The organism is Arthrobacter sp. K4-10C (assembly GCF_059090085.1).
The window spans coordinates 1-56519 of sequence record NZ_JBNHFI010000011.1 but is presented as its reverse complement, the minus strand read 5'-3'; the positions used below and the strand labels follow the sequence as shown (position 1 = coordinate 56519).

Sequence of the window (56519 nt, the reverse complement as noted above, 5' to 3'; positions counted from 1 at the left end):
CCATTGCCGTGATGTTCCTGGCCATCGTTGCTGAAGCCCGCGGTGACGCCGACGTCAAGGTGTACGGCAGGACCATCCCGCAGGGCACCATGCGGGTTGCCATCTCCGTGATTGTTGCAGGAGCCACCCTGGTATCGGTGTCCGCGTTCCTGCTGCTCCACATCAGCGGGGAATCGCTGGACCGCGTACTGTTCGAAACCATCTCCGCGTTCGCTACAGTCGGCCTGAGCACGAACCTCAGCGCGGAAGTGCCACCCGAAGGCGTCTACGTCCTGACCGCCCTGATGTTCGCCGGCCGCGTGGGCACCGTGACCCTTGCCGCCGCCCTGGCCCTGCGCCAGCGCAGCCAGTTGTACCACTACCCCGAAGAGAGGCCGATCATTGGCTAGTTCCCCAGACACCCCACGGCGACCAGCCCACAACGCTCCCGTGCTGGTGATCGGGCTGGGACGGTTCGGTTCATCCACCGCTGAGCAGCTGGTCAAACAGGGCCGCGAAGTGCTCGCGATCGAACGGGACCGGACCCTGGTTCAGAAGTGGGCTCCCCTGCTCACCCACGTGGTGGAAGCCGACGCCACGAACATCGACGCCCTCCGCCAGCTCGGCGCACAGGAGTTCAGCTCCGCCGTGGTGGGCGTGGGCACGTCCATCGAATCCTCAGTTCTGATCACCGTGAACCTCGTGGACCTGGGCATCGAGCACCTGTGGGTTAAGGCCATCACGCCGTCGCACGGGAAGATCCTCACCCGCATCGGCGCAAACCACGTGATTTATCCCGAGGCCGATGCCGGCGTCCGTGCCGCGCACCTGGTCTCCGGGCGCATGCTGGACTTCATCGAGTTCGACGACGACTTCGCCATCGTGAAGATGTACCCGCCGCGCGAGACCGTGGGCTTCACCCTGGATGAGTCGAAGGTGCGCTCCAAGTACGGCGTGACGATCGTCGGGGTCAAGTCCCCGGGCGAGGACTTCACGTACGCCCGCCCCGAAACGAAGGTGTCTTCCCGGGACATGCTCATCGTGTCCGGGCACGTGGACCTGCTGGAACGGTTCGCCGCCCGGCCGTAAGCCCTGCCCGGCCGGAACTAGCCGAGCTGCCGGGTGATTTCCGCTGCCCGGTCCGCAGCGGCCCGGGCACCGGCGGCGATGATGGACGGAATGCCCCGCTCGTCAAAGGTGGCGATTGCCCGTTCCGTGGTGCCGTTGGGGCTCGTGACCGCTTTCCGCAGGGCGGACGGGTCGGCGCCGGGTTCGGCGAGCATAAGGCCGGCACCGGCAACTGTTTCGCGCGCCAGGAGCAGGGACAGTTCGCGGTCCAGGCCCAGCTCCTCGCCCGCTGCAGCCATTGCCTCGGCGAGGTAGAAGGCGTACGCGGGCCCTGACCCGCTGATGGCCGAGAGCGCGTCCACCTGGTCCTCGGGCACTTCGACGACGGTTCCGGCACCCTGCAGGATGCGCTTGACCTTCTGCAGCTGCTCGGCAGTGCAGTTTGTGCCTGGTGACACGGACACCACGCCGCGGCCCAGCTTGGCCGGCGTGTTCGGCATGGTGCGGATGACCGGCTGGCCTGCCGGAAGCGCGGCTTCCAGCTGGGCGATGGACACCGCCGCGGCCACACTCACCACCACCGTGTCCGGCGCCAGGGCGCCGCTGATTTCCCGGGCGAGATCCGTAATGCCTACCGGCTTGACCCCAAGGATGACGACGCCGGACCCCTTGGTGGCCTGCTTGTTGTTGTCCGGTTCCTCTTCACCGGCGATCGCGGTGACCCCGTGGTACCGCTCGGCCAGTTCCGCCGCCCGCTCCGCACGCCGGACGGTAGCCACGATGTCTGCCGGATCCGTCCCCGCTTCCAGCAGGCCACCGAGGATGGCTTCGTTCATGGACCCACAGCCAAGGAAGGCGATTCGGTTGCTCATGGCTCCATCATTGCAGTTACGTACGCCGCCTGCCGACTCCTTACGCAGATAAGGAGTCGGCATTCACAGCTGGCTCCCATGTTCAGCGCAGGTTGCTCACAAGTAGCGCCCCTACTGTAGTTAGTACCTCATTGAGGGTGCGAGTGATGCGGCAGGCATGGGGATGCCTGCCAGGGCACCGGCGGTCGGCAACAGGTTTTCCCCCCATTTTCCTGTTGCCGGCCCCGGTGCTTCCGCTTTTAAGCCGGTACTTCGCTGTCGGCCAGAACTGTCCTGGTGAGGGCAGGCCTCAGACGGCGGCCTGGGCCACCTGCGGCGGGGCGATGTGCGGCGCGGGCTCGAGCGGCCCGTCAAACACCAGCTGGTCGAGGCGCCGGAGGATGAGGCCTTCGCGCAGCGCCCAGGGACAGATGCGGAGCTTCTTGAACTTGAAAAGCTCCAGGGCGGCCTCGGCAACCAGCGCGCCGGCCAGGAGCTGGTGCGCCCGTGCTTCCGAGACCCCTGGCAGGTGCAGCCGGTCCTCGGCTTTCATGGCGGAAATGCGCTGGGCCCAGACGCCCAGGTCCGTGGCATTGAGCTCGCGTTTGATATAGGGACCGGCATCGCTGGGGGCGGCACCGGCAATCCGTGCAAGGGACCGGAAGGTCTTGGAGGTTCCTGCAACCACGTTCGCCCTGCCCAGGCCGTCGAATTCGCGGACCGCGGGCTTCAGGGTTGCCCGGATGTAGCGCCGCAGTTCCTTGACGCTCTTGGCGGTGGGCGGATCTTCCGCGAGCCAGTCCCGGGTGAGCCTGCTGGCGCCGAGGGGAACCGAGGTGGCCACCTCGGGCAGCTCGTCCTGGCCAAAGGCCATTTCGAAGGAGCCACCGCCGATGTCCAGGTTCAGGATGGGTCCTGCGCCCCAGCCGTGCCAGCGCCGGACGGCGAAGAATGTCATGGAAGCCTCTTCGCTGCCGGTGAGTTCCTGCAGGGTCACCGTGGTTTCGTGCTTGACCCGGGCCAGCACCTCACTGCCGTTGGTGGCTTCACGGATGGCAGAAGTACAGAACGCGAGAAGGTCTTCGGCCTTGTGCCGGGCGGCGAACTCCCAGGCTTCCAGGACGAATTCGGTGAGCTCGTGCTGCCCGGCGTCGCTGATACTGCCGTCGGGTTCCAGGTACTGGACCAAAGACAGGGGGCGCTTGTGCGAGGCGAATGGAACCGGCCGCGCGCCAGGGTGGGCATCCACCAGGAGTAGGTGGACAGTATTGGACCCGATATCAAGGACGCCTAGCCGCATGGTCACATTATTCACCGGCGCGGCAGCCGTATTCCAACTGGGAGCCAACGCGCAGCCCGGGACAGGTTCAGCCCGCGGCAGGGTTTTCCTGGCCGCCGTCTGGAAGTTCGTCCGCGCGCTTGAAATCGCGCTTGATGTTGGCCACGCCTTCCGGGTTGATCTCGAAGCCGTAGGCGGCGCCGGGGTTGATCACCATGCCCAGCTCCTCGCCGATGTTGGCGATGATCGCTGCCCCCTGGGTGCCCAGCACATTCGGTGCGGCGTCCAGGTACTGCCGGTCCACCCGGCTGGGGTGCGAGAAGACGGCAAGGACGGGGTCGCCCTCGGCGTTGGCCAGGACCAGCGGCTCCACCTGCGAGTCCAGGCCCTCAACGGTGTCCGAACTGATGATGTAGACCTCGCTGTTGAGGAACGACAGGATGACGTCCACAGGGCTTGCGTCGGGCTGTCCGCCTTTAGCGAGCTTCTCCTCGAGGTCGTTCAGCGGAGTGGGGTCGGCAATTCCAGGCTGTTCAGTCATCCCCCTACCCGATCATGTTCGGGTGCCCCGCGCAATTCCCGGCTGGTGGTTGAGCCCCAGCTCAACCACCAGCGTGGCTACTTCTTGGCCGTTGCCTTCTTCTTGGCCGGCGCCTTGCGGCTGGCGGTGCGCTTGACCGGCCCCTTGGCACGCTTCTCCGCGAGGAGCTCCACGGCCTGTTCGCGGGTCAGTTCCTCCAGCGAAGTGGCACGCGGCACAGTGATGTTGGTGATCCCGTCGGTGATGTACGGGCCGAACCGGCCTTCCTTCACCACGATGTTCTTCTCCGACACCGGGTCCGGGCCGAATTCGGCGAGCGGCGGCACCGCGGCGCGGGCACCCCGCTGCTTCGGCTGCGAGTAGATCTCCAGGGCCTGCTCCAGCGTGATGGTGAAGATTTCCTCTTCCGAGCCGATGGACCGGGAGTCCGTCCCCTTCTTCAGGTAGGGACCGAACCGGCCGTTCTGCACGGTGATCGGATTGCCCTCGGCGTCCGCGCCGAGCACGCGTGGCAGGCTCATGAGCTGCAGCGCCTCATCCAGGGTCACCGACTCAACGGTCATGGACTTGAAGAGCGAACCGGTGCGCGGCTTGGCCTTGACCGGCTTCTTGGGCGGCTTGGGCTTGCCGTTCTTGTAGTACTCGACGGGCTGCGCGGCGATCTGTTCCTCGGTCATCTCGGGAATGATCTCGGTGACATACGCGCCGTAGCGGCCGTTCTTGGCAACGATAGTGTGCCCGGTGTGCGGATCTGTTCCCAGCACACGCTCTTCGGGGGCAGCAGTCTCCATCAGTTCGATGGCCTTGGCAGCGGTCAGTTCATCCGGAGCCAGGTCCTCCGGCACATTGGCGCGCGCCGACTCGACGATCTCCCCCGTTTTCGGATCGACGGTGGCGGCGGAGCTCTCCAGATAGGGTCCGAACTTGCCCACACGCAGGGTGATCCCATCGGTGATGGGAATGGAGTTGATCTCCCGCGCGTCGATCTCGCCCAGGTTGTTGACGATGCTCAGCAGGCCGGGGTCGGAATCCTCGCCAAAGTAGAAGTGGCGAAGCCAGGAGGCACCGGCGGCCTGGCCGTTGGCGATCTTGTCCAGGTCGCCTTCCATGTCAGCGGTGAATTCGTAGTCCACATAGTCGCTGAAGTGCTGCTCCAGCAGGCGGATCACCGAGAAGGCGATCCAGCTGGGGACCAGGGCCGAGCCCTGTTTCCGGACGTAGCCGCGGTCCTGGATGGTGGAAATGGTGGACGCGTAGGTGGACGGACGCCCGATGCCCTTCTTTTCCAGTTCAGCGGTCAGGGACGCTTCGGTGTAGCGCGGTGGCGGCGAGGTCTCGTGGCCCACGGCCACGATCTCGGAGGCGTTGAGCGAGTCGCCCTTGGCCACGTTGGGCAGGCGGCGCGCTTCGTCGGAGTCGTCGTCGCCGCGGGTCTCGTCCTTGCCCTCCTCGTAGGCGGCCAGGAAGCCGGGGAAAGTGATGACGGTACCGGAGGCGGAGAATTCGGCGTCGCGGCCTTCGCCCGCAGCACCTGCAGCCACCGCGCCCAGGCGGATGGTGGCGGTGGAGCCCTTGGCGTCGGCCATCTGCGAGGCGACGGTGCGCTTCCAGATCAGCTCGTACAAGCGGAACTCGTCGCCGGAGAGCTGGGAGGCAACCTGTGCGGGGGTGCGGAACGAGTCACCGGCGGGACGGATGGCCTCGTGTGCTTCCTGGGCGTTCGCTGCCTTGTTGGAGTAGACCCGGGGCGAACCTGGAATGTATTCGGGACCGTACAGCTCCGACGCCTGCCGGCGTGCGGCCGTGATGGCCTCGTCGCTCAGCGCGGACGAGTCCGTACGCATATAGGTGATGTAGCCGTTTTCATACAGGCGCTGTGCGATCTGCATGGTGCTCTTGGAGGAGAACCGCAGCTTGCGGCCAGCTTCCTGCTGCAGGGTGGACGTGGTGAACGGCGCAGCCGGGCGGCGGGTGTACGGCTTAGTGTCCACCGACCGGACGCGGAACTCCGAGTCCTGGAGCCCGGCGGCCAGGGACACCGCCAGCTCCTCGTTCAGGTGGACGACGTTCTTGGAAACGAGGACGCCGTCGTCATTAAAGTCACGGCCGGTGGCCACCTTCGCGCCGTCCACGGCGGCGAGCTTGGCTTTGAAGGATCCGGCGTCGGCCCCGAACTGGCCTGTGAGGTCCCAGTACGAGGCGGCCTTGAAGGCCATGCGTTCGCGTTCGCGGTCCACCACCATGCGGGTGACCACTGACTGCACACGGCCGGCGGAGAGTCCGCGGGCCACCTTGCGCCACAGGACGGGCGAGATCTCGTAGCCGTAGAGGCGGTCCAGGATACGGCGGGTCTCCTGCGCGTCCACCAGCGCGGAATCGACGTCGCGCAGGTTGCCCATGGCGCGCTGGATGGCTTCCTTGGTGATTTCGCCAAACGTCATCCGGTACACCGGGACCTTGGGCTTGAGCACTTCCAGCAGGTGCCACGCGATGGCTTCGCCTTCGCGGTCCCCATCGGTTGCGAGGTAAAGTTCGTCGGCGTCTTTGAGTGCCGCCTTGAGTTCAGTGACCTTTTTCTTCTTGTCCGCGGACACCACGTAGTAGGGCTTGAAGTCGTGCTCAATGTCGACGGCGAACTTGCCCACCGAGGTTTTCTTCAGCTCTGCGGGGAGCTCCGACGGCTGCGGAAGGTCGCGGATATGACCGATGGAGGCCTCAACGATGAAGCCTTCGCCCAGGTACTTGGCGATGGTCTTGCTCTTGGCCGGAGACTCCACAATCACGAGTTTCTTGCCGGTTTTGGCCTTGCTTGGCACGGTGCTCCTACAGAAAAAGGTTGCTGGGGCAGATGAGCCCATATTGGCCTAGTTCACCATATTTTGGACAATTGTGTGCATTCGGTGTGGAAAAGCCGGTGCCGCGGAACGACACCGGGGGCTCAGCCGGCGGCCGGAACCAGGAAGCCGTCACGGACCAGGTTTTCCACGTCGGCAAGCAGCGACGCGCGGAAGCTACCGGCATCAAATCCCGGGTCTCCGCCATCCCCGCCGCCGTCCATGCCGCCGCCCAGGAGTGCCTCCAGGGCGCCCGCGATCTGGCTGGCAGTGAGGTCGCCGTCGCAGGCTGACACAAACCCGGCCAGTTCGGTGCTGAGCAGGTTGGTGCGCCGCAGCCCGGAGCCCTGGCGCAGCAGGATCACTCCGGGGTGCTCCGCGCCGGGCCGCTGGTGCCGTTCCTCGGTGACGTCGTCCGCGACGAGCAGGTGGGCGTCCTCAAGTGTGTTGGCTGCGAGCCAGTCGCAGCGTTCGACCGCGGCACGCAGGTGGGGGCCGATGGGCTGCTCGATGGGATAGGTGATTTCCTCGAAACGGCTCACGGTGGCCTGCGCGCCGGAAACGGGACGGCGCAACCAGACCATGCCGAAGCCGATCCCCTCCACGTTCCGGGACCCGAAATCCGCGAGGTAGGCGCCATAGGCGTCCTGGTAGTGCCGCCGGTCCCGGCTTTCGGACGCATCCTGCAGCCAGGTCTCCGCGTACTGCTCCGGGCTGACCTGCTCCCGCTGGATGAACCACGCGTCCACACCGGGCCGGACCCAGCTTCTCGGCCGCACATGCCACTCTGCTCCGGCCGTCACCTCCCAGTTGCCGAGCATCTGGGCGGTGCCGCCGGGCGCCAGTACTCCGGGCAGCTCCGTCACCAGGGAAGAGACAATCCCATCGCCGGGCAGCCCGCCGTCGCGGTACGTAAACTGCCCGGACGTGCTTTCTCCGGGGCGCCGCGGGGTGATGACGAACGGCGGGTTGGACACCACCAGGTCAAACTCCTCGCCGGCCACCGGTTCCAGGAGCGACCCCTGGCGGAGGCTCACGCGCTCCGCCAGCCGTGCCGGGTCAACGGAGAGGGCCTCGGCATTGAGCAGGATGTTGAAGCGGGTGAAGGCGAGCGCGCGTTCTGAAATGTCCGTGGCCGTCACGTGACCGCAGTGGTGCAGCAGGTGGAACGTCTGGATGCCGCAGCCGGTGCCAAGGTCCAGCGCGCGAGTGCTGTGGCGGCGGATGGTTGTCTGCACCAGCGTGGTGGAGGCCTGCCCGATGCCCAGCACATGGTCGCGCCGGAGCACTCCCCCCTGCTGGTGTGCCGCGAGGTCGCTCGCCACCCACAGTTCGGCGCCGCCGCTGCCGGCTGTCTTGTCACCTTCGGTGCCTTCCCAGCCGTAGGGCCGCAGGTCCGCCTTCGCCGCCACCAGCGAAGTGCCGGGCACGGTCTGGGCCAGCCCCAGCTCCAGCAAGCCTTCGCTGCGGACGGCGGGCAGGGCGGCGTCGAGCATGTCCCGTTCCTGCGGTTCGGCCAGGAGCCAGAGGCGGACGACGGCGGCGAGCGGCTTCGCGTTCTCGTCCCGGCGGGCAGCGCGCTCGGTAGCGAGGAGGGCCGGGATGATCTGGTCCCGGTTGAGCGCGGCCGAAGCGGCGGGCCCAAGAAGCTTTGCGACGCCGTCAAGCGTGTAGCCGCTCCGGCGCAGGTCCGCTGCAAGTGCTGCGAGCAGCCCGGGAAGGTCGCTGCGCGGGGCGTCGGGGGTGTTGCCGGCGGTGAACTCGTATGGGGATCTAGGCACCGGCCAAGTTTAGTCCGGCGCCCGTTTTGGTCTGGCAGCCGATGGGCGTGCATCCTCACGTCCTTCCATCAGTCCCCGTGTGCAAAGCTGTCCTGTCCGCGGGGTAGCGTTGAAGCATGCCTGCCCCGCTGCCCCTCCTTCCGCGCGCCCGCCGTCGAGCTGCCGTCCGCCGTTACCCGCTGAAGTCCGGCGGGCTGGTGCTGGCTGCCGTCGCGCCCGCCGCTGCCCTCGGCCTGGCGGCCTGTTCCCCAGCTGTGTCCATTGAGAGTGCGGACGTACCGAAGTGGCAGGCCACGGCGCTGCCCGCCCCAGCGGGGACCGTGCTGGAGGATGCCGGCAAGATCCTCAACCGGGACCGCATCGTCCAGGAGGCGGCCAACGTTCCGGCGGGACGCTACACCTTGACAGCCACGTGCGAAGGCGGCGGGAAAGCATTCTTCGCGGTGTCCCTTAACGGCAGCCAGGTGGTGGACGCCGGGGCGGCCTGCAACGGCAGCCGGGAAATCACCAGGATCACCCTGCCGGAGCCCGGCAGGGTTGATATCAGTACTTCCAGCGTGGACGCGCCGCTGATCTACGCCTACCACCTGGCACCCGCGAAATAGCGGGCCCTCCGCTATGGTCCGCGGGCCCCGTCGGGCTTAAAGTCGGACTATGCCCAGCGTGCGGAGACTCTCCGCGCCCCTTTCCGGAGGGACAGCACGGGCGCCGCTGGCGCGGAAGCCGGCGGCCGCCGTCGTCCTTGGCCTTGTGCTGGCAGCCGGGATGGCGATGTGCGGCTGTGAATACACCTACGACGACGGTCGGGACTGGTCCGGCACCATCGAGGAACCCACGGCAGCCCCCGCTCCGGTGTTCACCCGCGACGCGATGCGGCGCGACCCCGTCGCCGAAGCGGAACTGGATGACTGGGTGGAGCGCACCCTGCCCGACACCCCGCAGCCGGTGGTCCATGCAGGAGCCGGGCTCCTTGCCGCCACGGAGGTGCACACCGAAACCACGCCGGTCCTGGAAACCGGCACCTATGCGCTGGCTTTGGCCTGCCGGAGCCAGCGGAGGGTGACATTCGTTGTCCGCAGCGATGCGCTGACCCTGGTGGACCTGGGCCTGAGGTGCGGCGTCAACCGCGAGAACGTTATTTACCTCTCGGGGGAGACGGCCCTGAACCTAACGGTGGAGGCCCGGACCGGCGCCAACTTCGCCTACCGGCTGCGGCGGCTGTGACGGGTGTTGCTGTTGCTGGCGCGTGTCCGGCAATTTTCAGTCCGCGTTCGGCGGTCTTCAGGCCGCGCAGCCCTCGGGGCAGCGGAGGGTTTCGGGGCTGGAGGCGCATTCGGCGCAGTACAGCGTAAGGGTGCGGCAGCTGGGGTTGGAACAGTTTTCGAACTTGCTGGTGGGCGCAGAGCAGCGCGCGCATTCACCGATGGTTTTGGCGTCCTCGCTGAATTCAAGGTGCATGCGCTTGTCGAAAACGTAGAGGGAGCCTTCCCAGAGGCCCTGGTCCTTGAAGGCTTCACCGTAGCGGACAATTCCGCCGTCCAGCTGGTAGACCTCTTTGAAGCCACGGTTCACCATCAGGCTGGAGAGCACCTCGCAGCGGATGCCGCCGGTGCAGTAGGTCACCACGGGCTTGTCCTTGAGGGCGTCGTACTTGCCCGAGTCCAGTTCCTTGATGAAGTCATGGGTGGTGGCGACGTCAGGAACCACAGCGTCCTTGAAGCGGCCGATCTGGGCTTCAAAGGTGTTCCGGCCGTCAAAGAAGACCACTTCTTCGCCGTCCTGTTTCTTGGCGTCCAGCAGCTCGTGCAGCTCGTCCGGCTTGAGGTGTTTGCCGCCGCCCACCACACCGTTCGCGTCTACCTTGAGCTCACCGGGCGCGCCGAAGGAGACGATTTCGTCACGGACCTTGACGCTGAGCTTCGGGAAGTCGTCCGCGCCGCCGTCGGACCATTTGACGTCGATGTCGTGGAAGCCCTTGTACTCGCGGGTGGTCTTGACGTACTGCTTGACCGCACCGATCCCGCCGCCCACGGTGGCATTGATGCCGTCTTTGGAGATGATGATGCGCCCGGTCAGGCCCAGCTTCTCGCAGAGGGCACGCTGCCAGAGACGCACCGCGTCCGGATCAGCGATGGGGGTAAAGCCGTAGAAGAGCACAATTCGGTTCAAAGCCACGTATTTAAGGGTACCGGCTTGGGTTCGGGGACCAGCCATGGGGCCATTCCCCGTGGGGCCCTGTCGGGGCGGAAGACCTCTCTAGCCCCTCCTGCATCACAATTGCATAAGTACCCTGTTGCTGGCGATCGGGCTGGAATAGTGTTCATGCCATGAGCCCCGAAACCATGATTGAAGACATCACTGGCCTTCTTGAGGTGTGGGTGGCGGGCTGGGCCGGCTGCCGCGGGTACCAGACATCCAAAGAGGGACGGTTCCCCGCTGCCCTCCGGGAAGACACAAGCGGTGAGTGGGAATACTTCGCGTCCGACCCCACCGACGATGAATTCGCCGCCCTGGCCGCCAGGACGGCCGAGGTTCCGCCCCGCGTCCTGACAATCCTCACGAACGACATCCCCCGGTACGCAGCGATGGCCCGGAAACATGGGCTGAACGTCACCTCCGATTCGCAGACCATGATGATCGTGGACATGGAGACCCAGGACGCCGAGGATCCCTGGCTGTCGGACGACGACCTGGCATTCTCCGCGTCAGAGCACAACGGCGTCCACTACGCGGAGGTGCGCTCCGGTGATGCCTTGGCTGCAAGCGGCCGGGTGTTTGTGGTGGGTGACACCGCCGTGTTCGACAAGATCATCACGGAACCTGGGTTCCAGCGCCGCGGGCTGGGCAGTTTCATCATGCGGGCCCTCGCCGCGCAGGCCTTCGAGCACGATGTCACTACCGGGCTGCTGCTGGCATCCGTCGACGGCCAAAAGCTCTATTCCCATCTGGGCTGGAGCACTGTCTCCCGCGTGCTTATGCTGTCCGCATCCCACGACGGATCCGACCTTTCCCTGAGCTGACCCTGCTTTTTGTTCTGCCCGGTTCCCCCTTGGGCGAACCGGGCCTGCCGGTTGCCCGGCGGGTGAAACAATGTTGGGGTGAACCCCCATGACTCCCTGATTCCCATGCTGGGCCGCGGCCCGGATCCGGAACAGCTCCGTCATGTCCGCACCCTCCCGGCGCGCGCGGCGGTGCATGGGCCATGGCCAGACTGGGTCCACCCGGACCTGGTGGCCGCGTACGGGTCGCTGGGTATCGGGGAACCCTACCTGCACCAGGTGGAAGCCGCCGAAATCGCCCACGGCGGCGGGCACGTGGTGGTGGCCACCGGCACGGCGTCCGGAAAGTCGCTGGCGTACCAGCTGCCCGCGCTGGACGCCATCCACAGGTCTGAACTCCGCGTCCTGGCCGACCCGGGGAAAATCCACGACGACGGCGCCGTCACCCTGTACCTCTCCCCCACCAAGGCGCTGGCTGCCGACCAGCTGAACGCCATCCGCGCCCTGAAGCTGCCCACGGTCAGGGCCGAGACGTACGACGGAGACACCGATCCCGCCTCCCGGCGCTGGATCCGCGACCACGCCAACTTCATCCTGGCGAACCCGGACATGCTCCACTTCGGCATCCTTCCCAACCATGCTTGGTGGGCCGGGTTCTTCCGCCGGCTGCGCTACGTGATCGTGGACGAAGCCCACAGCTACCGCGGCGTGTTCGGTTCCCATGTGGCCAACCTGATGCGGCGGCTGCGGCGGATCTGTGCCTACTACGGAGCGGGATCCGCTTTTCCGGAGCCCGTGTTCATCGCCGCCTCGGCAACGGCGTCGGACCCTGATGCCTCCTTTTCCCGCTTGATCGGCGCCCCTGTCCGGGCCGTCTCCCGCGACTGCTCACCGCACGGTGCCACCACGGTGGCCTTCTGGGAACCTGCCCTCACCGAGGTCCGGGGCGAGAACGGCGCCAAGGAGCGGCGTACCGCCGTCGCGGAAACAGCCGACCTGCTGGCAAACCTGGTGTCCGCGCAAGTCCGCACCATTGCCTTCATCAAATCGCGCCGCGGAGCTGAGACCATCTCCTCCATCACCAAACGCCTCCTGGACGAGGTGGACCCGAGCCTTCCGCAGCGGGTGGCTGCCTACCGTTCCGGGTATCTTCCCGAGGAGCGCCGCGCCGTGGAAAGAGCCCTGCGGTCCGGCCAGCTCCTGGGTGTCTCCAGCACCTCTGCCCTGGAGCTGGGCATTGACATCTCCGGCCTGGACGCCGTCCTGGTGGCAGGCTGGCCGGGAACCCGGGCTTCCCTTTTCCAGCAGATCGGGCGGGCCGGCAGGGCCGGCCAGGAAGCCATCGCCGCGTTCGTCGCCAGCGACGACCCCTTGGACACGTTCCTCGTGAACCACCCCGAGGCGATTTTCGACGTCTCCGTGGAGGCGACGGTCTTCGATCCCTCCAACCCCTACGTGCTCGGCCCGCACCTGTGCGCGGCCGCGGCGGAACTTCCGCTGGGCCCGGGCGAGCTGGACTTGTTCGGTAAAACGGCGGAGGCCCTTCTGGACAGGCTGGTAGCGCAGGGCTACCTCCGTCGAAGGCCGGCGGGCTGGTTCTGGACGCACGCCCAGAGCGCCGCAGCCATGGTCAACCTGCGGGCCGACGGCGGCGGACCGGTGAGCATCGTGGATGGGGACACGGGTTCCCTTCTCGGGACCATGGACTCGCCGCAGACCCACTACCAGGCGCACAACGGGGCGGTGTACATCCACCAGGGGGACAGCTATGTGGTGGAGGACCTCAACGAAGAGGACCACTGTGTGGTGGTGCGCCGCGCCAACCCGGACTACTACACCACCGCGCGCGACGTCACCCAGATCGAGGTCCTGGGGACGCAGCGGACCATGGAATGGGGTGGCATCACCGTCCACTTCGGCGACGTCAAGGTCACCACGCAAGTGGTCTCCTTCCAGCGCAAGGCCCTGATTTCCAATGAGATCCTCGGCGAGGAACCATTGGACCTCGGGGCCCGGGACCTGTTCACCAAAGCCGTGTGGTTCGTGGTGGACAACAGGTCGCTCACGGCCGCCGGCCTGGTCGAAGCCCAGTTTCCCGGTGCCCTGCACGCCGCCGAACATGCTGCGATCGGGCTCCTGCCCTTGGTGGCGTCAAGCGACCGGTGGGACATTGGCGGGGTCTCCACCGCCCTGCACGCCGACACCGGGGTGCCCACCATATTTGTGTATGACGGGCACCCCGGCGGCGCGGGCTTTGCCGAACGGGGCTTTGACAAGGCGAAGGTGTGGCTGGCCGCCACCCGGGACGCGATCAAGGCCTGTGAGTGCGACTCGGGCTGTCCATCCTGCGTGCAGTCCCCCAAGTGCGGCAACAAGAACAATCCGCTGGACAAGGACGCCGCCGTAACCCTCTTGGATGTCCTGTTGAAAGATGCCACGGAGCAGCCGTCCTTCAGCGAACCAAGCGCCGGCGCGCGACGCGCCTAAGGCGGAGGTCCGGCTCGGGCATGGCCGGCTGCGGGCCCCAGCAAGGATGCACCCAGCTCTGTCCGGACCTCAAGTGTCTGCCCCGTACCCTCCACGCAGCTTTGGACGCGGGCCGCGTGGCGGGCTGCGACGGCAGCAGCCACCGTACAGGGTTCGCCCTCGGTGATGCCGCGAAGCGCGTCGGCGCCGGCAAGAGCGGCGAGGTCGGCTGCGGAAGCCGCCCTGCTGGCCAGCACCGCTGATTGGGCAAGCAGCAGCACCAAGGCCGTGGCCAACAGGACCACCAGAGCCAGGCCAGCGGCCAACACCGTCCCGGAACCTCGCTCGCCGTGGTCTTCACCAACGTCTTCACCGTGCAGCGCCATGTTTCTGCCGCCCCGGTTGGAAGTCTCCCGCCGGTTTACCGCCGTTCCGCTCCCCGCGTCCGCTCCCGTCATCGGTTCCCCCTTCCGTCAGTCAGCCCGCTGGCTGCGCTTGCTGCAGGCGACTCGCTACGGGTGGAAGCGCGCGCGGTGAGCGTCCACGGAATAGCGGGGCCAAGGGAACCGCCCACGCGGTCCGTGACGTTGATGCTGAACCAGCCGCCCTCCGCGGCCACCGAGGCCGAAGCGGTTCCGCCCGCAAGTGTCTTCACTGCTTTTTCGACGGTGGCAGGATCCTCACCCCTCGCCAGTGCCCGTGCACCGGCCCGCGCCCCCTCCTCAATCCGAAGCTGGGTGACCCCGGCAGCGGCCCCGGCGAGGAGCATGGCCAACAAAGCCAGCACTGCGGGCAGGGCAACGGCGAACTCCGCGGTGACCGACCCGCGTGCGGGAGCCGACGCGCGGCGTCTGCGGCCGCCCTTGGCTTGCCGGCCTCCCGGGGAGGATACTGCCCGGCTTATCGGATCACACAGCGCAGCCGGCGCCTCGGTCACGGCAGTGCCAGTGCCGTACGGATCAGGGTCAGCAGGAACCCGCGCACCTCGTCACTCCGGAGGATGAAGACAAGCAACCCCGCCAGCCCCACTGCCGCGAGGGTGGCGATTGCGTATTCCGCGGTGGCCATGCCGGCTTCCGAGCCCATTAGCCGGATGGTGCGGCGGCGATTCGGGGGCAGGCTTGCTCCGGGGTAGAGTTCCACAACGTTGGCCGGCAGGGTACCGCCGATGTTTGCCCCTGCATTGCGGTTCGTGTTGTTGCTCCGGCCGGGAACGGTAGGACGCGAAGCCGCGGGCACAGCAGATCCGGCAAAGTAGCGGCGGTGGTGGTTCATGGACATGTGGTGTTTCCTTTCCTGGGGCCGGTGATGCTGCCGGCTGGTCTTGACTCTTCCCGGCCCGGGGCGGGACCGGTAAGGCGTTGGATCGGCTAAGTGGAAAAGCGCGGGTGCTTGGCTGGTGTGGAGGAAAAGACAGGGTTGCGGCGAAAATCCACCGCGGCGAGCTAGCTTCCGGAAGGCACCAGGGCCAACAGCACGGGAACCACACCCAGGCAGATGAAGGCCGGAAGCGAGCACAATCCCAGCGGAACCACGAGCTTTACGCCCAGGGAGGCCGCGCGTTTTTCTGCCGCCCGGAACCTCTCGCGGCGGAGCCTTGCCGCCTGGGCGTACAGGATGGCCGACGACGGCGCACCCGTCAGGGCCGCGAACCCGAGGGCGTCGCGCAGTTCCAGGATTTCGGGGAGCCGGACGGCCGAACTGCGCCAAGCGGTTTTCCAGTCCGCACCGATGGCCAAGGCCGACACAACCGGCCGGAGCGCATCGCTGTACCGGGGAGAGGCAGAGGCCGCCACCAGCTCCAGCGACCGCCCGATGCTGGAACCTGTATCCAGCATCGCCGCCACCAGTTCGAGCATCATGGCGGTATCGCGCAGACCGGGTCCTTCCCGGGTCCGTATGGTCCCTGGTCCGCCCACCGGAGGGACACCCGCGTCCTCCGCGGCGATGCGCAGGGCGCGGAGACGTTTCCTCGCCGTCCAACGCCCGGAGCAGGCGAGGCAGGCGGCAGCGGCGAGCGCCAGGAAGACGGCCACGGCAAGGGCGGACTCGCCAGTCATGGCACCCCAGCACCGGCCGCAGCCGCCACCAGACGGGCCGACCACACCCTGCCGGCGACCGTAAGGGCGATTCCGGCCGCCAGCGCTGCCAGCCCCAGTGGCGTTCCGAGCAGCACGGCAACCGGGTCCACTCCCAGTGCGGCTCCCAGCCCCAGCCCCATAAGAGGCAGCCAGGTCAGCAGGGTCACTGTTGCTTTGGGGCCCGCCAGGGCGGTTTGGCGGGCCGCGTCGGCGTCGGCCTCCACTTCGAGCTGGGCGGCAAACCGGGTGAGGACATCGGCCAAGTGACATCCGCTTGCCTCCGCTATATCGAGGCAGGCTGCCAGCTCGCACCAGATCCGTGCCTCGCGGTTCCGGCCCGGGTTTCCCACGGGCAGCGCCCTCCGGATTGCTTCAGACACTGGAGTGCCGCCCGCTGCCGCAGCCCTGGCAGAGGCAAGCACGGCGAGAGAAGGTGCCGACAGCCCGGCTCCGGGTTGCCCGGCTGGCTGCCCGGCGGAAGGGGGCTGATGTGGGGATGGGAAGGGGTGCCATGCCAGCGAACCGGCCGGAGGATGCGCCGGACTGAAGGCCGCTGATTCCACCCCGTACAGCACCCACAGTTCGTCCCACAGCCGGCCGGGCGTCCGGCCTCCCTTGAGCAGTGCTGCGAGCTGCTGGACCACCAGGGTCAGGGCCGGCGCCCCTGAGATGCCGCCTTTCCCCGCCGAACGCCTGGCCCGCCAACCCGGCGCCCCGGGCAGTACCGGCTTTCCGGCAGTAAAGGACACGGCCTGGCTCTGCCCTGCTGCCCGGCCCTGCCCTGCTGCACCGCCCTGCCCTGCTGCCCGGCGCAGCCTTGCAGGGGCCCCGTGTGGCGGCTTCAGCAGCAGGACAACCGCGAGAACGAGGACGGCGGCCAGGACGAGGATCACGGAAGATCCCCTGCCTGCATCCCTAACCGTGCAGCGAGCACCGGCCAGGCAGGACCGGGGACACCGGCGGCAGCTTCCAGTGCAGGAACGACGGCCAACCCGCCCGGGCCGTCGCCGACCACGCCGATGCAGGACACCTCGCGTCCCCGGGAAGTCCGTTCAACGTGGATGATGACGTCGAGCGCGCTGGAAGCCTGGAGCCTCACGGCGTCGGTGCCCAGTCCGGCCAGTGCGCCGAGCGCCGTCAACCGGGCAGGGACAGCGGCGGCAGTGTTCGCGTGGATGGTGCCGCCCCCGCCACTATGGCCGGTGTTCATCGCCGTGAGCAGCTCGCGTACTTCGGCGCCGCGGCATTCGCCCACCACCAGCCGGTCCGGCCGCATGCGCAGTGCCTGCCGGACCAGTTCGCCAAGGTCCACCTCGCCGCCGCCTTCCAGGTTCCCGTGCCGGGACTCGAGCGATACCACGTGCGGGTGGAGGGGGTTGAGTTCTGCTGCGTCCTCGATCAGGACCAGCCGTTCCTCCGGGCAGCACAGCCCCAGCAAGGTGGACAGCAAGGTGGTCTTTCCGGAGCCGGTGGCACCGCTGATAAGGAAGCTCAGCCGCTGCTCCACCACCTTTGCAAGGACAGCCTGCAGCCATGGACTGAACATCCCGGCGGCACTGAGTTCGGCCATGGTGAACACCCGCTCCCGACGGATCCGGATGCTCAACAGGGTCCCGGCCGTGGAGACCGGCGGGAGCACGGCGTGGACGCGGTAGCCCCCGGCCAGGCGCACGTCGACGCAGGGAGAGCCGTCATCCAGCCGCCGCCCTCCCGCTGAGACCAGCCTGCACGCCAGGGCCCGCAACTGGGATTCGTTGTCGAAAAAAATGGGTGCCCGCTCGATGCCCCCGCCACGGTCCACCCACACTGAATCCGGTGCGTTCACGAAAATGTCCGTGGTGGCCGGGTCGCGGGTGAGTTCCTGCAGCGGCCCCAGCCCGTTCAGCTCGGCGCTGATCCGTTCGGCCGCGGCGAGGGAACCTGCGGTCCCGAGCAGTTTGCCTGTCGCCTGCACGGCGGCAGCCACCCGCGACGGTGTCACCGCGCCGGCCTCGGCCATCATCGACTCCCGGACCGATTCCAGCAGCCCCGCGTCCACGCGGCGGCCCCGGCCGTCCTGCAGACGGCTGTCCCGCCGTCGTCCCGATCCCGCCACTGGCAGCGCCGTTCCCGGTCCGGCAAGGCCGGCAGCCGCCGGTTCCAGGCCGGGTTTTTGCCTCATGCGGAATCCCCAACGAGCGTGTCCCCACCCAGGGCATCGAAGACGGACGCGGCAAAATGGCGGATGCTCCGCCGCTTGCCCAGGTCAAGGAGCCGGCCGGACTCCGTGGCAGCTGCCACTCCGCGCAATTCCGGCACCCGGCCCTGGACGGGAAGCCCGATGGCTTCGGAGAGCAACGACCCGTCCAGCGCAGCGCCAGGCTTTCCGCGGACCAGGAGGCCAGCCTCAACCGGAGGGAACTCCTGCAGCAGCCGCACCGCGGCCACGGCCGCCTTCAGCTGCGCTGGAACCACCACCAGGATCCGGTCGCAGTCCCAGGTGAAGGCCTGCAGCGGTTCCGTCCTCCGGCCGATATCCACTACTACCAGTTCGTAGCCCCGGCGGGCGGCATCAAGGACACCCACCGTGGTGGCAACGGCCACCGGAATCGATTGTTCCCTGCTGGCAGGCCAGGACAGGAAGGAGAACCCGCCGGCCACGGGCAGGGAATCCGAGAGCTGGACGGGATCGATGCTGCCCCGGGCCTCGGACAGGTCCGGCCAGCGCAGGCCCGGGGCTTCCTCGGCAGCGATGGCAAGCTCCACCCCGCCGCCCCAGGGGTCGCCGTCAACCAGCAGCACACGGACTCCGAGGCCCGCGGCAGCCTGGGCTATCCAAACGGCAGCTGTGGTGGCCCCGGCCCCGCCGCACCCGCCGGTCACGCCCAGGACAAGCCCACCAGGAGCCGGTGCACGCGAACGGCTGAGGTGGTCGGCCAGCCACGCGGCGGCGTCGGGGAGGACTGCCACCCGTTCTGCCCCCAACGCTGCAGCGAGGTGCCACAGGCTGTCTCCTTCGCCGTCGAGCCCAACCAGCACTGCGGGGGCACGCCGCCGGGGCGGAAGTTCGCGGAGGTCGCTTCCCACCAGCACAGCGCCCGCCCCGTCCCAGTACCGGCCGCTTTCGGCAGCGTCGCCCACAACACGCAAATGTGCACCGGCCGCAGCCACAATCCGCTCCACCTCGGCCCGAAGGACCGCCGATGACGTCACCAGCAACACCTCGTCGGATCCAGCCGGCAGCCACACGTCCGTACCCTGTTCGCCCGGGCTGTTTCCGGGATGGATTGGGCCGGACCGCGGTGAGCCCCCGGCGCTGCCCGACTCGGTAGGGATAGGGGTCAACTGGTGCCTGCTCATGGAGCTACTCTCCACGTCCCGATGGAGGCAGGTAAGGCACAGCGGCGGCTATGTGGAAAAGCCGGGCAGGCGGCCGCGCGAAGCAGCCCAGAAAGAAGCCACAAGAAGGAAGCCACGGGCAAGAAGCAGCCCCAGGAAAAGGGCACAATTGGACCATGTACCTGCTGCTCGCCGCCCACTCCCACGGCGCGGCGCTTCAGGAACTGACGCAGGCGGGCCAGCCCCAGCCGGCCAACTCCCAGCCCCGCCTCATCGCGCGGGAGGACCTTGCCGCCGTCGTCCGTGGACTCGAAAGCAAACGCAAGGCCGGGCAAGCGCCCCGCTGGATCTGGCACCGCACCCAGGACTGGTATCCGGACCTGCTGGCTGCCGGCGTCGAGCTCGAGCGGTGCTACGACATCACCCTCTGCGGAAACGTCCTCGCCTTTTCGCAGTTCACGGCCCACACGGAGTACGCCCGCACCGCGGACAGGACCCCGGCGGACGACCCGCTCCTGCCGCCCAAATTCCTCCTGCCGCCCCGCCGGCCGGCGGACCAGGGTGCCCTTTTCGATGAGCCGGACGCAGCGCCCGCGCATCGCCGGACACTGGACGAACTCCGCACCGAATACTCTGCCCAGCAGGCCGCCCTCGCCGCAGTAGGCGCGGACGGGAACCGGCGGAACCGGCTGCAGCTGCTGCTCGCTGCAGAGTCCGCCGGCGCCATGATCGCCGCCGAAATGCAGCACGCCGGCGTTCCCTGGCGGGAAGACCTGCATGAAAAAATCCTTGCCGAGCAGCTTGGGCCGCGCCCGCCCTTGGGCCACCGCCCCGCCAGGCTGGAGGCGCTGGCCACGAAGCTGAGGAAGCTGCTGAACGCACCCGCATTGAACCCGGACTCCCCGCAGGAACTGATACGCGCCCTGCACCGCAACGGCATCGAGGTGAAAAGCACCCGGAAATGGGAGCTGCGGGAGTCCAGCCATCCGGTCATAGGGCCCTTGCTGGAGTACAAGAAACTGTCGCGGCTGCACACAGCCAACGGCTGGTCCTGGCTGGATGCCTGGGTGGCAGGGGGCAGGTTCCGGCCCGAGTACGTGGTGGGCGGAGTGGTGTCCGGGCGCTGGGCCTCTCGTGGGGGCGGTGCCTTGCAGATCCCGCGCCAGGTCCGTGGTGCCGTGCACGCCGATCCGGGCCACAAACTGATCGTGGCGGACGCCTCCCAGCTGGAGCCCCGTGTCCTCGTGGCACTGGCGCAGGACTCCGTGATGGCCGAGGCCGCCCGGGACCAGGACCTCTACGCGGCCATTGCCGCCAAAGGCTTCGGCGGCGACCGGGCGAAGGCGAAGATGGCCCTGCTGGGTGCAATGTACGGGGCCACGTCGGGGGAAGCGGGCCGCCTCATGCCGCAACTCGCCCGGACCTACCCGAGGGCGGTGGACTTCGTTGAGCGCGCCGCCAGGGCAGGTGAAACCGGCGGAACGGTGACCACGAGGCTGGGCCGGAGCAGCCCGCCGCCGTCCGAGCGCTGGTTCCAGAGCCAGCGGTCCACTACGGCCGAGGAGCAGCGCCGCGCGGAGTCCGTTGCAAGGTCCCGGGGCCGCTTCACCCGGAACTTCGTGGTTCAGGGCTCGGCCGCCGACTGGGCGGCCTGCTGGCTTGCGGACTTACGACGGCGGCTGCGCGCCTTGCGTGCGGACGGCACCGTGGGCGCCGAACTGGTCTTCTTCCTCCACGACGAAGTGATGGTCCATGCCCCGGCGGACGGAGTGGCCGCCTGCATTAAAGCCATTGAAGACGCCGCCAATTCCGCCAAAGAGCTGCTGTTCGGGCCCATTCCGGTGGAATTTCCCGTGAGCATGGCTGTAGTGGACTCCTACGACCACGCCAAGTGAGCGCAAGTCAACCACTTTTCTTACCCACGTATAGAAGAAAGTAACCTACCCGGCAGTAGCTCGACGGGCTCCGTGACGGACGTTACAGTTTTTAGCGGCGACTGATGCAGACCGGTCGGAACGGCTGATGCAACGACGCATACCAGGGGAGGTCCGGCATATGGCGGGCAGGTTTGAAATTCATCGAGTAGGAGACGAGGCATACCGGCTGCGGCTCACAGACGCGGAAGGCAATACCGTTGCCGTGTCACCCAACTTCAAGTCACTGAACACGCTGCGTGAAGGCATCAAGGCGATGCGGGAAAACGCGGCGACAGGCATCGTGGTGGACCTCAGGCAGCAACAGGCCTGAATCCACGTAGCGGGGCTCCCCGGCTTTTCGCCGGGGACCCGCTCTCGACCGGGCAGCCGCGCTCAATGGCGCGCGTGGCTTCCCCTATCCTCTTACACGCCCAGCCGGTGCAGGCGGCTGCGGTCCCACGGGACGGACCAGCCAAGCTGGTCGAACAGCCCGCTGAGGACGATTCCGGTGAAGCCCCACACCAGCACACCGTTGACGGTAAACCCGGGGCTTTCGAAGGTGCGGCCGGCCCGGTGCACCGTGGCCATCACCCGGTTGTCCGGGTCCAGCAGGTCCCGCACCGGCACACGGAAAACCTGGGCGGACTCGCCGTAGTCCACCACCCTGACCGGGGACGGCGACCGCCACCAGCCGAGCACCGGCGTCACCAGGAAGTTGCTGTGCGAAAGACCGAGCTTTTGAAGGGTGCCCAGCACTTCGACGCCGCCCGCATCGAGCCCGGTTTCCTCCTCGGCCTCACGAAGGGCTGCTTCCACCGGTGATTCATTGGCGTCGATGCTGCCGCCGGGAAAGGCGACCTGCCCCGGGTGCGAGCCGAGCGTGTGGGCGCGTTCCAGGAGCAGCACGTCGAGGTCGGCGGGTGCAAGGGGTTTGCCGGAGGATGCGGGGACGTCGTCCAGGGCGCCGAAAAGCATCAGCACGGCGGCCCTGCGCGCCGACTCCTCGTCCACGGTAAGGGCGGCCCAGCGCGGATCCGGGGTGGCGTCGAAACCCGACTCCGCCCTGCGCACCAAGCCAATCAGGTCCTCGCGGGCGCTCACAGGGCCCTCTTCCGGGATGCCATCCTGATCTCGGCGGCACGCTCGGTATCTGCCAGCAGCTCCGCCAGCAGCGCCTCGCTTCCCGGGGCGAGTTCGTACTTGAGGAGCTTGGCCGCCTTGGCCGGATCCGTTTCGCCCAGGCCGTAACTGGGACACCAGTTGGCCACAGGGCATGCCCCGCACGCCGGTTTCCGGGAGTGGCAGACGCGCCGGCCGTGGAACACCACCCGGTGCGACAGCATGGTCCAGTCCTTCGGTTCGAACAGCTCGGCCACATCGGCCTCGATCTGCACGGGGTCCTCCGACTGTGTCCAACCGAACCTGCGGGCCAGCCGGCCGAAATGGGTGTCGACGGTGATGCCGGGAATCCCGAATGCGTTCCCGAGGACCACGTTCGCGGTCTTGCGCCCTACACCGGGCAGCGTGACCAGGTCCTCGATCCGGCCGGGCACCAAGCCGTCGTACTCATCCACCAGGCGGGTGGCCAGCGCCAGAAGGTTCCGGGACTTGGCCCGGAAGAAGCCGGTTGGCTTGATGATTTCCTCCAGCGCCGCCGGATCCGCCTCCGCCATGGCCCGCGCATCCGGGTAGCGTGCAAACAGCAGCGGCGTGATCTGGTTGACCGTAACGTCGGTGGTCTGGGCCGAGAGGACGGTGGCAACCAGCAGTTCAAAGGGATTGGTGAAATCCAGCTCCGCGTGCGCGTAGGGGTACTTCTCGGCCAACGCCCTGTTGATGCGCCGCGCCCGCCGCTTCAGGGCGAGCATCGACTCGGAAGAAATCACCGGCATTCCCGCGGCCTGGCTGGCGGGCGCCGTCTTTCCGCCGGCCTTGGCAGCCCGGGGCGCGGCCATGGCTGCTAGCCGCGCTCGATGTTGCTGAGGTCCCGCAGGACGCCCAGCCGCCCGTCGGTGTGCTGGACCAGGAACTCGTGCCCCCGGTCCTCGAGGGCCAGCACCCAGCCGCCCGGTTCGATGACGAAGGCGGGCGCTCCGGTCTGCGGATCGTAGGCCGTGCGGTGCTGCGCCACAGCGAACCAGAACGCCTCGTGGATGGGCTGCCCGTCCAGCTCGTCATGCCGGCTGGAGGGGTCCACCGTGGCCCCGATTGGTTCTTCGGACCGGATCTGCTGGTGCACGGCGGTGGCAGCCGGCGGTTCCCAGGTGCCCCCTGATGCGGATGAAGCGGCACCGGACGCAGCCGGCTGCGGGCCGCCGTCGTAATGTCCCGCAGGTGGGCCCGCCTGGGAAGGCCCGCTGGCAGCAGGAACCTCACCGAACTGCGTCTCGTCGGCGGCCGCGGAAGCGGGGCGTACGACGTCGGCTGCCTGGGTTGGCGGGCCTGCGTCACCTTCGGGAGCGTGGTCGGCAACTTCGGGGGCGGTGGACACGGTCGCACCGGCTGCTGCGGCACCGGCGGTGGGCACGGCAGCGGTGGCAGGGGCATGGTGCGCGGAGGGAACGGCGGCGGTAGCCGGTGCATGGTCGGAAGACCCCGGCTGCACAGCGGAAGATCCGGCGCCCGCACCGCCAAAGAGCTTGCCGCCGGCGGCACCGAGCAACTTCCCGCCACCAGGCTTGGACGTGGACTCGGGCTTGGGCTCCTTGGGTGCACGCGGCTTCCGGACCGGAACAGCGGCCTCACGGGCCACCACATGCGCCGGCAGCTCCGCACGGCCCTGGAAGTCGCCCGAAAGATACGGCAGGAAGCGGCCCAGCACCGTTGCCGCGAACAGCACCAGCGAACCGACGAGGCCCACCAGCAGGCTGGGCACATACGCGCCGGCCACGGACAGGAAGAAGAAGGCCACTGCGAAGCAGGCAACTACCGACGCGAACTGGTCGATGGAAAGGGACCCGATGCGGATTTTGGTGGCGGGAGCCAGCCTGCGGGCGGCGAAGAGTGCGCTGACAATCAGGGGAAGGATGATGCCCAGGCCCAGGAAGAACAGGTTGTTCAGGTTCCACAGGTTGTACCGGCCGCCGAAGATGGGCAGCAGTGACGCGATGAACAGGATGAGGGTAGCGGCGAAGACAGCCAGGTCCCGCACCGTGAACGGCCCCAGCACTGCCTGGTGGGCGTCTTTGGAAAGCCCCGCGGTGGCGGCCTTTCCAACGGACGTTGGCTGCCGACCGGCCCCGGTGGCGGGTCCCTCGGTGCCGGCGCCCGCCGTGCTGTCGGGGCCGGTCTTCTGGCCGAAGCTCTGCTGGTTCATTCTGTTCTCCTTAGCGTGGCGGCGCGGGGCATAGCTCCCGGTACCGTCCCGTCGTAACGCCGGTCCGCAGCAGCCAGGCCCTGGTTGGGCCTGCCCGGAGCGGTCCGGGGTGAAGTCACAATTCCATTTCAGCCTAGTCAACAGCCCGGCTGATCACTAGCTGACCCGGGGACGCCGGAGGCGTTCCCGGCGCCGCGGACAGACCATTCACCGCTTAATAAACGCCGCTCGCGGGCAGGCTTGTGACACGGCACACATGCCTGCCCGGGCAAGCATTAGTCTTGATTCCGGAACAGCTCTTTGCGGTATGTCCGTGATCGGCCGGTGCCCAATGCCGCGCATTGCGGCGAAGCCTGGCCGGTGGCCGCCATGCCGCGCAGCGAAGATCGATGAATGATGAGGTTCACATGTCCCAGGACACTCCAAGCTCCACGGCCACCGTTCCCGCAGGATCCGCACAGCAGGGCGATGCCTTCGAAAACCTGCTCCATGAGACGCGTACCTTCCCGCCGTCCCCGGAGTTCGCAGCAAACGCTGTTGTCACCGCCGAGGAATACCGGGAGGCCGACGCCGACCGGCCGGCTTTCTGGGCGAAGCAGGCGCGTGAGCTGCTCACCTGGAGCAAGGACTTCGACGAGGCGCTGGACTGGTCCAACCCGCCGTTTGCCAAGTGGTTTGTGGGCGGGGAAGTCAACGCTGCCTACAATGCGCTGGACCGGCACGTTGAAAACGGCCGGGGCGACAGGGTGGCCATCTACTTCGAGGGCGAACCCGGTGACACCCGCACCTACACCTACGCGGAACTGACCAAGGAGGTGAAGAAGGCAGCGAACGCCTTCGAGTCCCTGGGCGTGGCCAAGGGCGACCGGGTTGCGGTGTACCTGCCCATGATCCCCGAAGCAGTCATCACCCTCCTTGCGTGCGCCCGGATCGGGGCCGTGCATTCGGTGGTGTTCGGCGGGTTCTCCGCCGATGCCCTGCGTTCGCGGATTGACGACGCCGAAGCCAAGCTCGTGGTTACAGCGGACGGCACCTACCGGCGCGGCAAGCCCAGCGCCCTGAAACCGGCGGTGGACGAGGCACTGTCCCGCCGCGGAGATACAGACGGCCACACCGTGCAGAACGTGGTGGTGGTCAAGCGCAACGGCCAGGACGTGGACTGGACCGAGGGCCGGGACCACTGGTGGGCGGACACCGTGGATGCGGCGTCCGCCGAGCACACCGCTGTCGGGCACGATTCCGAGCACCCTTTGTTCATCCTCTACACCTCCGGCACCACCGGTAAACCCAAGGGCATCCTGCACACCACCGGCGGGTATCTCACCCAGACCGCATACACGCACAAGGCTGTGTTCGACCTGCACCCGGACACGGACGTGTACTGGTGCACGGCCGACGTCGGCTGGGTCACCGGCCACTCCTACGTCACCTACGCCCCGCTCATCAACGGCGCCACCCAGGTGATGTACGAGGGCACCCCGGACTCCCCGCACCAGGGCCGCTGGTGGGAGATTGTGGAAAAGTACAAGGTCTCCATCCTCTACACCGCCCCCACCGCCATCCGGACGTTCATGAAGTGGGGCCGCGAGATCCCGGACAAGTACGACCTGTCCTCCCTCCGGGTGCTGGGTTCCGTGGGTGAACCCATCAACCCCGAGGCCTGGATGTGGTACCGGAACGTCATCGGCGGGGACAAGACCCCCATCGTGGACACCTGGTGGCAGACCGAGACCGGCGCCCAGATGATCGCCCCGCTGCCCGGCGTCACCGCCGCGAAGCCCGGCTCGGCGCAGGTTCCGCTGCCTGGCATCGCGGTGGACGTGGTGGACGAGATGGGCGAATCCGTACCCAACGGCCATGGCGGGTTCCTGGTGATCCGCGAACCCTGGCCCGCCATGCTCCGCGGCATCTGGGGCGACCCGCAACGGTTCAAGGACACCTACTGGTCCCGGTTCGAGAACATGTACTTCGCCGGCGACGGCGCCAAGAAGGACGAGGACGGCGACGTCTGGCTCCTGGGCCGCGTGGACGACGTCATGAACGTCTCCGGGCACCGGCTCTCCACCACCGAGATCGAGTCCGCCCTGGTGTCCCACCCCGCCGTGGCCGAGGCCGCCGTCGTGGGCGCAGCTGACGAAACCACCGGCCAGGCCGTCGTGGCGTTCGTCATCCTCCGCGGCGACGCCGTCAACGGCGGCGACGACACCGTCCAGGAACTGCGCAACCACGTAGGCAAGGAAATCGGGCCTATCGCCAAACCGAAGAACATCCTGGTGGTCCCCGAACTGCCCAAGACCCGCTCCGGCAAGATCATGCGCCGGCTGCTCAAGGACGTCGCCGAAGGCCGCGACCCCGGCGACGCCACCACCCTCTCCGACCCCACGATCATGCAGCAGATCGCGGCCAGCCTGAGGAAATAACTCTAGTTAAGGAGTGGCAGCCATCCTCCGCGTGCTGGCTCGTTGCCCGCCTCTGGCGCACGCTTCCGGATAGCTGCCGCTCCTTTGCATTTGGTGACCCTAGACTGGGAGCAGACCTGTCCCCTGCCCCGAAGGATGCGCCCAGATGCTTCCCGCTGCACGTCACCAGGCCATCGTGGACGCCGTCCAGCGCGAACGGGTGGTGCGGGTTTCGGACCTTGCCCAGCAGCTCGGTGTTTCGCTGATGACGGTGCGTCGCGATATTGAACTGCTGGAAGAAGGCGGCAAGCTTGAGCGCATCCATGGGGGCGCCAAGCTTCCAGGCGATGCCAGCACGCACGAGCCCGGCTTCGAGCAAAAGTCCACCCAGCTGACCGCGGAGAAGCGGGCAATCGCCGTGGAGGCCGCCGGGATGGTCCAGGAAGGCATGGCGGTGGGCCTGAGCGCCGGAACCACCACCTGGGCGCTGGCCAAGGAGCTAGCCGGCGGTCCGCGGATCACGGTGGTGACCAACTCGGTGCGGATTGCCGACCTGTTCCACCACGCGGCGTCGTCCGGCTCAGCCCGCTACGCGTCGACGGTGATCCTGATCGGCGGCGAGCGCACGCCGTCGGACGCCCTGGTGGGTCCCATCGCCACGGGCGCGCTGAAACAGTTGCACCTGGACGTCCTGTTCCTGGGCGTCCACGGGATGGACGCCGACGCCGGTTTCACCACGCCCAACCTCCTCGAGGCGGAAACAGACCGCGCCTTCGTGGCGGCCGCCCGAAAGACCGTTGTCCTTGCCGACCACACCAAGTGGGGCATGCTGGGCATCAGCTCCATCGCGTCCCTGGACGACGTGGATGAGGTCATCAGCGATTCAGCCCTGGGCACAGATGCGCAGCGGATCCTGCAGGAGAGGGTGGGCCGGCTGCGGCTGGCGGATTCCGGGCTGCCGGCCCAGGGGCAGCCGGCTTAGGGGCAGCCGGCTTAGGGGCAGCCGCAGGACTGCCGGACAGTGAGCGTCGTGGGGAAAATCCGGTGGCGGGGCTTTTCGCCGCGGCTTGCACCCACCAGTGCTTCCACCGCGGCCTCGGCCATGTCCGCGACGGGCTGGGCAACGGTGGTCAGCGGGGGCCACGAGTATTCGGATTCGGCCGAGCCGTCAAACGACGCCACCGCCATCCCGCCCGGGATTGTCAGGCCTGCTTCGTGCACTGCCCGCAGCAGGCCAATCGCCTGCATGTCCGAGGTGGCGAAGATGGCCGTTGGCCGGTTGACCGACGCGAGGAGCCGCTGGCCGGCGAGGTAGCCGCCGGGCCGGGTGAAGGCGCCGTACACAATGGGGCCTTCAGGCAGCCCCGCGTCCTGAAGGGCCTCCCGCCAGCCCACCTCGCGCCCGTCGGTGGTGTCCGAAACGTTGGTGCCCATCGCCAGGCCGATATTTGTGTGCCCGTGGCCGATCAGGTGTTCCACCGCGATGCGGGCGCCCGCTGCGAGGTCCACGCCGATGCTGTTGAAGCCGGGGGCATCCCGTTCCTGGTTCAGCAGCACCGAGGGGATGTCCGCCGTTTCCAGGACCTCGAGGTCGGGTTCGAAGAGAACACTGGCCAGCAGCACCCCGTCCACCTGCCGGGCGGCCAGGTTGCGGATATTGCGCCGCTCCTTGGCCAGGTTTCCGTCGGAGTTGCCCAGCACCAGGGCGTAGCCCAAGGCAGCAGCGGCGTCCTCCACTGCATGGGAGAACAGCGAGAAGAACGGGTTGGAAATATCCGGGACAACCAGCCCCAGCGTCTCGCTGGAACCCAGCTTAAGGGCGCGTGCCGCCGCGTTGGGTCGGTAGCCCAGGACCCGGATGGCGTCCTGCACCTTGGCTTCGGTAGCAGGCGCCACCTTTTTGGGTCCGCCGTTCACAACGTAGCTGACGACGGCGGTGCTGACGCCGGCGTACCGCGCCACGTCCTTGCGTGTCACCGGGCCGCCGCGCGGGGCCTGCACTGCCGGGGAAGTCATGCTGTCCATGCTAACTACAGGTACCCGGCGGATCGCCGAAGTCACGGATGGGGAGCCGTTCGCCATTCTGCACGGCTGACTGGTGGGCCACGATGCCGGGCATGGTGAAGCGGGCTGCCACCCAGGCGTTGATTGGCGGTAGTGTCCGGTTGTTGACGGCGGTGACGAAGTCGTCCACCAGGAAATGGTGGCTTCCCTCGTGCCCGTTGGGGGCGCCTCGGAATTCTGCCGGCAGGCGGCTGCTGTCATGGACCGGCGCCAGGCCCGACACGAAGGCGTCCCGCAGCAGCGGAGCCACGTTGGCCAGTGAGGGGTCATCAAGCGGAATACTGGGCCGGGTCTGCATCTGGTCGGAGATATCGTGGACGTCCTGCTTGTCCTGCCAGACGGTCACCGTTGCCAGCTGTTCCAGGCTTGCCTCGGTTCCGAAGAAGCGGAAGCGGGATTCGCGGATGTGCGAAGGGTACCCGACGCGGCGCATTTCGTTGGTGCGCATTGCCCCGCCGTCGCTCATTTCGAACAGGGCGGTTGCGTTGGAGAAGTCGTTCCCGAACATGCTGACGTCCTTGTCGAAGACGCCGTCGTCGCGGTCGTCCTTGACGCCCACGCAGCTCACACTGACGGCGTGGGCCGGAACGGCCCCCAGCACGCCGCCCACGGCGTGGGTGGGGTAGAGCATGGGCGGGTAGCTGGCCGTTTCCTTCCAGCGTTCCCCGCCGCTGTACCGGTAGGCGTCGTAGAAGCCAAGGTCCATGTCGTGGACGTAGTCACCCTCGGCGTAGAAGATGCGGCCGAACTTGCCGGCGGCGTGCTGCTGGCGGGCGTAGACCGTTGCCGGGTTGTAGTAGCTCGTCTCCCCCATCATGTAGACGTTCCCCGTCTCGCGGACGGCGTCGATGATGCGGCTGATTTCCTCTTCGGTCACCGCCATCGGCACCGCGGAATAGACGTGTTTGCCTGCCCTCAGTGCCCGCTCCACCAGCGGCCCGTGGGTCCAGCGCTGGGTAAAGATGCCCACCGCGTCCACGTCGGATGCCAGCAGCTCATCGAAGTCCCGCAGGACACCGGCAAGGCCCAGCTGCCCGGCTGCCCCGGCCGCCCGTTCGGGCAACTGGTCCACCACGTACACACTGCTGACACCGGGGTGCAGGTTGAACAGGTGGGCGAACTGCCCGCCGAACTGCCCGGCTCCCACGATCCCTATCGAAAATGTCATTGTCAGCCTTTCACCGCACCTCTGGATCGGTTCGGGGAAGGGCGTGCCCTGGTGACTCGCCCGCGTAACCGTTTCCCGCCCCAAGTTGCAGTGTTTCACTTGCTATCTACTCGAGTCAACATCCAGATGATGGAGTAAAGCGGCTGAAAGAAAAGAAAGTATTGGCTCTTGCCGGTCGGTTTCTACTCGTGTAGATTTGCCGGCAGGTTGTTATACACATCACATCTCAGGAAGGGTCGACGATGACCACCCTTACCAGGAATCCCGGTTCGCGGGAACACAGCCCGACGCGGACGCTGCGCCGCCGGACGGCGCACAGTGACGTGAAGATCGCCCTGTTCTTCATCGCCCCGGCATTGATCGGGTTCGTCCTTTTTTACCTGGTGCCCACCATCCGCGGCGTCTACCTCAGCTTCACGGAATACAACATCCTTGGGGACCCCGAATGGATCGGGCTGGAGAACTACCAGGCCATCGCCAGGGACCCGCTCTTCTGGAACTCACTCGCCGTCACGGGCCAGTACGTCCTGCTGAACATAGGCCTGCAGACAGCCCTGGCCCTCGGCCTGGCGCTGCTGATGCACAACGTGGCCAAGTCCACTCTCATCCGCGGCGCCCTGCTCCTGCCGTACCTGATGTCTAACGTCATAGCAGCGCTGCTGTGGTTCTGGATGCTCGACTACCAGATCGGCGTGGTGAACCAGTTCATCGAATGGACCGGCATGTCCCGCGTGGCCTTCTTCGGCAGTGAAGAGTGGGCCATCCCCACCCAGGCCCTGATCAACACCTGGCGCCATATGGGTTACACGGCCCTCCTGATCTTTGCGGGCCTCCAGGCCATTCCCGGCCACGTCTACGAGGTGGCCAAGCTGGACGGGGCATCGCCGTGGCAGACCTTCCGCAAGATCACCATCCCCCTGCTGCGTCCGGTGCTGGTGCTGGTCCTGGTAGTGACAGTGATCGGTTCCTTCCAGGTCTTCGACACCGTGGCGGTGACAACCCAGGGCGGACCGGTCAACGCCACGCGCGTCATCCAGTACTACATCTACCAGCGTGCCTTCACGGAGTCGGACTTCGGCTACGGATCCGCCATCGCCGTCATTCTCTTCCTCATCCTCGCCCTCGTCGCCTTCATCCAGATGAAGTTCCTCAAGGGCAACGAGTCGGACCTGGACTAAGGAGTCCCGTATGACCACCACCGCAACCCGCGCCCCGCTGGCCAAGCCGGCCCGCCGCCGTCGACCGTTCAATCCCCGCCGTGCGGTGGCCTGGGCACTCCTGGTCCTTGCCATCGCCGCCTCCGTGCTCCCCTTCCTCTGGGTCCTGCGCACGGCACTGTCCACCAACAGTGCCCTGGCTTCGGCCTCGGCCAGCCTGCTGCCCGCCGACTTCACGTTCGGCGCCTTCCTGCGGGTATTCGGGCTCCAGAGCCCGGCCGAGGCCGTCGCAGAAGGCGGGTCCGGCGCCGCCATCGACTTCTGGCTCTACCTGCGCAACTCGGTCATCTTCTCCTCGATCACCACCGCCGGCGCCGTCTTCTTTAGCGCGATGGCCGCCTACGCCTTCGCCCGGCTCCGCTGGAAGGGCCGCAACGCCGTCTTCAGCCTGTTCCTGGGCACCATGCTGGTCCCGCCTATCTTCACCGCGCTGCCCAACTTCCTGCTCATCAAGAACCTGGACCTGCTGAACACCATGCTCGGAATGGTCCTGCCGTACGTGTTCATGACCCCGTTCGCCATCTTCTTCCTGCGCCAGTTTTTCCTGAACATGTCCCGGGAGGTGGAAGAGGCGGCAATGCTCGACGGCGCCAAGCACCTTCGCATCTTCTTCCAGATCGTGCTTCCCAACGCCGCCGCCCCCATCGCCACACTTGCCCTCCTCACCTTCATCGGACAGTGGAACGAATACTTCTGGCCGTTGCTGGTGGGCTCCCAGGACGACGTCCGCGTCCTCCAGGTGGGACTGGGCGTCTTCAAATCGCAATCGCCGCAGGGCGCCCCTGACTGGTCCGGACTGATGGCAGCCACCCTCATCTCGGCGCTGCCCGTCCTGATACTCTTCGCTGCCTTCGGCAAGAAGATCGTCAACTCCATCGGCTTCTCCGGCATCAAGTAACCCACACCTATCCCCCTATCCCGGCGTGCCATGGCGGCATGCCCGGAAGCACCCCCGAAAGGACCTGTCATGAAGAAGAAAGCAACCGGCACCCTTGCTGCTGCCGCTGCGGCAGTTCTGGCCCTCTCCGCCTGCGGAGGCGGCGGCTCGGCTGAATCCGCCAAGGGCGAAATCAGCTACTGGCTGTGGGACGCCAACCAGCTGCCCGCCTACCAGCAGTGCGCGGACGACTTCACCAAAGCCAACCCCGACATCACGGTCAAGATCACGCAGCGCGGCTGGGACGACTACTGGAGCACCCTCACCAACGGCTTCGTGGGCGGCACCGCACCGGACGTTTTCACCAACCATCTGGGCCGCTACGGCGAGTTTGCCGAGAACAAGCAGCTGCTCCCCCTCGATGAGGCCGTGGAAAAGGACGGCGTGGACCTGTCCGCGTTCAACGAGGGCCTCGCGGAGCTCTGGGTGGGCCAGGACGGCCAGCGGTACGGCCTGCCCAAGGACTGGGACACCATCGGCCTCTTCTACAACAAGGCCATGCTTGCCGCGGCAGGCATTTCCGAGGAGCAAATGAAGGAGCTCACCTGGAACCCGGAGGACGGCGGCACCTACGAGGACGTCATCGCCCACCTCACCGTGGACAAGAACGGCAAGCGCGGCGACGAGCCGGGCTTCGACAAGCACAACGTGGAGGTCTTCGGTCTGGGCCTCAATGGCGGCGGGGACTCCTCGGGGCAGACAGAGTGGAGCTACCTCACCAACACCACCGGCTGGTCCCACACTGACAAGAACCCGTGGGGGACCAAGTACAGCTACGACGACCCCAAGTTCCAGGCCTCCATGGACTGGTTCGCCGGCCTCGCCGACAAGGGCTACATGCCCAAGCTCGAGACCACCGTCGGTGCCAGCATGGCTGACACCTTCGCGGCCGGAAAGTCCGCCATCAACGCGCACGGTTCGTGGATGATCGGGCAGTACATTGGCTACAAAGGCGTCGAGGTGGGCATCGCCCCCACTCCCGTTGGCCCCGAAGGCGAGCGCGCCTCCATGTTCAACGGCCTCGCCGACTCCATCTGGGCCGGAACCAAGAAGAAGGACGCCTCCATCAAGTGGGTGGAGTACCTTGCTTCCGCCGAGTGCCAGGACGTGGTGGCTTCCCAGGCTGTGGTGTTCCCGGCGCTGAAGGCCTCCTCTGACAAGGCCGCCGCCGCATTCCAGGCCAAGGGCGTGGACGTCACCGCCTTCACCCAGCACGTCAAGAACGGGACCACGTTCCTTTACCCCATCACGGACAACACCGCCAAGGTCAAGGGCATCATGGAACCCGCCATGGACGCCGTCGTCTCCGGCAAGGCGCCGGCCAGCTCGCTCACTGCCGCAAATGAGCAGGTCAACGCCCTCTTCAGGTAGCCCTCCCAACCGTGGCTGCGTATGTGGTCGCAGCCACTGCCGGGTGCCGCCGTTCCGTCCTCGCGGCGCCGGCACCCGGCACCTTCGTTCCCGAACTTCCAAGACGGGCGCCTTCAAGGACGCCCAGCACAATGACGAAAGAGACTTACCTTATGGATCCCCTGCACCTCCGTTCCGCCGGCACCAGCCTGGTGATCTGTTTCGACAGCGGGGAGGCTGAGGTCATCCATTGGGGTGCGGATCTGGGCGCTACGCTGCCGGACCTGGCCATCCTCACCGCTCCCGTCCCGCACTCCGCCATCGACGCCCGCGTCCCGGCCGGCCTGCTTCCCCAGGCGTCATCGTCCTGGCGCGGCCGCCCGGCACTGCGCGGCCACAGGATCACCGACCACGGCGCCGGCCTCGACTTTTCCTCACGCCTCCGCACCACCTCGGCCACGGCCGACGGCACCAGCGCCCGCATCATCCACGCCGACGCCGACACGGGCGTCAGTGTCTCGTCCTCCCTGACGCTTCACGACGGCGGCCTCCTGGAACTGCGACACACCGTCACCAATGACGGCACCACCCCATTCCAAGTGGACGAACTGGCGACAGTCCTCCCGGTGGCGCCAAACGCCGTCGAACTGCTCGACCTGACCGGCCGCTGGTGCCGGGAACGCCACCCACAGCGCCGTGCCATCCAGCAGGGCACGTGGGTCCGCACCGGCCGCCACGGCCGCACCGGGCACGATTCGTCCCTGCTGTTCGCCGCCGGAACCGCCGGCTTCGGCAACCGGCATGGCAGGGTCTGGGCCACGCACCTGGCCTGGAGTGGCAACCACGAGCAGTTCGCGGACACCCTTGGCGACGGCCGCACCATGATCGGCGGCTCTGAGCTCCTGGGCCCTGCCGAAGTCATCCTCGCGCCGGGGGGCAGCTACACCACCCCCGCCCTGTTCGCCGCGTACTCGGACCATGGACTGGACGGCATAACCGAGGCGTTCTACAGCTGGTTCCGGTCCCGGCCGCAGCACGTGCTGCCCGCCGCGGCCACCGGCCTGCCCGCCGGAAAGCCCCGCCCGGTGGTGCTCAACACCTGGGAGGCCGTGTACTTCGACCACAACCTGGACACCCTGATCGAGCTGGCCGAGTCCGCTGCCGACCTTGGGGTGGAGCGCTTCGTGCTCGACGACGGCTGGTTCCGGGGCCGCCGCGACGACAATGCCGGCCTGGGCGACTGGTACGTGGACGAGACCTTGTGGCCCAACGGACTGACCCCCCTCATTGAGGCCGTGACGTCCCGCGGCATGGAGTTCGGGCTGTGGGTTGAACCGGAAATGGTCAACCTGGACTCGGACGTCGCCCGGGCGCACCCGGACTGGATTGTGGGCCCGTCCGCAGTGGCGCACAAGGACGGTGGCCGCCTTCCCCTGGAGTGGCGCAACCAGCACATCATCGACCTGGTCAATCCGGAAGCCTGGCAGTACATCTACGACCGCATCGACGCACTCCTGGCCGGCAACAACATCAGCTACCTGAAGTGGGACCAGAACCGCGACCTGCTGGAGCACGGCCATGGGGGACGCTCCTCGGTCCATGAACAGACCCTGGCCGCCTACCGGCTGTTCGACGAGCTCCGCAAGGCGCATCCCGGCGTCGAAATTGAAAGCTGCTCCTCCGGCGGGGCGCGCGTGGACCTGGGAATCCTGGAACGGACGGACCGGATCTGGGCGTCCGACTGCAATGACGCGCTGGAGCGGCAGACCATTCAGCGCTGGACCGGGGCGGTGGTCCCGCCGGAGCTGGTGGGCAGCCACATCGGCCCGACGACATCTCACACCACCGCCCGCACGCATGACCTCTCCTTCCGCGCCATCACCGCGCTGTTCGGCCACTTCGGCATGGAGTGGGACGTCCGCGGGGTGCAGGGCAAGGACCGCGAGGAACTGCGCCGCCTGGTGGCGCTGTACAAGGAGCACCGCGACCTCATCCACAGCGGCCGCCGGGTCCACGCCGACGTCGCCGACGACTCGTTCCTGCTCCACGGCGTCGTCGCGGACGCCCCCGTGAATGGCGCCGCATCCCGGACAGGCACCGCGTCCGGGACGGGCACCGCATCCGGGACAGGCACGACGGCGGCCCTGTTCGCCCTGGTCAGCACGCGTACCTCGACAGCCGAGGAACCGGGGCGGATTGGCATTCCCGGCCTGGATCCGGAGCAGCGCTACCGGGTGGAGGCTGTGTTCCCTACCGAAGCCGACGCGGACTACGGCCACACCTTCACGCAGACCCAGCCGCCGGCGTGGCTTTCCGGCGGTGCGGAGGCCGACGGCAGGTTCCTTGCCGAGGTGGGGTTGCCGATGCCCATCCTCAACCCGGACCACGCGCTGCTGGTGAAGTTCACCGCACTCTAGGCGCGCTGGTCACCGGCCTGGCCCGACACCGGTTGCCGCGCATTCGTGAAAAGTAAGAATGCGCGGCACCCTTTGGCCACCGGATAGATTTGCATCCATGACTGAAGCTTCCACCGCCGCCGACGCCGGCCGCGGCACCATCCTCGTAATCAACGGCCCCAACCTGAACCTGCTGGGCACCCGGGAGCCGGAAAAGTACGGCACCTCAACACTTGCCGACGTGGAGGAGCTCGCCGGGTCAGCCGCAAAGGCGCACGGTTTCGTTGTGGAATGTGTCCAGTCCAACCATGAAGGCGTCCTGCTGGACACCATCCATGCCGCCCGCGAAAACGCCGCGGGCATCGTCATCAACGCCGGTGCCTTCACCCACACGTCCGTGGCACTGCGTGACGCCCTCGCCGCGGTGCAGCTTCCCGCCGTCGAAGTGCACATCACCAACGTGCACCAGCGCGAGGAGTTCCGGCACCACTCCTACCTGTCCCCCGTGTGCTCCGCGGTCATTGTTGGAGCAGGCGTCACCGGGTACCGGCTGGCCATCGACTACCTGGCCGAGGTCCTGTAGGCGGTTGGCCCCGGCCCGGTCACTTCTGAATGCACTGCCCGGAGGACACAGGCGCCGTTAGTGTTGCGGCCTGCGCCGCCACCGGGTTCAGGTCATCCATGGTGATCGCGAATCCCATGTCTGTATCCGACGTCGCCTTCGCGAAGATCACGCCGGCCACCTCTCCGTCGGTGGTAAGCAGCGGCCCGCCGGAGTTGCCCGGCTGCACATCCCCCGCCAGCCGGTAGATCTCCTCGGGAGTCGGGTTGCTGCCGTAAATGTCCGGAACCAGCACCGTGGTGATGTCCTGCACGGTGGCCGGCTTGGACTGGAACGGGCCGCCATGCGGGTACCCGGCGAACGCGGCCGGGCTGCCGCCGGGAAGGTCGGCGCTCAGCGGCAGCGGCTGCGAGGGCAGGTCCTCCACCGCCAGGACGGCAAGGTCGTGCTTGGTGTCGAAGTAGACCACACGCCCCGGCATCGCACCGCCGTCGGGCATTTCCACCACGGGCTGGGACACGCCCGCCACCACGTGCGCGTTGGTGACCACACGGTCCTCGGAGACCACGAAGCCGGTGCCGGTCTGGTTCTGGCCGCATTCGTATGCGGTCCCGGCAATCCTCAGGACGGACTGGGCCGCCCTGTTCAGTGCGGGCGTATCAGTGCTGGCATTCGGCACCGGAACGGCCGGGCCCTGTTCCAGACCTTCGATGAGGGTGGGGATCCCGTTGCCGATTACCGTGGAGCGCAGCTGCGCCATGGTTGCCTTGACCGGGGTGGGAGTCAGCCCGTCGATGAAGCGGATGACCTTGGACTCGGCCAGCTGCTGGGATACCAGCGGCACACCCAACGAACTGATGCTGAACGCCAGCATGGACATGACCAGCGCAGATACCACGACGTTCACGACACCGCCCACCAGGCGGTCGACCGCCCGCAGCGGCCGGATGCGCATGGCGCCGCGGATCTGCCGTCCCGCCATGGTTCCCAGGCCATGCCCCAGGACCACTAGGACGACGGCGGCCGCCACGATGGCGGTCAGCCTCCACCCGGAGTCCGCCACAAAGCCACTGACCAGCGGGACAGCGAAGAATGCAGCGACAGCACCGGCAGCAAAACCGGCGATGCCGCCTGCCGTGACCAGGAAACCGTTACGCAGGCCGTAGACCAGGTAGGACAGCAGCGCCAGGATCAGGATCAGGTCCAGGACAGTCAAGCCGACCACGAAGGGCTCCTTATAAACAGTTGAATCCTCATTCTAAGGGCGGTCCCTGACAATCTTCTGTGGGGGCGGGCACGCGGATTGAGCCCGTCATCACGGCGGATCGGCTGCCAAGTTCGTCACAGAACCTTGAAAATTCTGAAACAATGGCAAAAGCGCCACAGCCGATACTTTTACTCAGGAGATTTCATGGACATCGAGGTACTGCGCCGAGCACCACTTTTCGCCACGCTTGACGACGACGCATTCCGTCTGCTGACGGACGAGCTTACCGAGGTGGACCTCTCCCGCGGCGCATCGGTATTCCGCGAGGGCGACCAGGGTGACCAGCTCTACTTCATCGTCTCCGGCAAGGTAAAGCTCGGCCGCACCTCCCCCGACGGCCGCGAATCCCTCCTGGCCATCCTGGGGCCGGGCGAGCTCTTCGGCGAGATGGCACTGTTCGACCCCAGCCCGCGCACCGCCACGGCCACCGCCGTTTCGGAAACCCGGCTGGCGGGCCTCAAGAACGAGAGCCTCAACAACCTCCTTCGCACCCGTCCCGAGGTCTCGGCCCAGCTGCTGCAGGCCCTGGCCCGCCGCCTGCGCCGCACCAACGACTCCCTCTCCGACCTGGTGTTCTCCGACGTGCCCGGCCGCGTTGCCAAGGCCCTGCTCGACCTGGCCGACCGCTTCGGGCGTCCCGCCACCGACGGCGTCCTGGTGGCCCACGAGCTTACGCAGGAAGAGCTGGCCCAGCTGGTGGGCGCGTCCCGCGAAACCGTCAACAAGGCCCTTGCCGAATTCGTCCAGCGCGGCTGGCTCCGCCTGGAAGCCCGCGCCGTCGTCATCCTGGACATGCAGCGCCTCCGCCAGCGCTCGCGCTAAACAGGTTCGCAAAAGGCCGCCCCCCGGGGCGGCCTTTTTGCGGCGCCCCCGCCGACCCTCTCTCACATCCTGCACCCTTTTCCGCGACCCTCTCCCACATCGTGCGGCTATTTCCCCGACCCTCACTCACTCTCCAAAGAGCGGTGGGTTGTGTGTGAAAGCGTTGAGGAAAGGGCGCCAAAAGCGATAGAGCGTTGAGGAAAAGGGCGCCAAAAGTGATAGAGCGTCTGGGTGCCGGCGGTAAAATTGACGCTAGAGGTGCATGGCGATGTCTGTGGCTGTGTTTGTCCTGTTGATCCTTCTGGGGTTGGCGTCTTTGGCCGCTATTGCAGGGACGGTGGTCCTTGTGGTCCGCGACGGCCGGGGCGATGTTCCGCCGGAGCCCTCCGTGCGGCCGTGGACAGCGGGGACGCTTCCCAGCCGCCCCTATTCCACGCTGCCCAGGATCTAGCGTTCGCGCTGGGGATCGCCGGGCGTGGTCTTGGCGGCTTCCACTTCGAGGAGCATCCGGCCGTCTTCCACTACCAGGGTGGGTTTGTATACGTGCGCCTTGCGTTTGTAGCTCAGGTAGGCGATGCAGCCGTTGGCCGTGGCCATCTTCTCGAGCATGATCTCTGAACCGGGCACCAGCAGTTCGCCGAGGGTGCGTCCCACGGTGTTGTCCTGGCCCACTTCTTCCCCGAGGATCGTGGTGTTCCGTTCCTCGATGACCCTGGCGGCGTTGACCCACCTGCCCCACACTCCCTTGCCTTCCATCAGCGTGGGCTCCTGGCCAAGGGGCACCGTGGCCGCGAAGTAGCGGGTGTCGAACCTGCGGTGGGCGAAGTCCGGGCTGCGCCAGTTGACCAGGGACTTCAGCAGGTCGGTCCGGAGCGACAGCCCCCGCTTGTCCAGGACCTGGGCGAACGTCTTTTCCTGCTCCGCAACAGCGATGCGGGCGCGCATCCATTCGGCGGTGGACGTGGCTTCGACCGTGCTGGACATGTCCGGGCCGGCCAGCAGCACGCCGGTCTCCTCGAAGAGTTCGCGGATGGCGCCCACCACGTGCCGGCGGGCCAGGCCGACGTCGTCCGTTCCCATCTGCTCGGCCCAATACTGCGGTGACGGGCCCAGCCAGCCGATGGCGTCGTCGTCGGCGGCATCAAGTGAGCCGCCGGGGAACGCAAGAACCCCCAGCGGCGAGGAACCGGGCCGGTAGGCCAGCCACGTTTCCAGGCCGGTGGGGGAATCACGCAACAGGACCACGGACGATGCAAAGCGCGCAGCCCGGGGGGTGCGTTCGCCGTGTTCGAGCCAGCTCTGCGCTGCCCCTTCAAGATCCTGGGGAAGTGCAAAAAGGCGTCGGGCGAGCTGTGGCAAGGGAAGCGACCGGTCCTAGCTGAATTCGGCGATCAGTTCGACTTCTACCGGCGAGTCGAGCGGAAGAACAGAAACGCCGACGGCGGAACGCGCGTGCTGGCCTGCGTCACCAAGGACGCGGCCCAGGAGTTCGGACGCGCCGTTGATGACAGCCGGCTGCCCGGTGAAGGACGGGTCCGAGGAGACGAATCCCACAACCTTCACGATCCGCGTGATGCGGTCCAGGTCCCCGATCACACTCTTGACTGCCGCGAGCGCGTTCACGGCGCACACGGCGGCGTAGCGCTGGGCATCCTCGGGGGAAACCGTGGGCTCATCAGCCGAGCCTTCGGCGCCGGCCGCCACCTTGCCGGTAGCTTCGAGTTTGCCGTTAATAAAGGGAAGCTGCCCGGAGGTGTAGACGTGGCTGCCGGAGATCACTGCCGGGACGTAGGCGGCCACGGGTGCAGCCACTTCAGGAAGGGTCAATCCGAGTTCGGCGAGCCGCTGCTCGACGGCGGAAATGGGGGCCGTGGCCGCGCCGGACCGGGCTTCTGCGGGGGTGCTCATGCTACTGTTTCTCCCTCTTCAGGTAGGCAACGAGGCCGTTCCCGTCAGGGCCGGGGACGACCTGGACGAGCTCCCAGCCGTCCTCTCCCCACTGGTCCAGAATCTGCTTTGTGGCGTGAATAATGAGCGGAATCGTCGCGTACTCCCATTTGGTCATGAGAGAAAGACTAGTCCTTGCCGGTAAAGTGGAAAACATGGCGACTCGTAAGAACCCCTTATTCGATACTGCCACCACCCTCGGAAAGATCCTAGTTTTCCTTGGCGTGAGTGCGGTTTGCGGTGTCCTGGTAGCCGGCCTGCTGGTTCCGGCGGCCGCCGTTTCGGGCAGCGCTGCAAGCGGTTCCATCGAGTTCTTCGACACCCTTCCGGCAGAGCTGAAGGTGGACCCGCCGAACCAGACCACCAGGATCCTGGCGGCGGACGGAAGCGAGCTCGCAAGCGTCTACACGGAAAACCGCACCAAGGTTGCCCTGGACCAGATTTCACCGTTCGTGAAGGAAGCTGTCATCGCCGTCGAGGACAGCCGTTTTTATGACCACGGCGGTGTGGACACCACGGGCATCCTCCGTGCGCTGGTGAGCACCGCCCGCGGCAACCGGCAGGGCGCTTCCACTATCACGCAGCAGTACGTGAACAACGTCCTGAACGCCAACCTCGCGGCCGAAGGCAACGAGGACCAGATCAAGCTCAACGGCGTGAACAAGGGCGTCGGCGACAAGCTCCGCGAGATGAAGCTTGCCATCGCCCTCGAGAAGGAGTTCAGCAAGGAGCAGATCCTTGAGGGCTACCTGAACATCGTGTTCTTCAACCGCGACGCCTACGGCATCGAAGCCGCCTCCAGGTTCTTCTTCAGCACCTCAGCCAAGGACCTGACCCTCCCCCAGGCTGCGCTGCTCGCCGGCCTGGTCAACAGCCCCTCCGCGTTCGACCCCATTAACAACCCGGAGAGCTCCAAGCAGCGGCGTGACCTGGTGCTCGGACTCATGCTCAACCAGGGCAAGATCACCCAGGCCGACCACGACGCTGCCGTCGCCACCCCCGTGGAGACCAAGGTGACCCAGCCCAAGCAGGGCTGTGCCTACGCGTCCTCCGCCCCGTACTTCTGTGACTACGTGCTGCACCTGCTGGAGAACAATCCCGCCTACGGTGCCGAGCGCGAAGAGCGGGAGCGGCTGATTTACGGCGGTGGCCTGACCATCACCACCACCTTGGACCCGAAGGCCCAGGCCGCGGCGCAGGAACAGGTCAACGCATCCGCCGGAGCCAATCCGGACAAGTGGGGCGCCGCGATGGTTTCCGTGCAGCCCAACTCCGGCAAGATCGTCTCGATGGCCCAGAACACCACCTTCCTGCCCGCCGAAGGGTCCTTCGACTCGCAGGTGAACTTCAACGTGGACAAGCTGGACAAGGACGGCAACGACCTCAACGGCCTGGGCGGCGCCCAGCCGGGCTCCACCATGAAGCCGTTCACCTTCGCGGAGTGGCTCAACGAGGGCAAGTCCATGAACACCGTGGTGAATTCAGCCCAGCGCGTTTACCCGCTCAGCTTCCCCTGGCGCCACACCTGCGGCAAGGTGACCGGCGGCTACAGCACCGCACAGAAGAACCAGGGCCTGGGTACGGCCGATGACCTGCAGAACGCCGAGCCGCAGTGGTACCGCCCCCTGTCCGTGCTGGAAGGCCTGTACAACTCCATCAACACCGTGACCTTTGCCTCAGCAGCCCAGCTGGACTTCTGCGGAATCCAAAAGGTGGTGGACGCCGTCGGGCTTCACAGCGGGCTGCCCAAGCTGGACCAGGACGGCAACATCGAGCTCAATGATGCAGGCAACATTGCCGACCCCAACCCGAAGATCAACATGTCCACGCTGGGCAACCTGCTGGGCTCCACGCAGACCGCACCGCTCACCATGGCCAGCGCCTTCGCTACCTTCGCGAACGACGGCAAGTACTGCGAGCCGATCGCCATCACGTCAGTGACGGACCAGACCGGAAAACAGCTGCCGGCACAGTCCACCAGCTGCCGGGATGCCATCAAGCCCGAGGTGGCCCGCGGCGTGAACTACGCCCTGCAGGAAGTCCTCAACCGCGGTTCGGGTTCGCTGATCCAGCCCCGCATCTCCACCAGGACCAGCTTCCCGATCGGCGCCAAGACCGGTACGTCCAACAACAACGGGTCCACCTGGGTTGTCGGCCACACCACCGGCCTGGCAACCGCCGCGTGGTTCGGTGACCCACTCGGCAACCAACTCCGGCCAGGCCAGAACATCACCGTCAACGGCAAGTTCTACCAGGGCATTGACGGCTACATGATCGCCGGCCCCATGTTCTCAAGATTCATGTCGCAGATCGCCCCGGCGTATGGAACAGACCCGTTCCCGGCACCGCCCAGCAACCTGCTCAACGGTTCCACCCGCAGCACCACGCCGGGCACCACTGCTCCGCAGGCAACGCAGGCGCCGGCGCCCAGAGCGCCGGCTACCCAGCAGCCCGCACCCCCGGCGACCGGCAACGACAACGGTAACGGGAACGGAAACGGGAACGGTGGCAGCGATGACAGCGATGACAGCGGCAACGGAAACGGCTAGCCGCCCATGACCATGAATGACCTGGCCAGCCGCGCCCGCTCTGTCGGGCGCGGCTTTGCCGTCACGGCAGGAACCGGGGCAGCCGCCGGGCTGGCCGCCTTCAGCTACGGGCTGTGGGAGAGGAACCAATTTGTCCTCCGCGAGGAGACCCTGGAGATCCTGCCTCCCGGCCGGAGCCCCTTCCGCATCCTTCACCTTAGTGATATCCACTTTGTCCCCGGCCAGAAGAAGAAGGCCGCCTGGCTGGAGTCTTTGGCCGACCTTGAACCCGACCTGGTGGTGAACACGGGCGACAACCTCAGCCACGCCAAAGCCGTGGATCCGCTGCTGGCGGCGCTGCGGCCACTGCTGGAGTTCCCCGGCGTTTTCGTTCCCGGATCCAATGACTACTTCGCCCCAAGCCTGAAGAACCCTGCCTCCTACTTGCTGGGCCCGTCCAAGGTCAAGCCCAGGCCCGTCGCGCTGGACTGGCCGCGGTTGCGCTCCGGATTCGGGATGAGCGGCTGGATCGACCTGACCAACCGCCACCAGTCGGTTGTCCTCAACGGCATGCGCTTTGATTTCTCCGGCGTGGACGATCCCCACCTGAACCGTGAACGTTATGCGGGCTGGCCCCGCGGCACTGTCAACCAGGACTCCAACCACCACCTCAAAGTCGCCGTGACCCACGCGCCCTACCAGCGCGTACTGGACCACTTCACCGAGAACGGGGCGGACCTCCTGCTGGCCGGCCACACCCATGGCGGCCAGCTGTGCATCCCGGGCTACGGGGCGCTGGTGTCCAACTGCGACCTCCCCACCTGGCGGGCGAAGGGCCTGAACGACTGGTCAAGCAACGGAAGTACGACGCCGGTCAACGTCTCGGGCGGCATCGGCACCTCCCGCTTTGCCCCGGTAAGGATCGCCTGCAAACCCGAGGCCGTCCTGCTGACGCTCACGTCCCCGTCCTAGCCGGCAGGACGGATCCATAGCGGAACGTAATAACTGGACAAGCGCGCCATCCCTGCTCCACTCCCTGTGAACCGTCTCACGGCATGGCATAAGGTAGTTGCTACGGGAAACTACATTCGATTTAGAGCTTGAGAAGCGGGCATGGCCAGGCAAACTCCATTTTTCAAATCCATCAGCCGCCTCTATCCCCATGTCCGCCCCATCATCCCCCGGCTGCTGCTGGGGCTTCTGTGCGCACTTCTGGCCAGCGTCGTTGCCCTTGCGATTCCCCAGGTCCTGCGGGTGCTCATCAATGAATCACTCAAACCAGGCGGCGCCACGGAAGCGGTCTGGATTTCCGCCGCGCTTATCCTGGTCCTCGGCGTGGCAGAGGCCGTGCTGGTGGCCCTCCGCAGGCAGTTCGTCATCAACCCCGCCACCACGGTGGAAACCCAAATGCGGGTGTCCCTTTACGGCCACCTGCAGGACCTGACAGTCTCCTTCCACGACCGCTGGGGTTCGGGCCAGTTGCTCTCCCGTGCCATGACGGACCTGAACTTCCTGCGCCGCTGGATGGCCTTCGGAGCCATCATGCTGGTGGTCACCACGCTCACGGTCATCATCGGCATCGCGGTCATGTTCGCCATGAGCTGGCAGCTCGCGCTCATCTTCCTGGCGGCCGCGGTGCCGATCATGGCGTACAGCTTCCGGTTCCGGACGCGCTTCAGCAAAGTAGCCCGCCGCAGCCAGGACCAGGCCGGCGACCTCGCCACCACCGTGGAGGAGTCGGTCCACGGCATCCGTGTCCTGAAGGCCTTCGGACGCAGCCGTGAAGCCCTCGAAAATTTCAACGAGCAGGCCGAGGAGCTCCGCCAGACGGAAATCGAAAAGGCCCGGCACCAGGCAACGTTCACGATGGTGGTCACGCTCCTGCCGGAACTCGCCCTCGGCGCCGGGCTGGTGGTGGGCGTCATGCTGTGCGCCAGCGGCCAGCTGAGCATCGGCGCGCTGGTGGCCTTCTTTGCCACGGCTGCCGTCATCGCCTCCCCCGTGGAGTTCTCCGGCATGCTGCTGGCCATGGCACTCACGGCCAAAACCGCCGTCGACCGCCATTACGAGGTGATGGACACGAAGAACACCATCACCAGCCCGCCGGAGCCTCGCAGGCCGCACCAGCTGGCGGGAGCGCTCCGTTTCAGCAACGCCACGTTCGCCTTCGACGACGCCCCGGACAAGCCCATCCTCAAGGACATCAGCCTGGAGGTCCGGCCCGGCGAAACCATGGCCCTGGTGGGCATCACGGGCAGCGGCAAAAGTGCGCTGATCCAGCTGGTGCCCAGGCTGTACGACGTGACCGGCGGTGCCATCACCATCGACGGCGTGGACCTCCGCGACTTCGATGTGGAGGAGCTCCGGCGCATCGTGGGTGTGGCCTTCGAGGACACAACGCTGTTCTCCAGCTCCGTCCGGGACAACGTGCTGCTGGGCGCCCCGGAACGCAGCGACGAAGTCCTGGAAGAAGCGCTCGACGTCGCCCAGGCGCACTTCGCCTACTCCCTCCCGGAAGGCCTGGACACCCTGATCGGCGAGGAAGGACTCAGCCTCTCCGGCGGCCAGCGGCAGCGGATAGCGCTGGCCCGGGCCATCGCAGCCCGCCCCCGGGTCCTGGTCTTGGATGATCCCCTGTCGGCCCTGGACGTGCACACCGAGGAACTTGTGGAGGGCCGGCTGCGGGAAGTACTCAAGGACACCACCACCCTGATCGTGGCGCACCGTCCGTCCACCGTGGCGCTTGCAGACCGGGTGGCCCTGCTCCAGGAGGGCCGCATCACCGCCGTTGGGACCCATACGGAGCTGCTGGCAGGCAACCACCATTACCGGTACGTCATTGCCAGCCTGGACCAGGAACCCCGGGACCTGGACTCGGAGCTTTCGGAGCTCGAGGACCACGCAGAGGAAGTCATCCGATGAGCACGGCCACCTTCGGCACGGCCAACGAGGACAACGCCCACCTCAGCAAGAGCGACAGCCGGGCACTACGACGGCGGTCGCTCGCCTTGCTGCGCTCACTGATCCGTCCCGTGCGGGTGCGGTTCTGGCTAACCATCGCCACGGTGGTGCTCTCCCAGGCGGCGCGCGTGGCAGGACCCGCGCTCATCGCCTTCGGCATCGACAACGCCCTGCCCGCCCTGCGCGCCGGGGACAACCTGCCCCTGGTGCTCACCGGCGCCGCCTACCTCCTGGCAGCCATCGCGACGGCGGGACTCACCGCCCTGTATGTCACCTCCACCGCGAAGCTAAGCCAGTCGATGCTGCTGGATCTCCGGGTCAGGGTGTTCCGCCATACGCAGCGGCTCAGCCTCGAATTCCACGAGAAGTACACCTCCGGCCGGATCATTGCCCGGCAGACCTCAGACCTTGAAGCCCTCCGCGAACTCCTCGATTCCGGGGTGAGTTCCCTGGCCTCGGGCCTGCTGTTCATGGTCTTCACCGCCGTCACGGTCTTCGCCCTGGACTGGCGCAGCGGGCTGCTGGTGCTGGCCGCCGGCGTCCCCATGTTCTTCCTGGCCCGCTGGTACCAGAAACACTCCCAGATCGCCTTCCGGCAGTCCCGGGTGGTGTCCGCCCGGCTGATCGTGCACTTCGTGGAGACCATGACCGGCATCCGCGCCGTCAAGGCATTCCGCAAGGAAAAGGAAAACGCTGGGACCTACGGGCAGTTGGCGGAGGACTACCGGCTGGCCACCGTCCGCTCCATCAACCTCAACGGCATCTTCCAGCCAGGGCTGGTGTTGATCGGCAATGTCTGCGTGGCCGTGGTCCTGCTCTTCGGCGGCTTCCGCGTCCTCAACGGTGACCTTGCCGTGGGCGTGCTGCTTGCCCTGATCCTTTCCACCAAGCGCTTCTTCCAGCCGGTGGACCAGATGGCCATGTTCTACAACTCTTTCCAGAGCGCCCAGGCGGCCCTCGAGAAAGTTTCGGGCCTGCTCGAAGAGATACCCACCGTCCGGCCGCCCAAAAATCCGGTAGCACTGAAAAATGCCAGGGGCGGGATCGACTTCAGGGACGTGGAGTTCCGCTATGGCGACGGCCCGGTCATCGTTCCCACGTTGAACCTGCACATCCCTGCCGGGCAGACCGTCGCACTAGTGGGGCAGACCGGCGCCGGAAAGTCCACCCTTGCCAAACTGATCGCCCGCTTCTACGACGTCACCTCCGGTTCGTTGACCCTCGACGGCGTGGACCTGCGGAACCTGAGCACCACGGACCTGCGGCGGAACATCGTGATGGTCACGCAGGAGGCCTTCCTCTTCAGCGGCTCGGTGGCCGAGAACATCGCCCTGGGGCGTCCGGAGGCATCCCGGTCGGAGATCGAGGAAGCTGCAAGGGCCGTAGGCGCGCACGACTTCATCATGGAACTGCCGGAAGGCTACGACACCGACGTGAACAAGCGCGGCGGGCGGGTGTCATCCGGCCAACGGCAGCTCATCAGCTTTGCCAGGGCATTCCTGGCGAAGCCGGCCGTGCTGATCCTGGATGAGGCCACCTCGTCCTTGGACATCCCTTCCGAGCGACTGGTGCAGAACGGGCTGGCCCGGCTGCTCGCCGGGACCGGGTCCGCCGGCAGGACGGCCCTGATCATCGCGCACCGCCTGTCCACCGTCGAAACCGCGGACCGCGTCCTGGTGGTGCAAGACGGCCGCATCGTGGAGGACGGCAGTCCGGCTGACCTGATCGGCGGCGGCGGCCGGTTCGCAGAACTCCACGGCGCCTGGAAGGACTCCCTGGTCTAGCCGGGATTCAGCCGGACCCAATTTCACATCCGGAGCAGGGATCAGCTATCCTTGTAAAGTTGCTTTTGCAGCGGATCGGGATGTAGCGCAGCTTGGTAGCGCGCTTCGTTCGGGACGAAGAGGTCGCAGGTTCAAATCCTGTCATCCCGACCATAACGAAAGAGGGTCTCCTATGGGGGCCCTCTTTTTCGTTTCGTTACACCAGGCCATCCCGAGTATGCAAGTCAAGGACCCGGGCCACTATGCATGGCTGACACGCCGCTCCGGGTAAAGAAAAGCCCCGGAGCTGCTGCTCCGGGGCTTTGCCTTCGCCTCCTTGGTTGAGGAAGCCCTTACATGGGGTTGGGCCAGTTTCCTGTGTACGTGGTGTACGAGGTGTCGCTGGTCTCAGTGCTGGTGTCGGTGCTCTTGTCCTTCTTCTTGTCCTTGGTGGACATGGGGTTCGGCCAGTTGCCGGTGGCAACAGCAGTACCGGAATTATCCGCCAGAGAACCCGCAGACAGGACGGCCGGAGCCGCGGCAGAGAATGCTAGGGCGCCCGCCAGGACGGCGGCCGTGGCCAATTTCTTCAACATGTTGGTTCCTCAATACGAGTCGGATTCGTTACAAAGTCAGCACTGCCCTTGTTGACATACATTGTAAAATGTTTTCCACAGGCGCTGTCAAGCGCTATTTCTGAACCCGTCCGGAACAAGGAGGAAATCCCGTGGGCAATGGATTCGGGGAAAAGCTCCGGGCGGAGCGCTTGGAGCGTGGCCTCACGCAAGCCGAGCTCGGGAAGGACCTTTACTCCCCCAGTTACATTTCACTGCTCGAAACCGGCCGCAGGGAGCCGACGGCCGAGGTCATCGAGGAACTGGCCCGCCGGCTGGAGCTGGCACCCAAGGCCCTGGAGGCCTGGAGCCAGCCGATTTCCGCGAGCGACGCCGAATACGTCCTGGCCGGTCTCTACGCCAGGCAGGCCTGGGATCTCCGGGACTATCCGCTGGCAGCCAGCCACGCCGCCGCTGCCGCACAACTCGCGCTCGAAGGCAGGAACACGAGCGCGTGGTGGAACATGACCTACATGCAGGCGGAGTGCCTGATGCGGCACGACGACCTCGAGGAGTGCCAACGGATCGTCGAGCGGCTGGTCGAGCATCCGATGGCCAGGGAGTCGGTAGGACTGGGCGTCCGCGCCCACCAAATGCTTGCCGCCGTCCTGCAGCGGCGCGGGCAGCTGCCGGCCGCTGTTGATGAGGCGATGGAAGCGGTCAGGCTGTCAGAGCAGCTGCCAAAAAGTTCCACCATCATCACCGGCGCCCTGCGGGTCCTGATCGGGGCCCTGGCAGAGAGCGGGCGCCTTGACGAGGCGTGGAAGTACTGCCAGAAACTGCATGACTCGGTTGATGAAGAGGCCATGACGCAGCTTGCCGGCGAGCTGGCGTGGGTCATCGGCAACGTGGCATTCATGCGCCACGACTATGTGGAAGGCGTCAGGCACCACGAGCGGGCAGCCAAACTGCTGTCCCCCGCCAACGACATCGAAATGTGGGCACGCTTCAATAAGGCATCGGCCGCCGTCCGCCTGCAGGCCGGCATCGTGGAGCCCGAAACCCTGTCCTCCATCGAACGCGCCGAGCTCGCTTTTTCGATTGTCAGCGGGACCAAGAGTGACGAGCTGGAGGTCGCCTTCATTCGCGCCCGCTGGCTTTACCTCACCGGGGACATTGTTGCCGCCGTCGAGAAGCTGCGCGAGATCCATGCCGAACGCGCCGCCCTGGCCAAGCACACGGCGGGTGAGGTTTCACTCCTGCTGGGCAAGTCCCTCAAGGCGGCCGGCGAACCCGACGAAGCCCTGGTGCACCTCGAAGAAGCGCAGAAGGCCTTCAGCGCCGCGGGGGCCGGGGACCGCGTCCAGCAGGCGCTGGACGCGATCCTGGAGATCAGGCTGGCGCAGAAGCGCGCCGCGTCACCAGGCAAGCCGGCCAAGCAGGCCGGCTAAGCCACCCGTCAGCCGGGAGCAGCTGGGGGCTCCGTCAGGCGAAGGTTTTGCCGGTGATCTTTTCGTAAGCCTCGATGTAACGGCTACGGGTACGCTCAACAACCTCAGCGGGGAGCGCCGGTGGAGGCGTATCCGACGACCTGTCCCATCCCGATTCGGCAGATGTCAACCAGTCCCGCACGTACTGCTTGTCGTAGGACGGCTGCGCCTGGCCCGGCTTGTATGTCGCGGCATCCCAGAACCGCGAGGAATCGGGCGTCAGCACCTCATCGCCAAGGGTGATCGACCCGGAAACGGCATCGTAGCCGAACTCCACCTTGGTGTCGGCGAGGATGATGCCGCGCCCGCGCGCAATCCGCTCCGCCGTCGTGTAGATCTTCAGCGTAAGCTCGCTCAGCCTGGCGGCGATGTCGTCCCCCACGAGGGCAACCACCGCGTCATAGGTGATGTTCTCGTCATGCTCGCCAACTTCAGCCTTGGCGGACGGCGTGAAGATGGCGTGCTCCAGCCGGGAACCGTCCACCAGCCCCTCTGGCAGCGGAATACTGCAGACGGTTCCGGAAGCCCGGTACTCCTCCAGCCCGGACCCTGTGAGGTAGCCGCGCGCGATGCATTCCACCGGGAACATGTCCAGCTTCTTGCAGATCATGGCACGGCCCTCAACCTCTGCCGGCACACCGGCCTCGACTGTCGAGGCAAGCACGTGGTGTTCCACGTCCAGCTGGTCAAACCACCAGAGGCTCAGCTGGGTGAGGATGCGGCCCTTGTCCGGAATTTCGCTGGACAGTACGTGGTCGTAGGCGCTGATGCGGTCGCTGGCTACCACCAGCACGCACTCCTGGCCCACCTGCCGGAGGATGGACTCGTCAGCCGGCTCGTAGAGGTCCCTCACCTTTCCGGAGTAGACGTGTTTCCAGCCCGGCAGGTCCAGGGTGCTGGTGCTGAAGCCGCGGGGTGCGGGGGTGTCCGTCATGTCAGGCCTTCGCTTTCGTCACGGGCAGGGAACCGGTGGCCCCGAAGGGAACTGTAATTTCCCCGCGCGCCGCTTTTCCTCCAATGTCACTGCGGTACTGCGAACCTTCCAGCTGGACCAGCTCCACGCCGTCGTAGGCACGTTCGCGGGCCTCCACCAGGTCACTGCCGAGCGCGACGACGGCGAGCACCCGGCCGCCGGCCGAGATGACCTTGCCCTCCTCGTCCAGGGCCGTCCCGGCGTGGATGACGTGGACGCCTTCCAGCGCTTCCACCTTTTTCAACCCGCGGATACGGTCGCCCGTACGGGGGGTGTCCGGGTAGTTCTCGGACGCGACCACGACGGCGACGGCGGTTTCCTTCGCCCAGCGCAGCTCTTCCGCCTTGTCCAATTCGCCCTTGGCGGCTGCGAGGAGCAGGGAACCGAGCGGCGTCCTGAGGCGGGCGAGGACGGCCTGGGTTTCCGGGTCGCCGAAGCGGACGTTGAATTCGATGACGCGGGTCCCGCGTGAGGTCAGGGCGAGCCCCACGAACAGGACGCCCACGAAGGGGGTGCCCCGGCGGGCCATCTCGTTGACGGTGGGCTGGGCCACCCGTTCCAGGACTTCCTGCACCAGCCCTTCGGGCGCCCATTCCAGCGGAGTATAGGCACCCATGCCGCCCGTATTGGGGCCTTCGTCGTTGTCGAAGATCCGCTTGAAGTCCTGCGCCGGGGACAGGGCCACGGTGTTGCGGCCGTCGCAGAGCACGAAGATGGAGACCTCGGGTCCGTCCAGGAACTCCTCGATGACCACGGAGCCGCCGGCGTCGAAGCAGGACTGCGCGTGGGAGAGGGCTTCGTCGCGGCTCCTGGTGACCACCACGCCCTTGCCGGCGGCGAGACCGTCGTCCTTCACTACGTAGGGGGCCCCAAAGGTATCAAGTGCAGAGGAAGCTTCCTCGGCGTTGGAGGCCACCATGGCCATGGCGGTGGGAACGCCCGCCTCGGCCATGACCTCTTTGGCGAAGGCCTTCGACGCTTCCAGCTGGGCGGCCGCCTTGCTCGGTCCGAACACGGGGATCCCGGCGTCCCGGACGGCGTCGGACACGCCCGCGGCGAGCGGAGCTTCGGGGCCCACCACCACCAGGTCAACGGCGAGCTTGGTTGCGAGCCTGGCCACGGCGTCAGGATCGTTGCCGTTGATGTTGTGCGTGGGGACCAGCTTGCTGATGCCTGCGTTGCCGGGCGCTGCATGGACCTCGGACACGTTGGGGTCTGCGAGCAGGGAGCGGACAATGGCGTGTTCGCGGCCTCCGGGGCCGATGACGAGTACCTTCACAGTCTCCAAGGGTACTTTGTGGACCCTGCCCGCTCCTAAGCTGTGAACCTTCGCGCCTGCCCCGACAAGTCCGCCGCCGGCACCGCTCCGAACTACTGCCATGATGAAGCTCCGGAACTGGCTCAAAGGTCCCGCCGCACTGGCCGCGCTGGCAGGGGTGGTGGCGGCCGCCGTCGTCCTCGCCGCTGCGGAGCTGGCCGGCGCTTTCTTCACTGCCCGCGCCACGCCGGTTATCGCCCTGGGTTCGACGTTCATCGACTTCACCCCCGCGTGGCTCAAGGATTACGCCATCGCCACGTTCGGGACGAACGATAAGGCGGCTTTGTTCGTGGGCATGGGCCTGACCATTGCCGCGCTCGCGTGCGTCCTGGGCGTCGCTGCCTACAGGCGGTGGGTCCTGGGCGTCCTGGGCGTCCTGTTCATGGGCGCTGTGATTGTGGCAAGCGTGGTGACCCGCGCGGGGGTCGGCCTTGTTGACGCGGTGCCCAGCGTGCTCGGGACGCTCTCGGGCCTGGTGATGCTGCGGCTGCTGCTGGCCCCGTTGCACGGGATGAAGTCCCGGCCGGAGGCTCCTGCCTACGCTGCCGGCCGGAAGGCGGGGACCAGCCGGCGCCGGTTTTTCGCAGCGGCCGGCATCACCGCGACGGCCGCCGGGATCGCGGCTGCGGGTGGCCGGCTGCTCGGTGCCGCAAGGAGCAGCGTCGCCCGGGCCCGCGAGGCCCTCCAGCTGCCGTCCCCGGCCAAATCGGCGCCGGCCGTCCCGGCCGGAGTGCAGTCTGCGGTTGCCGGCGTACCACCCTGGGTGACACCGAACGGGGACTTCTACCGCATCGATACAGCCCTCAGCGTTCCGGAAATCAACGCGGACGAGTGGGAGCTCCGCGTGCACGGGCTGGTGGAGGAGGAAGTGCGCCTCACCTTCCAGGACCTGCTCGACGCCGACCTGATCGAGTCGCACGTGACCCTCACCTGCGTCTCCAATCCGGTGGGCGGCAACCTGGCAGGCAACGCGAAGTGGCTGGGTCTCCCCATCCGGGAGGTGCTTCGCCAGGCCCGGCCCAGGGACGGTGCCGATATGGTGCTTTCCACCTCGATCGACGGTTTCAGCGCCTCGACCCCGCTGGAGGCACTGCAGGACGACCGTGACGCCATGCTCGCCATCGGGATGAACGATGAGCCGCTGCCGCTGGAGCACGGGTACCCCGTGCGGATGGTGGTCCCCGGGCTGTACGGCTTCGTCTCCGCCACCAAATGGGTGGTGGACCTGGAAGTGACCCGGTTCGCGGACAGCAAGGCCTACTGGACCGAGCGTGGCTGGTCCGAACGCGGCCCCATCAAGACGATGGCCCGGGTGGACGTGCCCAAACCGTTCGCCAAGGTTCCGGCCGGAAAGGTCGCTGTCGGCGGCACCGCCTGGGCCCAGACCCGCGGCATCACGAAAGTGGAGATCCAGATCGACAATGCTGACTGGGTTGAGGCCAAGCTTTCCACCGAGGCATCGCTCGTTACGTGGCGCCAGTGGTCCTATGAATGGGATGCGGCGCCAGGCACGCATTACGTCAAGGTCCGGGCCACGGACGGCACCGGCGAGGTGCAGACGGACAAGCGCGCCGACCCCGTTCCGGACGGCGCGTCCGGCTGGCAGTCCGTGATGGTAACGGTGGAGTAGCACCGCGTTCCGCGGTATTCCCCGGGGCGGCCCATAGACTGGCACCATGCCGCACAATCCGCACGCCACCTTCACCGTGGACTCCGCCGTCGAACTGGCCGTGATCGAGCGCAGCGGTTTCGTGGAGTCACGGCACATCGGCTCAGCCGTCCTGCTCTCCGCCGATGGGTCCGTGGTCACCGAACTGGGCGACATCAACACACCCATTTATGCGCGGTCTGCCCTGAAGCCGTTCCAGGCCCTGGCAGCCATGCAGTCCGGGGTCCCGTTGCGGGGAGCCCAAGTGGCAATCGCCTGCGGCAGCCACACGGGTTCGCTGGACCACATGGATGTGGTGGCCGGAATGCTGAAGGCAGCTGGAGTCCGGGAGGACCAGCTCCAGTGCCCGGAGGCGTGGCCGCAGGACGAGACCGCCCGGAACTGGCTGGTGCGCTCGGAAAAGGGCAAGTCCCGCCTGGCGTTCAACTGCTCCGGCAAACACGCCGCCTTTCTCTGGGCCTGCACCGAAAACGGCTGGGACACCCACAGCTACCTTGAGCCGAACCACCCGCTGCAGCAGCGGGTCCGCACGGTGATCGAGGAATACACGGGCGAGAAGATCGCCCACCTGGGCATCGACGGCTGTGGTGCCCCCGTGGCCGCGGTCTCGCTGAAAGGCGTTGCCAGGGGCTATTCCCAGCTGGCAAAGGCTCCAGGCGACCAGAGTTTCAGCGCCAGGGCCGCCACCATCGCAACGTCCATGCTGGATTACCCGTGGGCCGTGCAGGGTGCAGGCGAGGCCAACACGATGGTGATGGACGAGCTGGGGATCATTGCCAAGATTGGGGCCGAAGGAGTCCTGGCCATGGCCACCGCGCAGGGAGTCTCCGTGGCCGTCAAGATCCTGGACGGAAACGTCAGGGCCACCTCGCTGGTGGCACTGACGCTCCTTGCTGCAGCCGGCGCGGTCGATATCCCGGCCGTTGCCGGCGTGCTGGAAAGGGTCGTGGAACCCGTAATGGGCGGAGGGCGGCCGGTGGGCAAGATCCGCCTCGGCCCCGCGGTATCGGCACTGCTGGACTGAGTGGTACATCGGAACTGATACAAAGGAGGCCTCGACGCATGGCCGTAGCCCGTCGTCGGATCGACGTGGAGGAAGGCGCAGCGGCACTGGCGGCGTGGCGGAAAGCCGCCGAATCGCCGTCGGACGCTCCCCTGCCCCGCACCGTCCTGGCCACGGCGGTACGGTACTCGCTGGAGGAAGTCACCGCCCGCGCGCCGGGCAACTCGGTGGAGGTGCGGGTGCCGCCTTACGGCGTCACCCAGTGCGTGGAAGGTCCCCGGCACACCCGCGGCACCCCGCCCAATGTCATTGAGTGCGACGCCGCCACCTGGCTGGGGATGGTGACCGGACTGTTGGGCTGGGCAGAGGCCGTCGCGGCCGGGAACGTGGCGGCGTCGGGACTGCGCGCGGACCTTTCGGCACTCCTACCCCTCTAGCCCCCCAGCCCCGGAAGGATGTCAGCCCCGGCCGATGAAGGGCATGCCCGCGGCCGTTACCACCACTGAGCCCACGCTGGCTGTTGGCGGCATGCCGGCCATCAGGAGCACGGCACGGGCGGCGTCCGCCACCGGAAACATTGGCTCCACCCGGCGGCTTCCGTCCGCTTGGAGCGCGCCGGAACCAACGCCGATGGTGTCCATGATGTCCGTGGCCGTGTTGCCGATGTCGATCTGGCCGCAGGTGATCCCGAAGGCCCGCCCGTCCAGCTCGATGCTCTTGGTCAGGCCCGTCATCGCGTGCTTTGTGACGGTGTATGCCACGGTGCGGGGGCGCGGCGAATGCGCTGAGATGGAGCCGTTGTTGATGATCCGCCCGCCCTGCGGCTCCTGGGCCTTCATGGCCCTGACGGCGGCCGCGGCGCACAGCATGGCCCCGGTGAGGTTCACGGCCACCGTGGCGTTCCAGTCGTCCACGCTGATCTCGTCCACGCTGGCTGCCGGACCGAAGACGCCGGCGTTGTTGAACAGCACGTCCACCCGGCCCCAGTGTTGCCGCGCGGCCTCGAAAAGGCGTTCGACGTCGTCGGTCCGGGTGACGTCGCACGGCACCACCAGCGCGTCCGGGCTGCCGGCCGCCGTTTCATTCAGCTGCGCCTCCCGGCGCCCTCCGAGAGCCACCCGGTACCCGTCGGCCAGCATCTGCCGGGCCACCTCCCGGCCGATGCCGGAGCCGGCCCCGGTGACAACGGCGACGCGGCCGGCGGGACGTGCATGGTTCACCATGTTCTCCTTGAATGTGTTGCTAGCGCGTCTGAATGTGTTGCTAGCGCGTCAATGCCAGCCGGTGGAGCAAGCTGCATAGGTGTCTCAGTTCCGGGAGGATCCGGGATGGTGGGCCGGCCTTGCGTCGCTTCTGTTATTCCACTGTGCGGAAGCAGGATATTGAACAGTGAAAGCAAGAGTATGACCTGCGTCACCAGCGGTCAAGCGGGAGGACAGGCCGCCCTCCGGTCACAATTGGTTCGCAGGGGGCGCCGGAGCGCTTCACCACAGCTGGCGGGCTCGCCTTGTTGACCCTCGCGGACATGCGTCGCTAATCTCGTAGAGCAAGAATGTTTTCCCACAATACGAAAACATGGGCCATTCGACGATGAAATGAGGCTCCCGTGGCTGCAGGAGAAGATACCTCCCATATCCTCAGCGGGTTGACTAACCAGCTGCCTGATCGTGATCCGGAAGAGACTGCGGAGTGGGTTGAGTCC

51 protein-coding genes and 1 tRNA gene (1 of these 52 running past the window's edge) are annotated in these 56519 nt (G+C 66.7%); 26 read left to right on the top strand and 26 right to left on the bottom strand.

The window, feature by feature from the left end; genetic code table 11:
• On the top strand, window positions 1–389 hold the final stretch of the coding sequence (locus tag AC5RUU_RS15835) for a TrkH family potassium uptake protein (protein WP_493976152.1). The gene continues 1042 nt to the left of window position 1, outside the view; 389 of the gene's 1431 nt are visible here — the last part of the coding sequence; its start codon lies beyond the left edge, outside the window; its stop codon occupies window positions 387–389.
• 40 nt (window positions 390–429) lie between these two features.
• Complete coding sequence (locus AC5RUU_RS15830) at window positions 430–1068, top strand: potassium channel family protein (RefSeq protein WP_172801511.1); 639 nt, start codon at window positions 430–432, stop codon at window positions 1066–1068.
• A gap of 17 nt (window positions 1069–1085) precedes the next feature.
• On the opposite strand, the gene proC is transcribed toward AC5RUU_RS15830, so the two are convergent.
• From proC to AC5RUU_RS15805, 5 genes are all read right to left on the bottom strand, one after another.
• Entirely contained in the window at window positions 1086–1919 is an 834-nt protein-coding gene (gene proC / locus AC5RUU_RS15825; RefSeq protein WP_493976151.1) for a pyrroline-5-carboxylate reductase, read from the bottom strand.
• Window positions 1920–2208: 289 nt separating this feature from the next.
• Window positions 2209–3198 (bottom strand): Ppx/GppA phosphatase family protein, encoded by a 990-nt coding sequence (locus tag AC5RUU_RS15820; protein WP_493976150.1) that lies wholly within the window; start codon window positions 3196–3198, stop codon window positions 2209–2211.
• Between the two features lie 67 nt (window positions 3199–3265).
• Window positions 3266–3718, bottom strand: a complete 453-nt coding sequence (locus AC5RUU_RS15815) for an SseB family protein (RefSeq protein WP_493976149.1) — start codon at window positions 3716–3718, stop codon at window positions 3266–3268.
• 77 nt (window positions 3719–3795) lie between these two features.
• Window positions 3796–6534 (bottom strand): type I DNA topoisomerase, encoded by a 2739-nt coding sequence (gene topA / locus AC5RUU_RS15810; RefSeq protein ID WP_493976148.1) that lies wholly within the window; start codon window positions 6532–6534, stop codon window positions 3796–3798.
• Between the two features lie 122 nt (window positions 6535–6656).
• Window positions 6657–8333 (bottom strand): DUF7059 domain-containing protein, encoded by a 1677-nt coding sequence (locus tag AC5RUU_RS15805; RefSeq protein WP_493976147.1) that lies wholly within the window; start codon window positions 8331–8333, stop codon window positions 6657–6659.
• Window positions 8334–8449: 116 nt separating this feature from the next.
• On the opposite strand from AC5RUU_RS15805, the gene AC5RUU_RS15800 reads away from it, so the two are divergent.
• Both AC5RUU_RS15800 and AC5RUU_RS15795 read left to right on the top strand, forming a co-directional pair.
• Window positions 8450–8938: a DUF6023 family protein gene (locus tag AC5RUU_RS15800; protein ID WP_493976146.1), complete on the top strand. Its 489-nt coding sequence runs from the start codon at window positions 8450–8452 to the stop codon at window positions 8936–8938.
• 49 nt (window positions 8939–8987) lie between these two features.
• Complete coding sequence (locus AC5RUU_RS15795; protein ID WP_493976145.1) at window positions 8988–9557, top strand: DUF6023 family protein; 570 nt, start codon at window positions 8988–8990, stop codon at window positions 9555–9557.
• Between the two features lie 57 nt (window positions 9558–9614).
• Here AC5RUU_RS15795 and trhO read toward each other — a convergent pair whose 3' ends face one another.
• Window positions 9615–10508, bottom strand: coding sequence for an oxygen-dependent tRNA uridine(34) hydroxylase TrhO (gene trhO, locus AC5RUU_RS15790; protein WP_493976144.1), 894 nt, complete (start codon window positions 10506–10508; stop codon window positions 9615–9617).
• Between the two features lie 152 nt (window positions 10509–10660).
• Between trhO and AC5RUU_RS15785 the strand changes: the two genes are divergently transcribed.
• Window positions 10661–11353 carry a GNAT family N-acetyltransferase gene (locus AC5RUU_RS15785; RefSeq protein ID WP_493976143.1) on the top strand — a complete coding sequence of 231 codons (693 nt, stop codon included), beginning with the start codon at window positions 10661–10663 and terminating at the stop codon, window positions 11351–11353.
• 78 nt (window positions 11354–11431) lie between these two features.
• A complete protein-coding gene (locus AC5RUU_RS15780; RefSeq protein WP_493976142.1) occupies window positions 11432–13819 on the top strand; it encodes a DEAD/DEAH box helicase in 2388 nt (795 codons plus the stop codon).
• Here the strand turns inward: AC5RUU_RS15780 and AC5RUU_RS15775 are convergent.
• From AC5RUU_RS15775 to ssd, 7 genes are all read right to left on the bottom strand, one after another.
• The gene (locus AC5RUU_RS15775) at window positions 13816–14184 is read right to left on the bottom strand and encodes an Rv3654c family TadE-like protein (RefSeq protein ID WP_493976291.1); all 369 of its coding nucleotides are present in this window, start codon (window positions 14182–14184) and stop codon (window positions 13816–13818) included. The two genes, AC5RUU_RS15780 and AC5RUU_RS15775, sit on opposite strands and share 4 nt — an antisense overlap.
• 68 nt (window positions 14185–14252) lie before the next feature.
• On the bottom strand, window positions 14253–14735 hold the full coding sequence (locus AC5RUU_RS15770) for a TadE family type IV pilus minor pilin (RefSeq protein WP_493976141.1): 483 nt from the start codon (window positions 14733–14735) through the stop codon (window positions 14253–14255).
• Window positions 14732–15079, bottom strand: coding sequence for a DUF4244 domain-containing protein (locus AC5RUU_RS15765; RefSeq protein WP_493976140.1), 348 nt, complete (start codon window positions 15077–15079; stop codon window positions 14732–14734). Before AC5RUU_RS15765 ends, AC5RUU_RS15770 begins: the two co-directional genes overlap by 4 nt.
• Window positions 15080–15243: 164 nt before the next feature.
• Window positions 15244–15858 carry a type II secretion system F family protein gene (locus AC5RUU_RS15760; RefSeq protein WP_493976139.1) on the bottom strand — a complete coding sequence of 205 codons (615 nt, stop codon included), beginning with the start codon at window positions 15856–15858 and terminating at the stop codon, window positions 15244–15246.
• Window positions 15855–16772: a hypothetical protein gene (locus AC5RUU_RS15755; RefSeq protein WP_493976138.1), complete on the bottom strand. Its 918-nt coding sequence runs from the start codon at window positions 16770–16772 to the stop codon at window positions 15855–15857. The genes AC5RUU_RS15760 and AC5RUU_RS15755 overlap by 4 nt, the downstream gene beginning before the upstream one ends.
• On the bottom strand, window positions 16769–18040 hold the full coding sequence (locus tag AC5RUU_RS15750) for a TadA family conjugal transfer-associated ATPase (protein ID WP_493976137.1): 1272 nt from the start codon (window positions 18038–18040) through the stop codon (window positions 16769–16771). Before AC5RUU_RS15750 ends, AC5RUU_RS15755 begins: the two co-directional genes overlap by 4 nt.
• Window positions 18037–19218, bottom strand: a complete 1182-nt coding sequence (gene ssd / locus AC5RUU_RS15745) for a septum site-determining protein Ssd (RefSeq protein ID WP_493976136.1) — start codon at window positions 19216–19218, stop codon at window positions 18037–18039. The genes AC5RUU_RS15750 and ssd overlap by 4 nt, the downstream gene beginning before the upstream one ends.
• A 155-nt stretch (window positions 19219–19373) precedes the next feature.
• Here ssd and AC5RUU_RS15740 point away from each other — a divergent pair, with 155 nt between their 5' ends.
• Window positions 19374–21092, top strand: coding sequence for a bifunctional 3'-5' exonuclease/DNA polymerase (locus tag AC5RUU_RS15740; RefSeq protein ID WP_493976135.1), 1719 nt, complete (start codon window positions 19374–19376; stop codon window positions 21090–21092).
• Between the two features lie 127 nt (window positions 21093–21219).
• Window positions 21220–21444 (top strand): YegP family protein, encoded by a 225-nt coding sequence (locus AC5RUU_RS15735; protein ID WP_493976134.1) that lies wholly within the window; start codon window positions 21220–21222, stop codon window positions 21442–21444.
• A 92-nt stretch (window positions 21445–21536) separates the two neighbouring features.
• Here AC5RUU_RS15735 and AC5RUU_RS15730 read toward each other — a convergent pair whose 3' ends face one another.
• The 3 genes from AC5RUU_RS15730 to AC5RUU_RS15720 form a co-directional block, all read right to left on the bottom strand.
• Entirely contained in the window at window positions 21537–22214 is a 678-nt protein-coding gene (locus tag AC5RUU_RS15730) for an NUDIX hydrolase (RefSeq protein ID WP_493976133.1), read from the bottom strand.
• The gene (gene nth / locus AC5RUU_RS15725) at window positions 22211–23005 is read right to left on the bottom strand and encodes an endonuclease III (RefSeq protein ID WP_493976290.1); all 795 of its coding nucleotides are present in this window, start codon (window positions 23003–23005) and stop codon (window positions 22211–22213) included. Before nth ends, AC5RUU_RS15730 begins: the two co-directional genes overlap by 4 nt.
• A gap of 68 nt (window positions 23006–23073) precedes the next feature.
• Window positions 23074–24429 carry an energy-coupling factor transporter transmembrane component T family protein gene (locus AC5RUU_RS15720; protein WP_493976132.1) on the bottom strand — a complete coding sequence of 452 codons (1356 nt, stop codon included), beginning with the start codon at window positions 24427–24429 and terminating at the stop codon, window positions 23074–23076.
• Window positions 24430–24836: 407 nt separating this feature from the next.
• On the opposite strand from AC5RUU_RS15720, the gene acs reads away from it, so the two are divergent.
• A complete protein-coding gene (acs, locus tag AC5RUU_RS15715) occupies window positions 24837–26849 on the top strand; it encodes an acetate--CoA ligase (protein WP_493976131.1) in 2013 nt (670 codons plus the stop codon).
• 145 nt (window positions 26850–26994) lie between these two features.
• Entirely contained in the window at window positions 26995–27810 is an 816-nt protein-coding gene (locus AC5RUU_RS15710; protein WP_493976130.1) for a DeoR/GlpR family DNA-binding transcription regulator, read from the top strand.
• 11 nt (window positions 27811–27821) lie between these two features.
• On the opposite strand, the gene AC5RUU_RS15705 is transcribed toward AC5RUU_RS15710, so the two are convergent.
• Both AC5RUU_RS15705 and AC5RUU_RS15700 read right to left on the bottom strand, forming a co-directional pair.
• A complete protein-coding gene (locus AC5RUU_RS15705; protein WP_493976129.1) occupies window positions 27822–28844 on the bottom strand; it encodes a LacI family DNA-binding transcriptional regulator in 1023 nt (340 codons plus the stop codon).
• A 10-nt stretch (window positions 28845–28854) separates the two neighbouring features.
• Complete coding sequence (locus AC5RUU_RS15700; protein WP_493976128.1) at window positions 28855–30060, bottom strand: Gfo/Idh/MocA family protein; 1206 nt, start codon at window positions 30058–30060, stop codon at window positions 28855–28857.
• A 242-nt stretch (window positions 30061–30302) separates the two neighbouring features.
• Between AC5RUU_RS15700 and AC5RUU_RS15695 the strand changes: the two genes are divergently transcribed.
• The 5 genes from AC5RUU_RS15695 to aroQ all read left to right on the top strand — a co-directional run bounded on the left by AC5RUU_RS15695 (window position 30303) and on the right by aroQ (window position 36543).
• Complete coding sequence (locus tag AC5RUU_RS15695) at window positions 30303–31238, top strand: carbohydrate ABC transporter permease (protein ID WP_493976127.1); 936 nt, start codon at window positions 30303–30305, stop codon at window positions 31236–31238.
• A 10-nt stretch (window positions 31239–31248) separates the two neighbouring features.
• Window positions 31249–32175, top strand: coding sequence for a carbohydrate ABC transporter permease (locus AC5RUU_RS15690; RefSeq protein ID WP_493976126.1), 927 nt, complete (start codon window positions 31249–31251; stop codon window positions 32173–32175).
• A 69-nt stretch (window positions 32176–32244) separates the two neighbouring features.
• Window positions 32245–33585: an ABC transporter substrate-binding protein gene (locus tag AC5RUU_RS15685; RefSeq protein WP_493976125.1), complete on the top strand. Its 1341-nt coding sequence runs from the start codon at window positions 32245–32247 to the stop codon at window positions 33583–33585.
• Between the two features lie 152 nt (window positions 33586–33737).
• Window positions 33738–35981 (top strand): alpha-galactosidase, encoded by a 2244-nt coding sequence (locus tag AC5RUU_RS15680; protein ID WP_493976289.1) that lies wholly within the window; start codon window positions 33738–33740, stop codon window positions 35979–35981.
• A gap of 97 nt (window positions 35982–36078) precedes the next feature.
• Complete coding sequence (gene aroQ / locus AC5RUU_RS15675; RefSeq protein ID WP_493976124.1) at window positions 36079–36543, top strand: type II 3-dehydroquinate dehydratase; 465 nt, start codon at window positions 36079–36081, stop codon at window positions 36541–36543.
• A gap of 19 nt (window positions 36544–36562) precedes the next feature.
• On the opposite strand, the gene AC5RUU_RS15670 is transcribed toward aroQ, so the two are convergent.
• Window positions 36563–37747: a MarP family serine protease gene (locus tag AC5RUU_RS15670; RefSeq protein WP_493976123.1), complete on the bottom strand. Its 1185-nt coding sequence runs from the start codon at window positions 37745–37747 to the stop codon at window positions 36563–36565.
• Window positions 37748–37933: 186 nt separating this feature from the next.
• Here AC5RUU_RS15670 and AC5RUU_RS15665 point away from each other — a divergent pair, with 186 nt between their 5' ends.
• Together AC5RUU_RS15665 and AC5RUU_RS15660 are read left to right on the top strand one after the other, a co-directional pair.
• On the top strand, window positions 37934–38611 hold the full coding sequence (locus AC5RUU_RS15665) for a Crp/Fnr family transcriptional regulator (protein WP_009359192.1): 678 nt from the start codon (window positions 37934–37936) through the stop codon (window positions 38609–38611).
• A 268-nt stretch (window positions 38612–38879) separates the two neighbouring features.
• The gene (locus tag AC5RUU_RS15660) at window positions 38880–39062 is read left to right on the top strand and encodes a hypothetical protein (RefSeq protein WP_493976122.1); all 183 of its coding nucleotides are present in this window, start codon (window positions 38880–38882) and stop codon (window positions 39060–39062) included.
• Here AC5RUU_RS15660 and AC5RUU_RS15655 read toward each other — a convergent pair.
• Genes AC5RUU_RS15655 through sp36 form a run of 3 tightly spaced genes read right to left on the bottom strand, consistent with a single transcriptional unit; the run spans window position 39059 to window position 40676 of the window.
• On the bottom strand, window positions 39059–39970 hold the full coding sequence (locus AC5RUU_RS15655) for an NUDIX hydrolase (RefSeq protein WP_493976121.1): 912 nt from the start codon (window positions 39968–39970) through the stop codon (window positions 39059–39061). The genes AC5RUU_RS15660 and AC5RUU_RS15655 overlap by 4 nt on opposite strands.
• A 15-nt stretch (window positions 39971–39985) precedes the next feature.
• Window positions 39986–40519 (bottom strand): RidA family protein, encoded by a 534-nt coding sequence (locus AC5RUU_RS15650; protein WP_493976120.1) that lies wholly within the window; start codon window positions 40517–40519, stop codon window positions 39986–39988.
• Window position 40520: 1 nt separating this feature from the next.
• Window positions 40521–40676, bottom strand: coding sequence for a Sp36 family protein (sp36, locus tag AC5RUU_RS15645; RefSeq protein WP_009359196.1), 156 nt, complete (start codon window positions 40674–40676; stop codon window positions 40521–40523).
• Window positions 40677–40713: 37 nt separating this feature from the next.
• On the opposite strand from sp36, the gene AC5RUU_RS15640 reads away from it, so the two are divergent.
• The 5 genes from AC5RUU_RS15640 to AC5RUU_RS15620 all read left to right on the top strand — a co-directional run bounded on the left by AC5RUU_RS15640 (window position 40714) and on the right by AC5RUU_RS15620 (window position 47984).
• A complete protein-coding gene (locus AC5RUU_RS15640; protein WP_493976119.1) occupies window positions 40714–43107 on the top strand; it encodes a transglycosylase domain-containing protein in 2394 nt (797 codons plus the stop codon).
• 6 nt (window positions 43108–43113) lie between these two features.
• Window positions 43114–44058: a metallophosphoesterase gene (locus tag AC5RUU_RS15635; protein ID WP_493976118.1), complete on the top strand. Its 945-nt coding sequence runs from the start codon at window positions 43114–43116 to the stop codon at window positions 44056–44058.
• 141 nt (window positions 44059–44199) lie between these two features.
• On the top strand, window positions 44200–46008 hold the full coding sequence (locus AC5RUU_RS15630; RefSeq protein WP_493976117.1) for an ABC transporter ATP-binding protein: 1809 nt from the start codon (window positions 44200–44202) through the stop codon (window positions 46006–46008).
• Entirely contained in the window at window positions 46005–47831 is a 1827-nt protein-coding gene (locus tag AC5RUU_RS15625; protein ID WP_493976116.1) for an ABC transporter ATP-binding protein, read from the top strand. The genes AC5RUU_RS15630 and AC5RUU_RS15625 overlap by 4 nt, the downstream gene beginning before the upstream one ends.
• A gap of 76 nt (window positions 47832–47907) precedes the next feature.
• Window positions 47908–47984: transfer RNA gene (locus AC5RUU_RS15620), tRNA-Pro, on the top strand.
• Between the two features lie 179 nt (window positions 47985–48163).
• Here AC5RUU_RS15620 and AC5RUU_RS15615 read toward each other — a convergent pair.
• Window positions 48164–48406, bottom strand: coding sequence for a hypothetical protein (locus AC5RUU_RS15615; RefSeq protein WP_493976115.1), 243 nt, complete (start codon window positions 48404–48406; stop codon window positions 48164–48166).
• 131 nt (window positions 48407–48537) lie between these two features.
• On the opposite strand from AC5RUU_RS15615, the gene AC5RUU_RS15610 reads away from it, so the two are divergent.
• Window positions 48538–49815 (top strand): helix-turn-helix domain-containing protein, encoded by a 1278-nt coding sequence (locus AC5RUU_RS15610; protein WP_493976114.1) that lies wholly within the window; start codon window positions 48538–48540, stop codon window positions 49813–49815.
• Window positions 49816–49849: 34 nt separating this feature from the next.
• Here AC5RUU_RS15610 and AC5RUU_RS15605 read toward each other — a convergent pair whose 3' ends face one another.
• Entirely contained in the window at window positions 49850–50788 is a 939-nt protein-coding gene (locus AC5RUU_RS15605) for a phosphoribosylaminoimidazolesuccinocarboxamide synthase (RefSeq protein ID WP_493976113.1), read from the bottom strand.
• Between the two features lies 1 nt (window position 50789).
• The gene (purD, locus tag AC5RUU_RS15600) at window positions 50790–52106 is read right to left on the bottom strand and encodes a phosphoribosylamine--glycine ligase (RefSeq protein ID WP_493976288.1); all 1317 of its coding nucleotides are present in this window, start codon (window positions 52104–52106) and stop codon (window positions 50790–50792) included.
• A gap of 100 nt (window positions 52107–52206) precedes the next feature.
• Between purD and AC5RUU_RS15595 the strand changes: the two genes are divergently transcribed.
• The 3 genes from AC5RUU_RS15595 to AC5RUU_RS15585 are packed head-to-tail and all read left to right on the top strand — an operon-like array spanning window position 52207 to window position 55254.
• Window positions 52207–53775, top strand: a complete 1569-nt coding sequence (locus AC5RUU_RS15595; protein WP_493976112.1) for a molybdopterin-dependent oxidoreductase — start codon at window positions 52207–52209, stop codon at window positions 53773–53775.
• Between the two features lie 46 nt (window positions 53776–53821).
• A complete protein-coding gene (locus AC5RUU_RS15590; protein ID WP_493976111.1) occupies window positions 53822–54838 on the top strand; it encodes an asparaginase in 1017 nt (338 codons plus the stop codon).
• 38 nt (window positions 54839–54876) lie between these two features.
• Entirely contained in the window at window positions 54877–55254 is a 378-nt protein-coding gene (locus AC5RUU_RS15585) for a sterol carrier family protein (protein ID WP_493976110.1), read from the top strand.
• Between the two features lie 21 nt (window positions 55255–55275).
• On the opposite strand, the gene AC5RUU_RS15580 is transcribed toward AC5RUU_RS15585, so the two are convergent.
• Window positions 55276–56040 (bottom strand): SDR family oxidoreductase, encoded by a 765-nt coding sequence (locus AC5RUU_RS15580; protein ID WP_493976109.1) that lies wholly within the window; start codon window positions 56038–56040, stop codon window positions 55276–55278.
• Window positions 56041–56519 lie beyond the last annotated feature (479 nt).

What these genes read in the sequence shown, in the direction of transcription:
- AC5RUU_RS15700 (WP_493976128.1), bottom strand. Translation starts at nt 30,060, where the DNA reads ATGACATTTTCGATAGGGATCGTGGGAGCCGGGCAGTTCGGCGGGCAG.
- AC5RUU_RS15795 (WP_493976145.1), top strand. Translation starts at nt 8,988, where the DNA reads ATGCCCAGCGTGCGGAGACTCTCCGCGCCCCTTTCCGGAGGGACAGCA.
- AC5RUU_RS15815 (WP_493976149.1), bottom strand. Translation starts at nt 3,718, where the DNA reads ATGACTGAACAGCCTGGAATTGCCGACCCCACTCCGCTGAACGACCTC.
- AC5RUU_RS15710 (WP_493976130.1), top strand. Translation starts at nt 26,995, where the DNA reads ATGCTTCCCGCTGCACGTCACCAGGCCATCGTGGACGCCGTCCAGCGC.
- AC5RUU_RS15650 (WP_493976120.1), bottom strand. Translation starts at nt 40,519, where the DNA reads ATGAGCACCCCCGCAGAAGCCCGGTCCGGCGCGGCCACGGCCCCCATT.
- AC5RUU_RS15765 (WP_493976140.1), bottom strand. Translation starts at nt 15,079, where the DNA reads ATGTCCATGAACCACCACCGCCGCTACTTTGCCGGATCTGCTGTGCCC.
- AC5RUU_RS15680 (WP_493976289.1), top strand. Translation starts at nt 33,738, where the DNA reads ATGGATCCCCTGCACCTCCGTTCCGCCGGCACCAGCCTGGTGATCTGT.
- AC5RUU_RS15665 (WP_009359192.1), top strand. Translation starts at nt 37,934, where the DNA reads ATGGACATCGAGGTACTGCGCCGAGCACCACTTTTCGCCACGCTTGAC.
- AC5RUU_RS15705 (WP_493976129.1), bottom strand. Translation starts at nt 28,844, where the DNA reads ATGACTTCCCCGGCAGTGCAGGCCCCGCGCGGCGGCCCGGTGACACGC.
- AC5RUU_RS15735 (WP_493976134.1), top strand. Translation starts at nt 21,220, where the DNA reads ATGCAACGACGCATACCAGGGGAGGTCCGGCATATGGCGGGCAGGTTT.
- AC5RUU_RS15595 (WP_493976112.1), top strand. Translation starts at nt 52,207, where the DNA reads ATGATGAAGCTCCGGAACTGGCTCAAAGGTCCCGCCGCACTGGCCGCG.
- AC5RUU_RS15605 (WP_493976113.1), bottom strand. Translation starts at nt 50,788, where the DNA reads ATGACGGACACCCCCGCACCCCGCGGCTTCAGCACCAGCACCCTGGAC.
- AC5RUU_RS15615 (WP_493976115.1), bottom strand. Translation starts at nt 48,406, where the DNA reads ATGTTGAAGAAATTGGCCACGGCCGCCGTCCTGGCGGGCGCCCTAGCA.
- AC5RUU_RS15640 (WP_493976119.1), top strand. Translation starts at nt 40,714, where the DNA reads ATGGCGACTCGTAAGAACCCCTTATTCGATACTGCCACCACCCTCGGA.
- AC5RUU_RS15685 (WP_493976125.1), top strand. Translation starts at nt 32,245, where the DNA reads ATGAAGAAGAAAGCAACCGGCACCCTTGCTGCTGCCGCTGCGGCAGTT.
- acs (WP_493976131.1), top strand. Translation starts at nt 24,837, where the DNA reads ATGTCCCAGGACACTCCAAGCTCCACGGCCACCGTTCCCGCAGGATCC.
- AC5RUU_RS15800 (WP_493976146.1), top strand. Translation starts at nt 8,450, where the DNA reads ATGCCTGCCCCGCTGCCCCTCCTTCCGCGCGCCCGCCGTCGAGCTGCC.
- proC (WP_493976151.1), bottom strand. Translation starts at nt 1,919, where the DNA reads ATGAGCAACCGAATCGCCTTCCTTGGCTGTGGGTCCATGAACGAAGCC.
- AC5RUU_RS15590 (WP_493976111.1), top strand. Translation starts at nt 53,822, where the DNA reads ATGCCGCACAATCCGCACGCCACCTTCACCGTGGACTCCGCCGTCGAA.
- AC5RUU_RS15625 (WP_493976116.1), top strand. Translation starts at nt 46,005, where the DNA reads ATGAGCACGGCCACCTTCGGCACGGCCAACGAGGACAACGCCCACCTC.
- AC5RUU_RS15695 (WP_493976127.1), top strand. Translation starts at nt 30,303, where the DNA reads ATGACCACCCTTACCAGGAATCCCGGTTCGCGGGAACACAGCCCGACG.
- AC5RUU_RS15635 (WP_493976118.1), top strand. Translation starts at nt 43,114, where the DNA reads ATGACCATGAATGACCTGGCCAGCCGCGCCCGCTCTGTCGGGCGCGGC.
- AC5RUU_RS15750 (WP_493976137.1), bottom strand. Translation starts at nt 18,040, where the DNA reads ATGAGGCAAAAACCCGGCCTGGAACCGGCGGCTGCCGGCCTTGCCGGA.
- ssd (WP_493976136.1), bottom strand. Translation starts at nt 19,218, where the DNA reads ATGAGCAGGCACCAGTTGACCCCTATCCCTACCGAGTCGGGCAGCGCC.
- sp36 (WP_009359196.1), bottom strand. Translation starts at nt 40,676, where the DNA reads ATGACCAAATGGGAGTACGCGACGATTCCGCTCATTATTCACGCCACA.
- AC5RUU_RS15660 (WP_493976122.1), top strand. Translation starts at nt 38,880, where the DNA reads ATGTCTGTGGCTGTGTTTGTCCTGTTGATCCTTCTGGGGTTGGCGTCT.
- AC5RUU_RS15580 (WP_493976109.1), bottom strand. Translation starts at nt 56,040, where the DNA reads ATGGTGAACCATGCACGTCCCGCCGGCCGCGTCGCCGTTGTCACCGGG.
- AC5RUU_RS15585 (WP_493976110.1), top strand. Translation starts at nt 54,877, where the DNA reads ATGGCCGTAGCCCGTCGTCGGATCGACGTGGAGGAAGGCGCAGCGGCA.
- AC5RUU_RS15760 (WP_493976139.1), bottom strand. Translation starts at nt 15,858, where the DNA reads ATGACTGGCGAGTCCGCCCTTGCCGTGGCCGTCTTCCTGGCGCTCGCC.
- nth (WP_493976290.1), bottom strand. Translation starts at nt 23,005, where the DNA reads ATGCCGGTGATTTCTTCCGAGTCGATGCTCGCCCTGAAGCGGCGGGCG.
- AC5RUU_RS15690 (WP_493976126.1), top strand. Translation starts at nt 31,249, where the DNA reads ATGACCACCACCGCAACCCGCGCCCCGCTGGCCAAGCCGGCCCGCCGC.
- AC5RUU_RS15785 (WP_493976143.1), top strand. Translation starts at nt 10,661, where the DNA reads ATGAGCCCCGAAACCATGATTGAAGACATCACTGGCCTTCTTGAGGTG.
- aroQ (WP_493976124.1), top strand. Translation starts at nt 36,079, where the DNA reads ATGACTGAAGCTTCCACCGCCGCCGACGCCGGCCGCGGCACCATCCTC.
- AC5RUU_RS15630 (WP_493976117.1), top strand. Translation starts at nt 44,200, where the DNA reads ATGGCCAGGCAAACTCCATTTTTCAAATCCATCAGCCGCCTCTATCCC.
- AC5RUU_RS15720 (WP_493976132.1), bottom strand. Translation starts at nt 24,429, where the DNA reads ATGAACCAGCAGAGCTTCGGCCAGAAGACCGGCCCCGACAGCACGGCG.
- AC5RUU_RS15740 (WP_493976135.1), top strand. Translation starts at nt 19,374, where the DNA reads ATGTACCTGCTGCTCGCCGCCCACTCCCACGGCGCGGCGCTTCAGGAA.
- AC5RUU_RS15775 (WP_493976291.1), bottom strand. Translation starts at nt 14,184, where the DNA reads ATGGCGCTGCACGGTGAAGACGTTGGTGAAGACCACGGCGAGCGAGGT.
- AC5RUU_RS15820 (WP_493976150.1), bottom strand. Translation starts at nt 3,198, where the DNA reads ATGCGGCTAGGCGTCCTTGATATCGGGTCCAATACTGTCCACCTACTC.